Origin of the sequence: Nocardia sp. NPDC051832, from assembly GCF_040681285.1 — a bacterium.
Classification (GTDB): Bacteria; Actinomycetota; Actinomycetes; order Mycobacteriales; family Mycobacteriaceae; genus Nocardia.
Window position 1 is genome coordinate 1 of the sequence record NZ_JBFAYL010000008.1, and the last position, 57,671, is coordinate 57,671.

Below are 57,671 nucleotides of genomic sequence, written 5' to 3' on the forward strand. Positions count from 1 at the left end.
ACCCGAACACCGATCCTTCGGACAAGCCACAACCCGGACCCACCCAACAGGCTAACCCCGCACCCGCATCCACGGCTTGACAATAAAGGGGTGCCCCTACAGTGCGTTCGTCGGCAGCCGTGCTGCGTTCGGCCCGTTGATCTTCCACAGCCCCGCGCGAGCCGCCTTCGAACCGGCGGCCGGGGAGGACGGCACACCCGAGGCGGAATCGAGGCTGCCTTCTCCGAGCATTCGGCAGCTGGCGATTCGGTGTCAGTGTTTGAGGGGCCGGAGTCCGATTATTGTTTGGGCGCTGGCGTAGGTGTAGTGGCCCTTACCGTGTGCGGCGAGTTGGCTGGGTCCGGTGAGGGACTCGGGGTCGGTGTTCACGGCGAGGAATGGGATGTCCCAGGAGGTGGCGCCGGTGCGGGGGTCTATCGCCCAGAGACCGGTGTAATCGGAGAGGACTACGGTGTGGCCGTCCCAGCCGAGGATCGTGCCGGAGCGGGTGGCGTCGGTCCGCCATAGCCGGTGTCCGGTGCGTAAGTCGAGGCCGGTTGTGGTGTGCGCGTTGGTGTCTCGCAGGAGGGCGACGTCGCCGAAGATCGCCGTCGCGGTGCCGGTCTCCTGGGGTGTGGAGATCAGGTCGGGGCTGGTCCAGAGGAGGCTGCCGGTGCGGCGGTCGTAGCCGCTGTCGCCGAGCAGGACGGGGACTGTGTCGTCGGTGGGGAGGTCGATCGAAAGGAATTGGGCGACTTTGCTATTGGAGGTGGCGATGGTGCGGCCGGTGCGGTCGAGGAGGTCGCTGCCGGTGATTTCGTGGCCGCGGCATTCGGATCGGACGCGCACGAGTACGGCGCCGCTGGTTGCGCCGGCATCGGAGCACCCGTCCTGGGTGGTGGTCCAGGTCGGCTTGCCGCTGCCGAGGTCGAACCCAGCGATATCGACGCCGAGGGTGAAGACGCCCTGGCCGTGGGACACGTCCAAGGCGTCGAAGGGCAAGTCTTCCCACAACGTACCCATGTCGAAGGCCTGAGACCAGTACGCCTCCGGGTCGGCCAGGGTGCCGGCGTGGACGCGCACGTCGTCGGATTCGACGTCGCCCTCGGCGACGTACACGCGATCATCGAGGGTCGCGATGGCGAAGGGAAACCACTTCGTCGGTGTGCGGGTGACAGCTCCGGTGGTGAGGTCGTAGCCGACGAGCGCTCGGTCGGAGCTGAAACACACGACCTGGCCATCGACAGGGGTGGACCCGCAACCGGTCAGGTCCGCGGCGGGCGCCTGCCAGCGCTTCGCGCCGGTGCCGGCATCGATGCCGACCAGCACCGGATCTCGCAGGTACATGTCGTCCGGCACACCGAGCACCGTCACGAGCGTGTCCCCACCGTCGACGAATCCTGGTCCGCCGGTATCGAATTCGGTGCCCGTCCGTGGATCGCGGAACTCCGCGCCTGCGCGTCCGAACCCGGCAGCGCTGGTCGACCACGCGAGGCCGGGAGCGGAGTCCGTGGTACCGGTGATCTTGCGCGTGGTGTCCTCGGGTTGTAAATGGACCACCAACGCACCGGCAGTGGCGACTACGGCCGCCGCGGCGGCGAGCACGAGGTTGCGCAGCCCGGGAACCGTTCTCATCGCGACATCTCCAGCCCCGGATTCGAGGCGATCGCCTCGAGTAACTCGAACGGCAACGGCTCGGCGGGACCATCGCCGGAGGTGACCTGGATCTGGGTCCCGGACGGGCGGGTGACGATCACGGTGCGGGTCGTTTGCGTGGAGGGCGACGGCTCCAGCACTGTGCTTCGCGATTCGCGCGTCTCGACCACCGTTCCGTCCGGCAGCCGGCGTGACGTCGTGCCATCATTCGGCGAAAGATCCTGCGGGAGCCGCTGTTCGGTGCTGATCGACACGCTCAACCGTGATTCACGGCCAGGAGTGGTCACCCGGACTACCTGGCACACCCCGCCTGCGCTCGCTGGTAGCAGCGCCCCCAGCGAATGGTCGAGGGTCAAGTCGTCGAGTGGAATCTGGGCTAGGATCGCGTCCCATCGACGAGCCTGGGCCTGATCGATCGCGGGGGAAGACTCCGCCCAGATACCGCAGGACTCGGGTGGGCTCGGCGTTCCGGGCGGAACCGGCGCGGTGACCTGGAGTCCGGGGACGGTGACGATCGCGACGAGCTCATCAATGGTCAGCGGGACGTTTCCGGTGTAGCCGCTGCCATCTGCGGCATCGTCGGTGACGTAGGCGAAGGCGACAGAACCGTCGGGCAGGTACGCGGTGGCCGAGCGCGAAAGGGCACGAACACCATTCGTCTCGGACCAGGTGTCATGGGTGTCGACGATCGTGCCGTCGGGGAGGCGGCGTCTCTCATCGAGATCGCCGGCGACGCACGGCGGGATCGGGGTGGTGGACTCGCGAACGTTCACCGTCAGCGAGCCCGATCGGTCGCCGCGCAGCAGCGTGGCGCGCGCGTCGGTCCAACCGCCGAACCTCTCGTCCTCCGCGGGGTCCTCGGGGATCGGCTGGAATACCAGTGACCGATCGACCGGTGCGAAGGCGATCTCGACACCGGCGGGCAGCGCCGCACGCAGCGCCTGCGTCATCGCGGCAGCCTTGGGCCCGGAGAACCACGGATAGGACGGGTTGTCGTATTCGGGTGTTCCGAACGTAATCATCGAAAACGATTGCCCTGGCTGTGGCGGCTGCACGACATCACAACCTGGGATCTGCACCGGAAACGTCACCGGCGGAGTGACATACGAATATTCGGCCGGCTCCGGCGGCTCCGAAGTGGTGGTGGGTGTTAGTGGTGCGGTCGTCAACTCCGGCTCCCGCTCGTGCAGCAGCCCGGCGATCAGGTACCCGGACGCGACGATCGCCAGGCACGTCAGACCCACCGTCCAGTGGTGAACGGCGGCGGAGGGTCCGGTCGCGTCCTTGTCGTCACCGATTTCCATTGCTGCATTGTGTCTGCCGTTCGAGAACCGAGAAACGTCGAGGTAGCCGTTCGGCGGTTGTGGGACTATCGCGGTACCTCGCTCGCGGACGGCGGATCCGGTCATTGACTCCGAGCGGCGACACATGGTGCAGTCACGAAAGCTCCCGAAGATGTCGACAGAGGATTCCGGGCCAACTGAAGAGGAGAGGCCATGGGCGACAAGCAGAAGACCCCCGACTGGGTCGCGGAAAGCGGCGCGTGGGCGCTGGAGAACGGGCACCGAACCTTGTTGAAGCTGACCGGCGGTCGCTGGCCGCACAAGCTCGGCAGGATGCAGGCGTTGGAGTTGCACACCATCGGTCGCAAGACCGGTCAGCGCCGCTCCACGTTGTTGAGCTCGCCCATTCTCACCGCGGAGCGGATCATCCTGATCGCCTCGCTCGGAGGCGCGTCGCACAATCCCGCCTGGTATCTGAATCTCGTCGCCCAGCCCAACGTCGAGATCACCGTGCGCGGTGAGACCGCGCCGTACGTCGCGCGCACCGCTTCTACGGAGGAAAAGGCCGAGCTCTGGCCCGAGATCACCCGCGGCTTCGGCAATCCGTACGACGGATATCAGCGCAGCACTCCGCGCGATATCCCGGTGGTTATCTGCGAACCGGCCTGACAGCGGCTCGAAGACCGGTTCGGCCGGTACCATCGTGCGGCAAGTCCGATCTAGTTCGCCGCTGGTGTAGTTGGGGGTCGCAGGTGCAAGGCAGTCACGGTGATTCGGGGAACGACCCGCGCTATGGCAGTCAGCCGAACAGTCCACACGTGCCCGGCGGGGTTCCGCCGTGGGGCGGGAACCCGGGACCGGCCCATGGTTTCCCGCAACAGGGTCAGCAGTATTACGGTGGGCAATTCCCGGGCGGGCGGCCGCCACGCAACAACCTCCCGTGGATTTTGGGCGGAATCGGCGTTGTCGTAGTGGTTTTGATCGCCGTGGTCGGACTGCTCGTGCTGAGCAGGAGCACCGACGACAATGCTGCCGCGCCGACGACCGCGCCGGCATCGTCGACTACTACAAAGGCCGCCCTGGCCGAGTCCGGCCTGCCCGTCGCGAAGCCAAAAGCGGCCCTGGTCAGCTGCGCCTACACCGCGAGCACCGAGCCGGCCGGTAAGCCGGTCACCAAGCCCGAGCAGGTCGAGGTGCCCACCACCGGAGCCGAAGCCAAGGTCAGCATGAATATGCAGACCAGCGCGGGCTCGGTCGGGCTGGCACTGAACAAGGCCGAATCGCCGTGCACGGTCAACAGTTTCGCCAGCCTGGTCAAGCAGAAGTACTTCGACGGAACCTCCTGCCACCGGATGACCACCGGCGCGGGCCTGAAGGTGCTGCAGTGTGGCGACCCGACCGGCACCGGAATGGGTGGTCCCGGTTACCAGTTCGCCAACGAGTACCCGACCGATCAATTCACGGCGAGTGATCCGAGCGCGCAACTGCCTGTCGACTACAAGCGCGGCGTGCTCGCCATGGCCAACGCCGGACCTGACACCAACGGCAGCCAGTTCTTCATCGTCTACGGCGACTCCCAATTGCCACCGCAATACACGATCTTCGGCACGGTGGACGCCGGCGGCTTGGCGACCTTGGACAAGATCGCCGCAGGCGGTAGCGACGATTCGAACGGCCCCGGCGACGGCAAGCCCAAGATTCCGGTCGAGATCGAGTCCATTAAGCTGGGCAACTGACAGCGCGCGCACAGCGCGGTGTCAGCCGCCGCGGTGTGTCGATCGAGCCGGCTTCGATCGAGCCACCAGCACAACGGCATGATCGAGCTCATGCCCACTAACGTGCTCACGTGGACGCCACCGGAAATCATCGACCTGGGAACCGATCCCGCGACTGCCCAGTTTTAACCGTGAGATGACTTCGCGGTCGGCAATCATGGTGCGTCTCCCCCACTCATTGCGGATTCCAGTAGTAGCCCGGGGTCTCGAGCGGGGTGTCGGTGTTTTGCAGGACCAGCGCTATCCCGTTGTCGCGCAGGTACATGTTCGGTGCCGACCTCGGCGCCAACGCCCATCGGGGCGGGTCGATATGGCCGCCCCCGACCCAGCCCGCGCGAGGGTCGTCACACGACCCGACGAGCACGACTCCGGGCAATGTGGAGGTATCGCCGATGAGGCATCTGCCGGGGAAGTCCTCCAGCTGGAAGAGGACAGAATCGGGTAGGGAATTCCGCACGAACCAATGCGGCGTGTCGGATCTGCAGTTGGCGGCGTCCACCGCTGCGCCGCGGCCGGCAGCGGCTTCGTTGTAGTAGACGCAGGCCGGGTTGGCGGGGTCGCCGAGCTGGAACAACCTGAACACATGCGGGAATCCGGCTTCCAGGGCGCCGGGTGTCGCGGGTCCGGCGTGGGCTGGTGCCGACACCGAGCACAGGACAGCCACGAAGAGGACAGCGAGTTTGGTTCTGTTCAACGGAACTCCTTCGGTCGGCCGGAATCGACGCGCGGAGTAGTCGGCATCGACACGTGCATGGAGCGAATGCTAGGAGCCCCGACATATCGTCGGCGTATGCAAAACCGCACGCGGCCTTGCCATCCCGTCGACGCCTCCCGCGCTCACCGTCACTGTCTCGCTGATCGAAACTGTTGGCGGAGCTCATTCGAGAATGCGGCTGCGAGACCGGAGGGGTGTCGTGTTGCGTCAAATCCAGCACGGCCGTGGAAGTCGGACTACCGTGACCACGTATGGCGACCAGGGATCTCACGGTGACCGTGTCCATGGACGAGGACCAGTGGCACAGTCTCGCCGACGCGGCCGAATGTGCGGGTATGACCTTGGAGGCATATCTCAGCTGGGGTGTGCGGTTGCTGGCCGAGCAGGCCCGGCCCGGCAAGAACCTCGCCGGTCGGCCTCGCGGGCAAGCCGTCCGGTCGCGCAGGGGCCGAGCGGTAGCCGAGGAGTCAGGGTCGGCGTGGACGGACACGTTCACCGAGCGGCTGTCACATCGTGCCGAGCACTACCGCGAAGTCTGAGCCGGGACGCCCCGCCGCCGGCTGACGTGCTGGTGAATGTTAACCACGCAAGATCCTGCTAGGTTCGATGCGTGGACGATGGACTCGGAGACTTGCTGCATCGCGTGGTGTACCTGCTCGGCGAGGCCGCGCGGCGGCGCGCGGACGACTCGGAGGCGTTGACCTACAGTCAGATTCGCCTACTGGGGACGCTGGAAGAGATCGAGCCGGTGACCCAGCATCAGCTGGCGCAGGCGCTGTCGGTGTCGGACCCGGCAGTCAGCCGAGCCCTGCGGCCGCTGGAAACGGCCGGGTTCGTCGCGGTCGAGCCCGACCCCGAGCACGGACGGCGACGGCTGGTCAGGACCACCGAGGCTGGCCGTGACGCCTTCCATGGCAGCGACCGGCCGCTGCAGAACGAGCTGCGCGAGGCGCTGCTCGAAGCGGGCTTTCCCTACGAGCGCTACCTGCGCGACACTGCCGCGCTGGCCAAGATCCTCGAGCCGCGCCGATAGCGCGATTCGGGCTCTAGCTGGATCAATAGAAGTCTTGACTGGTTAATATTAACCATGCAACACTCAAGGTATGAACGCGATGTCCTACCTTGCCCAGTCGGCTTTCCCCTTGCTCTGGATCGTGATCGCGGTGGTCGGCGCGCTGATCCGGACACGGCACAGCCCCTCCCCTGCGGCCGCCCTCGAGACCTGGCAGCGATGGTGGGCCGTCGCCGCGCTCGGCTGCGGCAGCTTGTGGATGACGATCGCCTTCCTGACCATCCCGGACGCGATGGCCACCGCGATCGGCTTCACCCCGAGCCCGTTCCAGTTCGAAATCGCCTTCGCCAATCTCGGACTCGCCGTCATGGGATTCCGCGCTGCCTCGGCGGGCGCACGCGAGCGCATCACCATCGGCCTCGGGGCCGGCATGTTCCTGTGGGGCGCGGCGGTCGGCCACGTCTACCAGTGGTTCGCGCACGGCGACCACGCTCCCGGCAATACCGGTGGCGTGCTGGTCTGCGACCTGCTCTTCCCTGCGGTCATGATCGTCCTCGCGCTCCGCTCGCAACAGCTGTCCAGGTCCGAGCGGCCTGCGCTCGCAGCCACAGCCTGAGCAGTCCCGAACCCCAGGAGGCTCCCATGCGGCTTCACCGAGACGCGACCGCCGAGAGTCCGGGCTGGTCACCGCACCGAATCGGTGCGTTCACCGACGCCGTTCTCGCCATCGCGATAACCCTGCTGGTCATCGAAATCAAGCGACCGCAGGACGAGGATCTGGTCGATGCCGACGCCCTCGCCGCCTTCCTCTGGCACGAGCGGGCCTCTTTCGTGGCCTTCGTCCTCGCGTTCTTCCTGCTGTGGGCGGTGTGGCGCCGCCATCACACGCTGATCTACGAAGTGACGCTGCTGGATCGGCGCACTCTCGCCTGGCATGCGCCGCTTCTGCTTTTCGTCGCGGTCCTCCCCTACTCGACGGCGGTGTTCGGGCACGCTGCGGACAACAGGCTTGCCGTCTGCCTCTTCGCTGCGACGTCGGCGCTGCTGTTCGCCAGCGAGGGTGTGGTGCGGGATCTGGCGTCCCGACGATCCACACTGGCCGAACACATCACCGCAACCGAACTTCGCACCAGCGCCGACGCGTCCTACGCGGTCGCCGCTGTCTTCTTCGCCACGGTCGCACTCGCCTGGCTCACTCCCTACGTGTGGTACGCCTGGTTTCTCGCGCCGCTGTCAGCCACTTTCGGGGGTCGCCTGATCGACCGGGCGCGGCGGCGGTAACTATTCGCCGAGCGTGGAGCGCCCCTTCGACGCCGGTTGGCTTCGGTCGTACTCGTGGAACCCTTCTCCAGGAATACCTTCGAGGACGCAGGCCATCGCGTAGGAGATCGTTTCGATCCAATCGCTCAGACGGGCGGCATCCTCCTCGGTGATGAGGTTGTTGCGGCGCAACATACTATCCGGCCAAACGCCCCACGCGCGGCCGAAATGGCATATCGCCCAGAGTGCTTGGATCATCTCACGGTCGACCGAATCGCGCTCCAGAGCGGGAGCCAATACACGCACACAAGCCATCACCGAGTGGAAGTTCTCCTCGCGCAGACCGTGGTACGGCCGGAGCATCCCCAGAAACCCCTGCTGCCAACGTGGGTCGTCGACCTCGTTGTGTGCGCCGCTGTGGAAAAGCAGCAGCTCGCGTGCTGAGTCCGGCGTCATAGACTTCCAGGCTATCCGTCGCTGGAAACGCCAACGGCCCGCACCAGGTGAGTGCGGGCAGTCGCGCGGTGCTGTCAGGCGACGACGGAACGCTGTGGCTCGCCGATGTATTCGCTCAGCGGCCGGATCAGCGCGTTGGACTTTCCTTGTTCGATGATGTGGGCGGTCCAGCCGGTGATGCGGCTCATCACGAAGATCGGCGTGAACACCTCGATATCGAAACCCAGCAGGTAATACGCAGGGCCGGTAGGGAAATCGAGATTCGACTTGATCCCGGTCGCCTCGTTCATGGTGCGTTCGAGGATCTCGTACATCTGCACCCACTTGTCACCGCCGGTGACCGCGGCGACGTCCAGGAACGCCTGCTTCATGGTGGGCACCCGGGAGTCACCGTTCTTGTAGACCCGGTGGCCGAAGCCCATCACCTTTTCCTTCTTGGCCAGCTTGTTGCGCATCCACTCCTCAGCCAGAGCGGGGTCGCCGATCTCGAGCATGTCGTGCATGACCGCCTCGTTCGCGCCGCCGTGCAGCGGGCCCTTGAGCGCGCCGATGGCGGCGGTGACCGCGCTGTAGATGTCGGACAGCGTGGAGGTGACCACCCGGGCGGCGAAGGTGGAGGCGTTGAAGCTGTGCTCGGCGTAGAGGACCAGCGAGACCTCGAACGCCTTGACCAGTTCGGGAGCCGGAACTTTCCCGAAGCACATGTTCAGGAAGTTCTCGGCGTAACCCAGGTGCGAGTGCGGCGCGATGGGATCCAGGCCGCGCCTGCGGCGATGGTCGGCGGCCACGATGGTCGGCAACACCGCCATCATGCGCAGCGACTTGGCGAGGTTGGCCTCGGGTGAGTTGTCGTCCTCGTCCGGGTCCTCGGCCCCCAGATAGCTGATGGCTGTGCGCACCACGTCCATCGGGTGGCAGTTCTCGGGCATCTTCGCGATCAGCGCGAGGAGTGAGCGGTCGGCGCGCCGAGCCGCGCGTTCGCGCTGCTGGAACAGCGCGAGCTGGGCGTCGCTGGGCAGTTCGCCGGACCAGAGCAGGTAGGCGACCTGCTCGAAGCTGCAGTTCGCCGCCAGATCCTGCACTGCGTAGCCGCGATAGGTCAGGGAGTTGGTTTCCGGCACCACCTTCGAAATCGAAGTGGTGTCGACGACCACGCCGGCGAGACCTTTGTAGATGGTCGGAATCGCGGTCTCCGTCATCACTGTTGCCTTCCCAAGGTGAAATTGAAGATGTCGGAATCGAATTCGTTGTAGCGCTCGTATTGCAGGAGTTCGTAGAGGCGGCTGCGGTGCTGCATCTGGTCGAGCAGACCGGACTGGGTGCCCTGCTCGAAAATCTCGCGCAAGCCGGCCTCGGCCGCGTACATGGCCAGCCGCAGCGTGGAGACCGGGTAGATGACGGCGTTGTAGCCGATCGATTCCAGCGTCTTCGCGGTCAGCAGTTCGGACTTGCCGAACTCGGTCATGTTGGCCAGCAACGGAATCGAGAGCGCGGAGCGGAACTTCTCGAACTCCGCCGGAGTGTGCAGCGCCTCGGTGAAGATCAGATCCGCGCCGGCGTCGGCATAGGCCTTGGCTCGGTCGATCGCCGCGTCGATGCCCTCGATGCCCGCGGCGTCGGTGCGGGCGCAGATCACGAAGTTCGGATCCCGCCGCGCCGCGACCGCGGCACCCAGGCGGCGCACCATGTCCGCGGCCGGCACCACGGCCTTGCCGTCGAGATGCCCGCAGCGCTTGGGGTTGACCTGATCCTCGAGGTGCAAGCCCGCGATCCCGGCGTCCTCCATCACCGTGACCGTGCGGGCCGCGCTCATCGGCTCACCGAATCCGGTGTCGGCGTCGATGAGCACCGGTAGCTCGGTGACCCGGGCGATCTGCTGGCCGCGCCCGGAGACCTCGGTCAAGGTGGTGAGGCCGATGTCGGGCAGTCCCAGATCGGCCGAGAGCACCGCGCCCGAAACGTAGACGCCTTCGAAGCCGATTTCCTGAATCAGCTTGGCCACCAACGGATTGAAAGCGCCCGGGAATCGCTGGATCTGTCCGGAGTTCAAGCCGGCTTTGAAGGCGGCGCGCTTGTCGGCAGCGGAGTTGGACGCCGCGAGCAGTCCGGTCATCAGAGCAGGCCCTTCGGGGACTGGGGCGCGCGGGCGAGCACGTCCGCGGAGACGGTGAAAGTGAGCTCCGACAGCTCGTTCGCCGACAGCTCGCCCGCGCGCTGGACCACCTCCAGGAAGCGGTCCTGCTCGGCGGACTCGATGACGCCCTCGGCCAGCGTGCGGAACTTGGCGATGTACTGCTCGCGGGCGAACGGACGCGCGCCCAGCGGATGCGCGTCGGCCACGGCCAACTCGTCGGTGATCACCTCACCGCTCTTCAACGTGACCTCGGCCCGCGCGCCGAACGCCTTCTCGTTCGGGTCGGTGGAGTGGTAGCGGCGCGTCCACTCGGCGTCCTCGGCGGTGGAGATCTTGTTCCACAGCTCGATGGTGTCCGGGCGCTGCGCGCGCTCGGGGGCGTAGGACCGCTCGTGGTGCCAGACACCGTCCTGCAAGGCGACCGCGAAAATGTACATGATCGAGTGATCCAGGGTTTCGCGAGAAGCCTTGGGGTCGAACTTCTGTGGATCGTTCGACCCGGTGCCGATCACGTAATGCGTGTGGTGGCTGGTGTGCAGCACGATCGAGGCGATCTGGCCCAGGTCGCCGACGCGCTCGCGCAAGCGGAACGCCAGATCGATCGGGGCCTGGCTCTGGTACTCGGCCGAGTGCTCTTTGGTGTAGGTGTCGAGAATGCCGCGCTTGGCCTCGCCCGGGCCGGGCAGCGGCACAGTGTATTCCGCTTTCGGGCCACCGAGCAGCCAGGCGATCACGCCGTCCTCGCCTTCCCAGATCGGCGACGGCGCGCCCTCGCCGCGCATCGCACGGTCCACCGCTTCGACGGCCATCTTTCCGGCGAACGCGGGGGCGTAGGCCTTCCAGCTGGAGATCTCGCCCTTGCGGGACTGCCGGGTGGCGGTGGTGGTGTGCAGCGCCTGGCCGACGGCCTGGTAGATGGTCTCGGTGTCCAGGCCGAGCAGCGTGCCGATACCGGCGGCGGCCGACGGGCCGAGGTGGGCCACATGGTCGATCTTGTGCTCGTGCAAGCAGATTCCACGCACCAGGTCGACCTGGATCTCGTAACCCGTCGCCAGGCCCCGGATCAGGTCGCGGCCGCTGCGGCCGGTGTGCTGGGCGACGGCCAGGATCGCGGGGATGTTGTCGCCGGGATGGGAGTACTCGGCGGCCAGGAAGGTGTCGTGGAAGTCGAGTTCGCGCACCGCCACACCGTTGGCCCACGCCGCCCACTCCGGCGAGAAACGGCCTTCGACGCCGAACACGGTCGCACCCGGCTGGTACGGGTGGGTCTGGGCCTGGGCGCGGGCGTTGGCCACGGGACGCCGGGTGATCGAGGCGGCCGCGACGGCGGCGTTGTCGATGATCCGGTTCACGATCATCTCTTCGGTCTCCGCGGCCACCTCGACGGCATCCGCGGCCACCTCGGCGATCTTCCACGCGAGATGCTCCTCGCGCGGGAAGTGCTCCGCGGAACGGTAGGTGCGGACGAGATGGTTCTTCACGGTTCAGGCCTCCAGGAAGTCGATTTCCACCGGTACCTTTCGCACGCTACACAGCGCGGTTTACGCCGGAAATACCCCGCAAATGCCTAATTTTGTGGAAGCAACCCTGTGAATTTGTGAAAGTTGTGAAAGTCGAGGTTGCTAGATTGGCGATATGCAGAAGATGTATGCGGGCGCGCGGCTGCGCACGTTGCGGGAGCAGCGGGGGCTCTCCCAGTCGGCCCTGGCGAAGGAGCTGGGGCTATCGGTGAGCTACATCAACCAGCTGGAACACGATCAGCGTCCGCTGACCGTGCCGGTGCTGTTGCGTCTCAATGCCCGCTACGACCTGGACATGGGCTTCTTCGCGGCCGATACCGACGCCCGGCTCATCGCCGACCTCCAGGACGTCTTCGCCGAGGATCCCGAGGGCTCGGCCATCACGACCGCCGAGATGGACGATCTGGTGGCCCGGGTGCCGGCGGCGGCGCGACTGCTGGTCGGGCTGCATCGCCGATTACGCGGGGCGACCGAGCAGATGGAGCGGGTCGCGGCCGGAATCGAGGGCGCCGCAACCGAATCCGGTGCCGCGATGCCGTACGAGGATGTCCGCGACTACTTCTACGACCGGCGCAATCACATTCCCGAACTCGACTCGGCGGCCGAGGAGCTGTTCGCGCGCAACGGATTGAGTCTGGGCGGACTGGATCTGCAACTGACCCGGCTGCTGCGGGAACAGCACGGCATCGCGGTGGCGATCCGCACCGACGACCCCGATCATCCCGGGCCCAAACGGGTCTACGATCCCGGCGGCCAGGTGTTGACGCTGGCTCGGCGTCTCTCCCCCGGTCAGCGTGCGTTCCAGCTGGCAACGCAATTGGCGTTTCTCACCCAGGCCGCGGTGATCGACGACCTCATCGCGGACGCCGAGACCATGCCCGAGAATTCTCGTGGACTGCTGCGGATCGGCCTGGCCAACTATTTCGCGGGGGCGCTGATTCTGCCTTACACCCCGTTCTGGGATGCCGCGGAAACCCTGCGCTACGACATCGAACTGCTGGCCGCGAAATTCGAGGTCGGGTTCGAGACGGTCTGTCACCGGCTCTCCACCTTGCAGCGTCCCGGTAAGCGGGGCGTGCCGTTCTTCTTCGTGCGCACCGACCGCGCCGGGAACATCTCGAAACGTCAGTCCGCCACCGCGTTCCACTTCTCCCGCGTCGGCGGCAGCTGCCCGCTGTGGGTGGTGCACGAAGCGTTCACGACACCGGGCAGCATCCGCACCCAGATCGCGCAGATGCCCGACGGCCGCAACTATCTGTGGCTGGCCCGCACCACCGACGAGAAGACGCCCGGATTCCTCGCGCCCAAACGCGATTTCGCCATCGGACTGGGCTGTGACCTCGCCTATGCCGACAAGCTGGTCTACTCCCACGGCCTCCCGGTCGAGGATCCGACCACGGCGGTTCCCATCGGGGCCGGGTGCAAGGTGTGTGAACGCACCAACTGCGCCCAACGTGCCTTCCCACAACTGGGCCGCCCGATCCGGGTGGACGACAACAGTTCTCAGAACATCCCTTACGCGCCGACTACGAGCTGAACAGCACGGCGAACAACAAGACCGATCCGCCGAGGAACACCGGAGCCGCGATCGACAGCACCAGCACGCGAACGCGGGGCGGCACGGCGAACGTGAGACCGGCCACGGCAAGGATCGCCGCGGGCACCGACAGCACGGTGCCGAACATGAGCGCGTATCCGTGCGGGTCGCTGGCTGGATCGTCAGATAGTCGTGACCTGAGCACGACATCCACGCACAGCAGCCAGAACGCAGCAGCGGCCACGCCCGGGATGCCGGCGACCAGCGCCAACCAAGGATTCCACCGCTCGACCGGTTTAGACATGATTTCTCCCCTCCCCACCATCGATTACAGCACGTCTCCGGCCCGCGCCGCCGAGCCCGCGCGAACCCCTTGCCGCAGTGGGCAATTCACGGACACCGCCGGTGCGAGTTCGGCAGCCGGTGCTCGGAATCGGGGATCACCGGACTGGAGGCGGGTAGGTCTGAGAAGGTCGCTATATGAAGATCGGTGTCGCACTTCCGCAGATGGCTCCCGGCTACGGACCGGGTACGACGATCGACTGGGCCCGGCGCATCGACGCGGGCCCGTTCTCGAGCGTCTCGGTGGGCGAGCGGGTCACGTTCTCGAACCCGGAGATGGTCGCGACGCTCGGCGCTTGCGCGGCGGTCACCGAGCGGGTGCGGGTGCTGGCGAATCTCTTTGTGCTTCCCCAACATCCGGTGCCGATGGTCGCCCAGCAGATCGGCACCCTCGACCAGCTCTCCAACGGCCGCCTCGAGGTGGCCGTCGGAGTCGGCGGCCGCGAGCACGACTACCGCGCGCTCGGCGCCGATTTCAACCGACGGCACCAGCAGCTCGACGACAAGGTCGCCGAACTGAAGGCACTGCTCGCCGGTGAGCCGCCGTTCGAAGGCGCGGACCCGGTCGGGCCGCCGTGCGTGCAGCCGGGCGGGCCGATCATCCTCGCCGGCGCGATGGGTCCCAAGGCGATGCGCCGGGCGGCGCGATGGGCCGACGGCATCTCCGGCTTCAGCGTCTCCGGCGACGCCGAGGAGATCGCCAGGGCCAGTGAACTCGCCGACCGGTGCTGGACCGAGGCCGGTCGCACGACGGCCCCGCGCAAGGTCAGCGGCTGCTTCACCGCCCTGGGCGTCACCGATGCCGCCGCGGCGCTGCACTCCTTCACCACTCGCTACCTCGGCTTCCTCGGACCCGAACTGGCTGAAGTGGTCGCCGCCTCGGCGCGCGCTTCGAGTCCCGAAGTGCTCGCTGAAATTCTGGACGGCGCGGAGCGAGCCGGCTGTGACGAATTCATTCTGGTCCCAGCGGTCACCGACGTGAACTTCCTCGAGGTGGCGGCGGAAGTGGTGGATGCACGGACAGCCGAAATAAATGGGTCGCGCCGGTTGCGAGGCTTTCTCTAGAATCTGTACTCAGGCAGCGTGTTCGGGACAACGAGGGCGGGATATCGCTCGAAACACGCTACCCAGGGGGCGATGAGTCTGGTGGCTCGGCCTGGCTGTAAACCAGGTGCTCACGCATGGCAGGTTCGATCCCTGCCGCCCTCACCGACGGATCCTCCGATTCGTTTATGGCGCAGTTGCTCTGATGGTACGGGCATCCTGACTTTCACTCAGGACGTCGTCGGTTCGATTCCGATCTGCGTCACGCCTGCTTAGTTCATCTCTCAGCGGGTACTGCGGTTTCTTAGCTCAGATGGCAGAGCACTCGGTTGAAGCCCGGGGTGTCGAAGGTTCGAGTCCTTCAGAAACCACGACGATCAATTTCCGTCACGCGTTCGTAGCTCAGTTGGTAGAGCTCCGGTCTCTTAAACCGGATGTCGCAGGTTCGATCCCTGCCGGGCGTACGCCTCTATAGCTCAAGTGGTAGAGCAGCTGACTTTTAATCAGCGGGTTGTGGGTTCGAGTCCTACTGGGGGCACCATTCTTAGGCGCTCTGCCAGGCATTACCCTCCTGCACCTTCTGAACAGCTGGACCCCGTCGTACGGACTAAAGAAATACGCAGAGGCCACCTGCCGCAGGCAGGGCTGACGGGCCCCCACCTCGGATCCACCGACCAAGATCGGTACCGTGTGCCCATGATTGGCGCAGTGGTGTTCGACGTCGGCGAGACGCTGGTCGACGAGACGCGAGAATACGGAACCTGGGCGGATTGGCTCGGCGTCCCGCGACATACTTTCGTCAGCGTTTTCGGTGCCACTATTGCGCTGGGCAAGGACTATCGCGAAGCGTTCCAAGTGTTCCGCCCCGGCTTCAATCTGGCCGAAGAGCGTGAAGCGCGGGCGCTGGCCGGGCAGCCAGAAACCTATGGCGAGGAAGATCTCTACCCCGACGCCCGGCCAGCTCTCGCCGCCCTACGCAACATGGGCATTTGGGTGGGCATTGTCGGCAACCAAACGGCTAGGTCCGGCCGGATCCTCCGGAGTCTCGACCTGCCCACCGACTTCATCGCAACCTCTGACGACTGGGGAGTAGAGAAACCCTCGACCGCGTTCTTCGAGAAGGTGGTCGAGGTCGCCCCATGCAAGGCGGAAGAGATCGTCTACGTCGGCGACCGAATCGAGAACGACATTGCACCGGCCAAGGCGGTTGGAATGCGCACCGCCTACATCCAACGCGGCCCCTGGGGCTGGATCCAACGCGACAAGCCGGAGGTCGCGATGCTGTCCGACTGGAAGATTATCGATCTCAACGAGTTGCCTTCGATCGCCGCCGCCGAGAACGGCTCCTCACCGAGCGATTGACCTGATCATGGTGTGCCAGTTGTAGAGCTGACCGTCTAGCGCACGGACCTGCGGCAGCGAATCCCATTCCCGCAGGCTCCGGCGGACGGCTTTCACCCGATCCATCGCCGTGGCATACCAATGGTCACCCAGCAGCTTCAACGCTTCGTCAAGGTATGCGCAAGCCTGCGCTGGGTCTCGCTCGAGGACCGCGGCTGCGGCTAGGTCGGCGAGGACGACGGCGCGCTGCTTGATCGCTTCTGCGGGCAGCTCGGCGAGCACGTGTTGCAGCGTCTCATGCGCTGCCTGCCCCCTCCCGGCCGCGATCAGAGTGTTGCCCTTGAAGCCCGCGAGACGGGCCGGCGAGAACCAGTCCAGCCACACAGGACTAGGGCCCTTCTCTGGGTCGTACTCGGCGTAGCACTGTTCGGCGTGCTCGATCAGCTCCAGCGCGCGGCCGGGGTTGTCGAATCGCGTCTCCACTTCGGCCTCGACTGCGTCGAGCCATGCCAGCATTTCCGCGCTCGGCTCACCACGGGAGACGAACGCGCGTGCTGCCTGCATCTTGTCGCGAGCCTCTTCGGATCGGACATCGACCCGTTCTGCATCGGCTGCGAAGGCCGGCGCGAATGCCATGTGTGCCAGAGCCGCACCGCCGAGTAGATGATCGCCCGCCTCGGCCGCAGCTTGGAGCGCCAGAGCGAAACTTGGCTGCGCTTCCTCCGGTTGCTGCAAGTCGAAGAACTCCAGTCGCCCCGCCGTGAGCGCCGCCTCTGCGACCGCCCGCGCCATGAGGGAACGGGAAGCGCCAGGGATCTGATGCATGAGATCCCATCCCAGAGCGGCATGCTCGGCGACCAGCCTTTCGAGGCGTGCGGCGGGCACCGACCAATACATGCGGCGGTAGGCGGTGGTCGCCTGCATGAATTCCGACGCCACCGATGCCGGCAGCGAACCTGTGCCCGCGCCACCGTGGCGGGCCGCCCACGTCTCCTGCTGTCCGCTTCGGAGAGGCGGTACGTCTCCCCCGGACTGTCGCACCGGCGTGAATCCCAGCTCAGTGATCGGCCGGCCGAACAGCGCTTCGAGCGTCCGTGCATGCTCGGCTTGCGGCCACGGCGGAGCGGGCGATTCCCAACGTCGCACAGTCCGGTCGGTGATCTGGACGCGCAGACCGATCTCGTTGGCCGCGGCGTTGAGGGCGTCGGCAAGAGCCTGCTGCGAGCGGTAGCCGTGTGCGACACGGAGAGATCGGAGGACATTCTCCGGGCTATTCATGGCCCGATTCTAATCCCTTCTCGCGGCGTTATGTCCTACTAGGACATAAAATGTCCGGCCGCCGTCCTGCTGATTGCCCTATTTTAGGACATCTCGCGGTGAGATGCTGCAGGCAGCACCCGGCGTCAGGTCGATTGCCCCGAACGATCGGCTCGCCAGACCGCACTCGCACAGCGGTCGTCGAGCCCCGTCTTGGCGCCGGGTGTGGTTTCACCACCATGCCAACCCGCGCCTAGGGGTTAAAGCCCATGCCCGCACACATCGCCGCTACCGTCATCGTCTTCGCTGCCCTCCCCTACGGGCTGTGGGCCGTCTACGCCCTCGGAAAGCTCAGAGACCGCCCCGCCGCGACACCTGACGCAGAAGACCTGGTCGACCGATGACCGCCCCGTCAGCGACCGGGCGCAGCTCCGCGCATATCGCCCGCTGCCGAACCGATAAGCCGCTCAGCCGAAGCCACGCTTTCCGATTGCTCGACAGCCACCGCCACCACGAACCACCTTGCTCCGCCTACACCGTGGCCATCGCCCACATCACGGAGGAGGTTCGATGACCAACCGTCCGGCAACAGCGAAAGTCGTTCGCGTCAACGACAACTGCGGCCTCGGGAAGATCAACCCCATCGACCACGAGCGGGCTACCGGCATCCTCGCCATCCACCGCAGCTGCGACCCGCCGTGCCCGCGCAAGGCCGCCGCTCAGGCATGGCTCGACAAGCAGGAAAAGCGATGAGCAGCCGGACACTCGTCAACGACGGGTGCAACGACAAGCCGCAGCCTCCCATCGATACCCGCAAGCAAGCTGAAGGCATCCTCGTCATCCACGGCCGCTGCGATCCGCCGTGCACCCGCAGGGTTGCCGCTGAGCAGTGGCTCGCAGGGGGCAAGCGATGACCCACACGAACCCCGGCACAGGGCAGGTGTTCCGCTTGAACCACCTGGACGCCACCTGGGCGTACTCCAGCATCGAGAACGCCAAACGCGCGGTGCGCTCCCATAACCGATGCGAGATCGGCGAATGCGCCACCCTCACCGCAGCCGTGCTCAAGCTCCGATCGGCAGGGCTCGGCCTGGGATGAGCTTCGCCGCGCCGTGGCATCGCGCGCGGCAAAAGCGCCCCGGTTGGCGTGCCGGGGCGCACCTACTGCCGGCGCAGTGCCGGAGATGAAAGATGACGCCCACCCCGAAAACGGTTGGGCGGCAACAGAAGGATGAACATGGACGGAGGCGGCCCGGACGTATTAGTGCATTACCCCGCCGTCAGCGGCACGGTATTCCGGTCCCTCGACGAGGGGCAGCGCGTCGAGTACGAGATCACTTAAGGCTAGAAGGGGCCACAGGCATCGGACGTGCGCGCCATCTAGAGACCCCCGTTGCGCGGCGATCTTGCGACTCCGCACAACGGACTGAACGCCCCGACGCTTAGCCCCCTTCGCGTCGGGGCGTTCCCTATTTCACCGAACAGCCGAGAGGCACATCATGATCCGCACCGCCATCGCCGCCGCCCTGATCGCGACCGCGACGATCGTCCCCACCGCCCACGCTGAACCCGGCTATCACGCTGCCGCCCTCAACGTCTGCGGGTTCGCGTTCAACAGAAACCCCTACCTCCTCCACACGGCGGTCGTCGTCGGAGGGATCGTGAGATGCGAACCCAAACCGCCCCTCAAGTTCAGAATCGATGTACAGCTTTGGTACAAAGCCCGTGGAGCCTCACCCCAGCCGGAAGGCATGCCCGTGTCGGACAAGACCATTCCCAACCCGAACCTTCAGGTCGCCACCATGGCACTCGATTGCAGGACCGGCCTGTGGCAGGGCCGGATTAAGATGGAAGCCACCTGGGACACCGGAATCGACAAGGCCAGCAAGGAGACCGAGTGGACCTTCATCGGCTGCTGAGTGCGCACCCATGAAACTGCTCACCGGCGACATCAGCGCAGGGAAGCCGACGTGGTCGTCTCGCTGGTTCTGGCTGCGATACCACCTCTACGGCAAACGCCGGGACATGCCCGCGATCCCGAAGGGGGCCGTCCTCGGCCCGGTACTGCGCCGCGAGTACAGGGCATGGATAGTCCGGCCCCAAACCGGGTGGCGGCGGTGGCGGTGGGTAACCCCGCCATTGCACGCGACGTGGTCGATTCCCGCCCGCGACGAGGACGCGGCATGCGACTGGATGCTGGACCGGATGGGCATGTAGCCCCGGACACGACAAAGACGCCCCCAACCAGCGGAGATTCGCAGTTCAGGGCGCATCGTTGTTGTTGTGGATGCTGTCCACACCGCCCTGGGGGCACCATTTACGCAGCGCCAGCCTCGATTTCACCCGACTGATCCTTCCCACTGCGGCGCACGCCGCCCGGATTCTGTCCTGCATACTCACGGGGCGGGATCGCCCCTGCCGACTCGTCGGTACGCAGCGCGAGCAGTAGAACCGCGGTCATCGCCAAGATGGCGGCGGCGATTCCGGCGTAGGTTCGCAGCCCGAACCCGATCGCGTCCTGGACGATCGCGAGGAGCTCTGGCAGCCGTTCGGTCGCGGCGACGCCGTCGTGAATGCTGGACCGAATGGTCGCGTTGACAGGTTGCGGCACGGCGGTGGGGAGGTTCCCGCTCAGATAACCACGGTAGGCCAGGATTCCGGCGACACCGGCTGCGGCTATACCCAGCGCCGTACCGAGTTCGGCGCCCGCTTCCTGCGCCGAGGCCGCGGATCCGGTCTTCGTCTCCGGGGCGCCGGCGATGATCAGATCGCTGAGCAACGCGACCGCCATCGCCTGACCGAACCCCACGGTGGAGAACACCGCGACGAGGATCTGCAGCGAAGCGTTTGTTCCGGCCAGCGCGAGGAGGCCGAGCGCACCCGATGCCGCAATGACGACGCCGCATATCGTGACCGTCGCGGGTCGCCATCGGCGGGCGAGGCCGGGGGCGAACATCCCGCCGATGATGTTCAGCACGATGTAGGGCATGGTCCACAACCCGGCCTGTAGCGGCGACAGGCCGGCCACCCACATCAGGAACTGCGTGAAGAGATAGAACAACCCGGTGATGCTCGTTCCCATGAGTAGCAGCGTCAGCAAAGCCACGCGCACCCGCCGATGGCGCAGCAGGTCGAGATCGAAGAGCGGCTCCGCGATCCGGCGTTGCCGCCGTAGGAAGAGCACCATGACGCCCAAGCCTGTCAACAGGGCGAGCAGGTAGGGCACCACCGGGCCACTGCCCGAGGTGCGGCCCGCGGCGAGTTCCTGCAGACCGAAGACGATCAGCAGCATGGCCGACACCGAGAGAACGACACTCACGGGATCGATGCGCGTGCGATTGCGTTCGGCGCGCTCGGGCAACAACCGCACGCCGGCGAGGAGGAAGACGCCCAGCAGCGGCACATTGATGAGGAACACCGAACCCCACCAGAAGTACTCCACCAGGATCCCGCCGACCACCGGACCGATCGCGCCGCCCACGGTGAAGGCGCTGATCGCGATCGCGATCGCGAGACGACGTTGCGTATCGTCGCGGAACATCACCCGCAGTAGCGAGAACAATGGAGGCATCAGTGTGGCGCCGGCGATGCCGAGGGCGGCCCGCGTGGCGATCAGTAGCTCCGCCGTCGCGGAGTAGGCCGCGACCGCGGACAGGATCGCGAAGGCCGCCGACCCGATCAGCAGCAGACGCCGCGGGCCGATGCGGTCGCTGACTCGCCCTGCCGTTACCAGGAATCCGGCGATCAAGAAGCCATAGGCGTGCGTGATCCACAGCACCTGAGAGGCATTGGGCTTCAGATCCAGGCTGATCGTCGGCAAAGCGAAGAACAGCACGGTGAGATCGGCCGCCAGCGCGAGCATCGGCAACGTGAGCAGGCCGAGGCCGATCCAGTCACGAATGGTCGCCCGGGGCGGTGCAGTAGTAGTCATTGCAAATTCCAGATTCGTTACAGAGTGTCACGTTACCGGCTACCCCGAGCGTACACGGTTGCGTTACAAGACGTCTTGTAACTAATAGAATGACGAACATGACTTCGAAAGCCGCCCGCGGCGGGCTGGGTGGGCGCCCGCGCGACACCGAAATCGATGCGGCGGTGACGGTTTCGACGCTCGAGCTGCTCGAGGAAGGCGGCTACTTCGCCATCAGCGTCGGCGAAGTGGCACGTCGTGCCGGCACCTCACGGCCGGCGATCTATCGACGCTGGTCCGGACGGGCCGCATTGGTCCTGGCGGCCTTCGAATCTCGTTTCGACACCCCTGCCCCGCCCGACACCGGATGCACCCTCTGCGATCTCGCCGAGGGCCTGACAATTTTTCTCGCCGGCTACCGAACGATCCGGCCTGAGGTGTTCGGCGCGCTGTACTCCGAATGCGTCACCGACCCCGAGTTGCACCGGTGGTATCTGCGCGCGGTGGTCGAGCCGGCTCGCATGGCGGTGGGCGAGGCATTGCACCGTGCGGTCGCCCGCGGCGATCTGCGCGCGGACGTCGATGTCACCCGCATGCTCGATCTCATCGCCTCTTTCGTCCACTACCGCACGCTGTTCGGCGAACACCCTGGCGACGAGGACGCCGAGCACGTCATCGAGATCGTCATGCGCGGCGCTGCCGCCGACTACGACGCCCTACTGGCACACAGCCTTTCCCTCGCGGGCACGCACGTCGACGACGCGGGCACCCATCACGTGCACATCGGCTGAGATCGCCCGGGGTCGGCCTTCGCCCGCGCGAAATCTGGCTCACACCCTCGCTGTAGTCGAAAAGCACGGCGGCGCCACCATCGAAGACCCTGGGGCAAACTTCTTTCCGCCGGAGCCCGCATGCACTATCGCGCGGTGTGCTGCATCGCAATCTGATCGACTGCGGGTTCGGCGACGATGTGTTGATCGTGGTCGGCGATTCCGAGTCCACGGCCGCGCTGTTCGCTGACGCCTCGTTGGCCTGGGTGCACATCGATGCTCTTGGTGCGCGGATTTAGCAGAACCTTCCTGGCGGCTGGTTTCCGTTCGATTTCCACGTGCAGCGCGCCGGCCGCGCTCGTGGAGATGTTGGCCTTCGTCACGCACCGAAGACCAGTTGCGCGTAGCTTTCCAGAGCTTCGCCGAGCCTGCGCCATGCCTCGGTCAGGGTCGCGTCGTCGGGGGACTCGAGCGCCCACCGCGCCTTCGCATAGTGCTCCGCCACCGCGCTGCAGACTTGGCCGGGCGTATGGGTGTTCTTGTGTCCCGCTGGATCTCGCGAAATGGCGGGAAGCATCAGCGAGTCGATCGCGGTGATGATTCGTGCGATCTCGGCGTGCGAGCTCGCACCGGTCTGGTTCGTCGCGGTGGAAGTCATGTGGAGGTAGGCGAGTTCGCGCGCCCACTCGACCAGCGGTTCGGCGGAGTCGAGATGACCGGATATCGCCGCCAGCAGAGCCTCCGGCGACAGCGGACCGGTATTCGAGTCGGCTGTTCCGCTTCGTGCGCGATCAGGATTTCGCAAGGCGCCCCCCACATGCATAACGCTGTTATGCGTCTACGATAACGCTGTTATGAGAGGGGGACAACAGTGACGATGGAGCCAGGGCCAGAGTCGCCGGGGCGACGGGCGCAACTGATCGAGGCGAGTATCCAGTTGCTGGAAGAAGTCGGCCCTGAAGCGCTGCGCGCCCGGACGGTCGCCGCCCGGATCGGCGTTTCGACGATGGCGGTGTACACGTATTTCGGTGGCATGAACGGACTGCTGGAAGCTGTTGCGGCCGAGTCGTTCGAGCGTTTCGGCGCGGCCATCGCTGTGCCCGAGACCGAAGACCCGGTAGCGGACTTGTTTGTCGCTGGGACCGCCTATCGCACCCACGCGCTCGCGAACCCGCAACGGTACCGGCTGATGTTCGGCTTGGTATCCCCGCAGACCACGCGCCCCGCCGCGCTGAGCCTGGGCAATCCCGCCCCCACCGAATCTGCCACCGGGACAAGCGCTTTCAACTATATGCTGCATCTGGTCGGGCGGATGGTCGAAGCCGGTCGCATTCGCGCGGACCCGATCGCCGACATCGCGGGACGGGTGTGGAGTTTGATGCACGGCGCGGTCCTGCTCGAAATAACCGGCTATCTGGGGTCGCCGGAACACGCCGCCACCACCATCTTGGGCCCGGCCACTGTCGACTTGCTCGTGGGGATGGGGGACGAATTGCCACGGATCGAGCAGTCCAGAGTTCGCGCGAATCGCAGGCTCGCCGAGTGCCAGGCGGACACCGCGTAGCCATCCCGGAAGTACCCCGACGCGCGCCGGGGACACCGTAACGTCGAGGCATGCTGTCGAATTCGAGTGAATCCGAGGCCGAAGTTCCGGTGCGGCGCTGGCAGGATATTCCTGGCTGGTTCACGTGGAGGGATGCGCAAGAAGAGGCGGTCGCACACTTTCCCGGGGGTAGTACCTTCGTCGAAGTCGGCAACTACCTCGGTCGGAGTCTGTGCTCGCTGGCCGAGGTTGTCGCGGGCAGTGGCAAGGCTTTTACAGTCGTGGGGGTGGACACGTGTCGAGGTAGTGGGCCAGAAGGAGTGCGTGGCGTCAACGCGCATGGCCACGCGGTGTCCGCGGGCGGTGGCACCTTTGCCGGTTTGCTGCATCGCAATCTGATCGACTGCGGGTTCGGCGACGATGTGTTGATCGTGGTCGGCGATTCCGGGTCCGCGGCCGGGCTCTTCGCCGATGCCTCGCTGGACTGGGTGCACATCGACGCCCGTCACGACTACGACAGTGTGGTGGCCGACATTACGGCGTGGCGTCCGAAAGTGCGGCCGGGCGGCTGGTTGTCGGGTGATGACTACATTCCCGAAGCTTGGCCCGGTGTCGTGGCAGCGGTCGATGATTTGTTGCCGGAGGCGCGGCGTTGGTCGGCCATTCAGTGGCGGTGGGTGAACGACTGACCGCCGGGAGTCAGGGACCGGGTTCGAGTTCGGCGATGGCTACCCTGGTCGAGTGACGATCTCCGAGTTGACCTTCGGGTCCTGGCCGACCTCCATCACGTCCGAGAAAGTCGTCAGCGCTGCGGTGCGCCTGGGCGAAGTGCGGGTGGACGGGGCGGATGTGTACTGGTCGGAAGGGCGGCCCGCGGAGGGCGGCCGCACGCAGATCGTGCGCTGCGCGCCCGACGGCACGCGCACCGATCTGCTGCCGGAGGGGATGAACGCCAGGACAGCGGTGCACGAATACGGCGGCGCCGCCTGGTGGGTGCGCGACGGTGTGCTCCACTTCGTCAACTGGGACGATCAGCGGCTGTACCGGATCGAGCCCGGCGGGACGCCGGTGGCGCTGACCCCGGAGCCCGCCCTGTCGCGCGGCGACCGTTACGGCGACGGCGTTTTCAGCCCGGACGGCGGCACCGTGGTCGCGATCCGGGAGCATCATCCGGTCGGCGGCCGCGGCGCGATCGATGTGCGCAACGAGATCGTGCGGCTCGCCGCTGATCGTCCGTCGCAGCCGGAGGTGCTGGTCAGCGGTCCTGATTTCGTCGCCGCGCCGCGGCTGAGCCCGGACGGCTCCCGGCTCGCCGTCATCACCTGGGATCACCCGTCCATGCCGTGGGACGACACCGTATTGCGGGTGCGGGACCTCACGACCGGCGCCGACACCGTCGTCGCGGGCGGTCCGGGCGAGTCGGTGCAGGAGCCGCGGTGGCAGGCGGACGGCTCACTGCTGTTCCTGTCCGACCGCAACGGGTGGTGGAACCTCTACCGGTGGACACCCGCGGGCGCGGTCGAACCGGTCCTCGAGCTCGAAGCCGAGATCGGCGTTCCCGCATGGCAACTGGGCTCGGCCCGCTATGTCGTCCTGGGCGACGGCTCCCTCGTGTTCGCCCGGTGGCACGAGGGCTACGACGGGCTCGCGGTGCGCGGCCCGGACGGGTCGGTGAAAGATCTGGACCTGCCGTTCTCGGCTATCACCGCGGTCGAGCGGGCCGGCGAGAACACCGTGGTCGTGGTGGCCGGTACACCGGGCACCGAACTCGGCGTCTACCGCCTCACCTTGGTCGACTCGAGCGCCGAGCTCGAAACTCTGCGCGCGCCACGCGATCTCGGCCTGGAAGCCGGGGATATCTCTGTTCCCGAACCGATCTCGTTCCCGTCGACCGATCGCGACGGCGCGCCCCGCACCGCGCACGCGCTGTTCTACCCGCCCGCGAGCAGCCGATACCGCGGGCCCGCGGGCGAACTGCCGCCGCTGCTGGTCATGATTCACGGCGGTCCGACGGCGCAGGCGCTGCCGCTGCTGGCCTCGAGTACCCAGTACTGGACCAGTCGCGGATTCGCGGTCGTGGACGTCAATTACGGTGGCTCCACCGGTTACGGCCGCGCCTATCGCGAGCTGCTGCGCGACGCCTGGGGTGTGGTCGACGTGGCCGACTGCATCGCGGCGGCCCGCTGGCTCGCGGACAACGGTCGCGTCGATCCGCGCCGGCTCGCCATCCGCGGCGGCTCGGCGGGCGGCTACACCACGCTGGCCGCGCTGGCCCGGGACGACACCCCGTTCGCCGCGGGCGCCGACCACTACGGCGTCGCCGACCTCGAAGCCCTGGCCGCCGAGACCCACAAGTTCGAGAGCCGCTATCTGGATGGCCTGGTCGGCGCGTACCCCGCCCTGCGGGACCGTTACCGGGAGCGGTCGCCGATCCACCAGGTCGAGAAGTTCCGCAGTCCGCTGATCGTGCTGCAGGGCAGCGAGGACGCCGTCGTGCCGCCCAATCAATCGGAAATGATCGTCGACGCGCTGCGCCGGCGCGGGATTCCGGTCGCGTATCTGCTCTTCGAGGGTGAACAACACGGATTCCGGCGTTCGGAGAACATTCGCCGGGCCTTGGACTCCGAATTGAGCTTCTACGGGCAGATATTCGGATTCGCACTGCCGGCCGACGAAGGAATCGAGAAAGTCGTGGTCGAGAATTCGGGGTGAAAAACCGCCGGACACAGAGCGCGGCTGACTCGCCGCTGCTTTAGTCCCGGCTAGCATTCATCGGATGAGTGGCGCCGGCGATCCACTGGAAAACGACCACGTCAAGCGACCGCCGAATGCTGATCGCGGCGAACTGAAGGAATTCGAGCGGCCCGTGCATCCGGTGGCGGACCGCAGATCCGTCAACAAGCCGGTGTATTTCACGGCGGCGGGCCTCGTTCTCGCTTTCGCGATCTGGGCGCTCGCCGCGCCGGAGAGCGCCGAGACCGTCGTGGGCGAGGTCAAAACCTTTATCTCGACCTGGTTCGGCTGGTGGTATTTCATTCTCGCGACGGCGATCGTCGGGCTGGTCGTGTTCATCGGGGCGAGCCGGTACGGGCGCTACCGGCTGGGGCCGGAGGAGTCGCGTCCGGAATACAGCATTTTCACGTGGACGGCGATGCTGTTCGGCGCGGGGATCGGGATCGACCTGATGTTCTTCTCGGTCGCCGAACCCGTCTACAACTACCTGCACCCGCCCACCGGCCCGGCGGGCACCAACGAGGCGGCGCGGCAGGCGGTCACCTGGACGCTGTTCCACTACGGCGTGTCCGGCTGGGCGATGTACGCGCTGATGGGCAGCGCGCTCGGCTACTTCGCGTTCCGGCACAATCTGCCGCTCACCATCCGGGCGGCGCTCTACCCGATCTTCGGCAAGCGGGTGCACGGCCGGTGGGGTGACGCGATCGACGTCGCCGCGGTGCTGGGCACCATCTTCGGCGTCGCCACCTCGCTGGGCATCGGCATCGTGCAGCTCAACTACGGCCTGCACGAGATGTTCGGGATCCCGCAGGGCAAGGCGGCGCAGATCGGGCTCATCGCGCTGTCGGTGATCGTCACGACGATCTCGGCGCTGTCGGGCGTCGACAAGGGTATCCGGCGGTTGTCGGAGGCCAACGTCATCCTCGCGATCGGGTTGCTGATCTACATTCTGCTGGCGGGCCGGTCGGACTTCCTGCTCAACGGACTCGTGCAGAACGCCGGCGACTACTTCTCGACCTTCCTGGATCGGACGCTGGACACCTTCGCCTGGGAACGCAATCCGGAGACGCCCAATCAGCCGACCACCTGGCTCGACACCTGGACGTTGTTCTTCTGGGCCTGGTGGGTGGCCTGGGCGCCGTTCGTCGGGCTGTTCCTCGCGCGCATCTCGCGCGGGCGCACCCTGCGGCAATTCATCTTCGGCGTCCTGGTGGTGCCGTTCAGTTTCATGCTGATGTGGATCTCGGTCTTCGGCAACAGTGCGCTCGAAATCGCCCGGAACGACAAGGAATTCGCCGAAGCGACGGCCGCGCACCCCGAGGTCGGCTTCTATTCGATGCTCGAGCAGTATCCCGGCGGGGCGCTGCTGCTCGGCATCGCAACCATCACCGGTCTGCTGTTCTATGTGACGAGCGCGGACTCGGGTTCGCTCGTGATGGGCAACTTCACCTCGCGGCTGCCCGATCCGATGGCCGACTGCGCGCGCGGCACGCGCATCTCCTGGTCGTTCGCCATCGGGCTGCTCACGCTGTCGATGTTGTTCGCCGGCGCGGGCGGGTCCATCACGACCTTGCAGAACGCCACCATCATCATGGGGCTGCCGTTCTCGTTCATCCTCGCCCTCATCGCCGCCGCGCTGCTGCGCTCGGTGCATCACGAGTCCTACAAGCTCGACAGCTATCGCACGTCGCTGCCGAAAGCCATCGCGGCCGGGCGCGGGCAATCCGGCGAGAGCTGGCGCCGCCGGCTGCTCGGCACCATGTACTACCCCGGGCCGGCGGCGACGCGGAAGTTCATCGCGAACACCGTCATTCCCGCGATGCGGGACGTCACCACCGAGTTCGGCCGGATGGGCGTCACCGCGACCATCAACGATTCCGGCGACAACGAGGGGCTGCCGTCACCGCGGCTGATCGTCGACCAGGCCAGCGAACCCCGATTCGACTACGGCGTCTGGCCGGTGTCCGCGCCGACTCCGACCTATGCGGTGCTCGCGCAACGCTCGGGCGACCGGTATTTCCGCTGCGAGGTGTATCTGGCGGAGGGCTCACAGGGCTACTCGCTGAACGGATACAGCCGGGAGCAGATCATCGGCGACATTCTCGACCAATACGAACGACATCTCGGCTATCTGCACCTGCGGCGCTCGGAGCACGACCAGTACGAGTACGAGCCCGACTCGGGCAACGTCAGCGATCCGGAAGGGACCCCCGCGCATGAGTAGGACGCTCTACATCGATGGCGCCTGGCGCGCCGCCGAGTCCGGTGGAACTCGCGAAATACGATGTCCCGCAGACAATTCACTGGTGGGCATCGTCGCCGAGGCGGACGCGGCCGACACCGTGGCCGCCATCGCCGCGGCCCGCCGCGCCTTCGACGGCGGTCCGTGGCGGGCTACCTCCGCCGAAGAGCGCGGGGACCTGCTGCTGGCGGTCGCCGGCGCGATCGAGACCCGGCGCGACGAGTTCGTCCGCGCCGAGACCCTCGACACCGGTAAGCGGCCGTACGAGTCCGATATCGATATGACCGACATCGCCAACTGCTTCCGGTATTTCGGCAAGCTGGCGACTCAGGACGCGGGCCGGGTCGTCGATGCCGGCTCCCCCGACGTCGACTCGCGGATCGTCTACGAACCGGTCGGCGTCTGCGGACTGATCACCCCCTGGAACTACCCCCTGTTGCAGGCCGCATGGAAAGTCGCACCGGCGTTGGCCGCAGGCAACACCTTCGTCCTCAAACCAGCTGAGCTGACGCCGCACACCGCGATCCTGCTGCTGTCGGTGCTGCACGAGCTCGAGCTGCCGCCGGGTGTGGCCAACCTCGTGCTCGGCGCGGGCGCCACCGCGGGCGCGCCGCTCTCGGCGCACCCTGACGTCGACCTCGTCTCCTTCACCGGCGGCCTCGCCACCGGCAAGGTCATCGCGCGCGAAGCGGCGGCGACGGTCAAGAAGATCGCGCTGGAGCTCGGCGGCAAGAACCCGAATGTCGTCTTCGCCGACGCCTGCGACACCGCGGAAGGCCTGGCCGCCGCGGTCGACAACGCCCTGAACGCGGCGTTCCTGCATTCCGGGCAGGTGTGTTCGGCGGGTGCGCGGCTCGTCATCGAGGAGTCGGCCCACGATCGCTTCGTCGACGAACTGGTGCGGCGGGCCGAGCGGATCCGGCTCGGGCGGCCCTTCGCCGAGGGCACCGAGACCGCTCCGCTGATCTCCGCCGCGCACCGGGACAAGGTGCACGCCTACGTCGAACAGGCGCGCGCGGAAGGCGCTGTCATCCGCACCGGCGGCCGCTTCGCCACCGGGGATCAGGGCTCCGGCAGTCTGGACGACGGCTGGTTCTACCTGCCGACCGTGATCGACGGCGCCACCCGCGAGATGGCCTGCGTGCACGACGAGGCGTTCGGGCCGACCGTCACGGTCGAGACCTTCCGCACCGAGGACGAAGCCGTCGCCATCGCCAACGACACCGAATACGGTCTCGCCGGCGCGGTGTGGTCCGCCGATGCCGCCCGCGCCCGCCGCGTCGGCGCCCGGATCCGTTGCGGCACTTTGTGGATCAACGACTTCGGGCCGTATCTGCCGCAGGCCGAGTGGGGCGGATTCGGTCGCTCCGGAGTCGGCCGCGAGCTCGGGCCGTCCGGTCTGCACGAGTATCGCGAGCCCAAGCACGTCTACGAGAATCTCCGGCCGGGCGTCACCGGCTGGTTCGCCGAATCCAGCGCTGAAGGGAGCCAGAGTGTCTGACTACGACTTCGTGATCATCGGCGGCGGTTCCGCCGGGGCGGCCGTCGCGGCCCGGTTGTCGGAGGACCCGGCGGTGACGGTCTGTCTGCTGGAGGCCGGGCCGAGCGACGTCGGCGACGAGGCGATCCTGCGCCTGGACCGCTGGATGGAACTGCTCGAGTCGGGCTATGACTGGGATTATCCGATCGAGCCGCAGGAGAACGGCAATTCGTTCATGCGGCATGCCCGGGCGAAGGTGCTGGGCGGCTGCTCCTCGCACAACAGCTGCATCGCGTTCTGGGCCCCGCGCGAAGACCTCGACTCCTGGGAACGCAATCACGGCTGCGCCGGCTGGGGTTCGGACTCGGTGTACCGGCTCTATCCGCGGATCGAAACCAACGACGCCCCGGGCGATCACCACGGCCGCAGCGGCCCGGTCCACATTATGACGGTGCCGCCGAACGACCCGTGCGGCGTCGCCCTGCTGGACGCCTGCGAAGCCGTCGGCATTCCGCGCGCCGAGTTCAATTCGGGGCACACCGTCCACAACGGCGCCAACTTCTTTCAGATCAACCGCCGCGCCGACGGCGTCCGGGCCTCCTCGTCGGTGAGCTACCTGCACCCGAATTTGGACCGGCCCAATCTCACCGTGCGCACCGGCTCGTGGGTCAAGAAGATCGTGCTCGAGGGCGGGCGCGCGGTCGGCGTGGACCTCACCGACAACGCCTTCGGCCGCACCGTCCGGATCACCGCCGGGCGCGAGGTCATCCTGTCGGCCGGCGCCATCGACTCGCCGAAGCTGCTCATGCTGTCGGGTATCGGACCGGCGGATCACCTGCGGGAGAACGGGATCGACGTCCTGGTGGACTCCCCCGGCGTCGGCTCCCACCTACAGGACCATCCGGAGGGCGTGATCGGCTTCGAGACCAAGCGGCCGATGGTGCGCAGCTCGACGCAGTGGTGGGAGATCGGCATCTTCACCCCGACCGTCGACGGGCTGGACCGGCCCGACCTGATGATGCACTACGGCAGCGTGCCGTTCGATATGCACACGCTGCGCCAGGGGTACCCGACGGCCGAGAACACCTTCTGCCTCACGCCGAACGTCACCCAGGCCCGCTCGCGTGGCACCGTACGGCTGCGCTCCCGGGACTTCCGCGACAAGCCGCGGGTGGACCCGCGCTACTTCACCGATCCCGAGGGGCACGACCTGCGCGTGATGATCGCCGGCTTGCGCAAGGCACGCGAGATCGCCTCGGCGGCACCACTTTCCGAGTGGGTGGCACGCGAGCTGTACCCGGGTCCGGACACGAAATCCGACACCGAGCTGGCCGACTACATCCGCCGGACGCACAACACCGTGTATCACCCGGTGGGGACGGTACGGATGGGCGCCGCCGACGATCCGATGAGCCCGCTGGACCCACAGCTGCGGCTCAAGGGCGTCGAGGGCCTGCGCGTCGCCGACGCATCGGTGTTCCCCGAACACACGACGGTGAACCCGAACATCACCGTCATGCTGGTCGGCGAGCGCTGCGCCGAACTCGCTGCCGGGTAGCCCCGAACGCCAAGGCCCACAATGCCATCCACCGCGCCGGCCGACTGCCGGCGATCCACGGCGCTGATACGGTGGCCGGGAGGGATGGTGTGCGAGCGGAGGATGGATCGGGATGACCGAGGTTGACGAGACCAATCGCCTGTGGATCCGGCGGTTCGAACCGGTTGCGGATCCGCAGGTCCGGCTGGTGTGCCTGCCGCACGCGGGCGGGTCGGCGAGCTACTTCTTCTCGACGGCACGGGCGTTGGCGCCGCACTACGAGGTGCTGGCCGTGCAGTACCCGGGCCGTCAGGATCGCAGGCAGGAGCAGCCGTTCACCAGTGTCGACGAGCTCGCCGACGCGATTGCCGGGCAGCTGCTCGCGTGGACGGACCGTCCGTTGGCCATCTTCGGGCACAGTCTCGGCGCGGTCATCGGATACGAGGTCGCCCACCGGCTGCTCGACAGTGGTCGCGAGCCCACGACACTCCTCGTGTCCGGCCGCCGGGCGCCCTCGCGCACCCGGGTGGAGGACGTGCACACCCGCAGTGATCAAGGGCTCCTCGACGAGGTGGCGGCACTGGACGGCACCGATCCGCTCGCCCTCGCCGATCCCGACATGCGGCGGATGGTGCTCACCGCGCTGCGCGCGGACTACACGGCGGTGGAGAACTACCGCGACACCGCGCGAAAGCCGTTGCGGCTGCCGGTATACGCCCACATCGGCCTCGACGATCCGCGGGTGACGGTCGCCGAAGCGGAGAGCTGGGCGCAGCACACCACGGGCCGGTTCCAGCTGCACACCTACCCGGGCGGGCATTTCTACCTCAATGCCCAAGCCGCCGCGCTGACCGCGAATATCCGCCAGGCGCTTCGGGATACGCGGCCCGCGCCCTAAGTGGTCTCGGTGTCGAGCCAGTTCGCGACCGAGCGGGCGACGACTTCGGCGTGCTCCTCCAGCATGGTGAAATGGTTGCCGGGGGCGTCCACGACGGTGTGCGGGAATTCCCACGTGGTGTGCCAGTCCGCCCCCTGCGGCCACGGTCCGGTCGGCTCGCTCGCCCGCACCAGCAGCACCGGCGCCGCCACGTCGGCCGGCTTCCAGTCCGCCAGCAGCGGCGTCCACCAGGCGCCCGCGGTGACCCGGAAGTCGTCCATCGGGGTGTAGGCGCCCTCCCGTTCCAGGGTGCCCAGCATCAGCGCGTCGCTCCACGCCGCCATCACCGGACTGTCCGGCACGTAGCTGTCGATCAGCACCAGGCGCTCCGGGCCCGCGCCGAGATCTTCCAGCCTGCGGCAGATCTGGTTCGCCATCAGGCCGCCCGCGGAGTGGCCGACCAGGACGAACGGTTCGCCGTCGGTGCGGCGCAGGATCGCCTCGGCTTGCAGGCGCACACCCGCGTCCAGGGTCGCGGGCAGCAGCTCACCGGCGGCGTACCCGGGATTGGCCAGCGCGTGCACATCGCGCCGGCCGCGGAAGATCGCTGCGAACCGGGCGTACTCGTGCGCGCCGGACAGCGGCGAGAACGTGCAGCAGCAGATCAGTCCGGGTTTCGTCGCGCCCTCGGCGAGCCTGGTCAGCCGCGGCGTCCCGTCGAACTCGGCGGGGTCCTCGAACTTGGCCCGGAACTTGGCCAGCTCCACCAGGTTCATCGCGAATTCGGTCGCCCGGCCGAGCCGGTTCGCGTCCTGCCAGAGCCGGCCCAGCATGCCTCCGGATTGTGTTGTCGCGGTGAGCTTTCCGGTGAAAGCGTGCAGCAGATGCCGGGCGAGCTCGCTGGGTGTGGGGTGGTCGAAGGCCAGGCTGCTGGACAGCTCGAGTCCGGTGCTCCGGGCCAGCCGGTCGCGCAGCTCGACGGCGGCCAGCGAGCTCAGTCCGAGTTCCAGGAACTCACGATCGCGGTCGACCGCCGCCGCGCCGGCATGCCCGAGCACGACGGCCGTGTGCCGGCGCACCAGCTCGAGCAGCACCTGTTCGGGCGCGGCGGTATCGGCGAGGCGTTGCCGCAGCGCATCGGGTGTCTCGAGCTCGACCGGCGCGGGCGTGGGCGCTGAAACCCGCACCACCGCAGCGCCGTCCGGCCAGAACCTGCTCCGCTGAAACGCATAGGTCGGCAGGTCGACCCGCTGCCCACCGGCAAGCAGCCGCCGCCACTCCGGACCCGCGCCGCGCACGTGCAACTGGGCCAGCGCCGTCGGCACGGCCACGCGTTCGTCCCGATCGCGGCGCAGCACCGAGACGAACGCGGCGTCCGCGTCCGGCGGCACGCAATCGCGCCCCATCGCGGCGAGCACGGCGTCGGGCCCGAGTTCCACGAACGTGGACACACCGAGGCCGTGCAGGCGCTGGATGCCGTCGAGGAACCGCACCGGTTCCCGCACCTGCCGGACCCAGTACTCCGCGTCGTAGCCCTCGACGAGTGCGCCGGTCACGGTGGACACGATCGGAATCCGCGGCGCGGCGTAGGACAGGCTCGCCGCGACCTGGCCGTACTCCGGCAGCACAGCGTCCATCCGGGGCGAGTGGAAGGCGTGGGATACCCGCAGCCGCTTCGCCTTTCGACCATCGGCGAGCGCGAGTACCGCCTCCTCGTCGCCGGAGAGCACTACCGAATCGGGGCCGTTCACCGCCGCGATCGCGACCCCGTCCGTGAGCAGGGGCAGCAACTCCGCCTCCGCGGCTCGCACCGCCACCATCGCTCCCCCGGCGGGCAGCGCACCCATCAGCTGCCCGCGCGCGCCGACCAGCGCGCACGCGTCCGCCAGCGAGAGGACACCGGCGACATGCGCGGCGGCGAGCTCACCGATGGAGTGTCCGATCAGGAAATCCGGTGTGACGCCGAAACTCTCGACCAGCCGGAACAAGGCGACCTCGAACGCGAACAGGCCCGCCTGGGTGTACGCGGTCTCGTCGAGCCGACCGTCCCCGGCGAACAGCACCTCTTTCAGCGAGCCGTCGAAGTGCGCGCACACCTCGTCCAGGGCCGCGGCGAACACTGGGAACACGCCGTAGAGCTCGCGCCCCATCCCGGGGCGCTGCGCACCCTGCCCCGAGAACAGGAAGGCGACCCGGCCCGGCCGGACCATCCCGTCGACCAGACCGGTCGCGGACTCCCCGCGAGCCAGCGCGTCCAGTCCGGCCGCCCACCCCTCCCGGCTCTCGGCGACGACCGCGGCCCGATGTTCCAGCGTGGCACGGGAAGCGGCCAGCGAGTAGGCCAGGTCCAGGCCGGGCGTGCAGTCCACCAGCGGTCGCAGCCGCGCGGCCTGGGCCCGCAGCGCTTCCCGGCTGCGGGCCGAGAGCACCAGGGGGACCGGGAATCCGGGATCCGGCGGAGCCGCCGTGCGGGCCGGTTCCGCGGGCGGTGCTTGTTCGAGGATCACGTGCGCGTTGGTGCCGCTGATGCCCATCGAGGACACCGCGGCGCGGCGCGGTCTGCCGGTGTCCGGCCACGGCCGCGACTCGGCAGGCAGTTCGACCGCGCCCGCGGACCAGTCGACATGCGGGGACCGTTCGTCCAGGTGCAGGATGCCCGGCAGCCGCCCGTGCCGCATGGCCAGCACGGTGGCGATCACCCCGGCGACTCCGGCTGCCGTCTGGGTGTGCCCGATATAGGACTTCAGCGCACCGAGCAGCACCGGCCGTTCCCGGTCCTGCCCGTAGGTCGCCAGCAGCGCCTGCGCCTCGATCGGATCGCCGAGAGCGGTGCCGGTGCCGTGCGCCTCCACCAGATCCACCTCGGCCGCGGCCAGCCGGGCCGCGGCCAGCGCTTGCCGGATAACCCGTTGCTGCGCAAGCCCGTTGGGCGCGGACAGCCCGTTGGACGCACCGTCTTGGTTCACCGCGCTGCCGCGCACCACCGCCAGCACGGGATGGCCGAGCCGGCGTGCGTCGGAGAGCCGCTCCAGTACCAGCATGCCGGCGCCTTCGGACCAGCCGGTCCCGTCCGCGGCGGCGGAGAACGGTTTGCACCGGCCGTCCGCGGCGAGGCCGCCCTGCCGCGCGAATTCGACGAACAGTCCCGGTCCCGGCATCATCGCGACGCCGCCGGCCAGCGCCAGGGTGCATTCGGACCGGCGCAACGCGGTGCAGGCCAGGTGCAGGGCGGTCAGCGAGGAGGAGCACGCGGTGTCGATGGTGAGCGCGGGTCCTTCGAGGCCGAGTGCGTAGGCGATCCGGCCGGAGAGGACGCTGGCCGTGCTTCCGGTGAGCAGGAATCCGCCGACACCCGCGGGATCGGCGCTGACCAGGGTGTCCAGATAGCCGGAGTAGCCGCCGCCGACGAACACCCCGACCTGACTGCCCCGGACGCTGTCCGGCGCGATCCCGGCGCGTTCCAGCGCCTCCCAGGATCCTTCCAGCAGCAGCCGCTGCTGCGGGTCCATGGCGAGCGCCTCGCGCGGCGAGATCCCGAACAGCTCGGCGTCGAAGTCGGCTACGCCGCTGAGGAATCCGCCTTCCCGCGTGCCGTCGTACTCGCCGTCGATCACCCAGCCCCGGTCCGCGGGGAAGGGTGCGATGGCGTCGCGGCCGGCCAGCAGGAGCTGCCAGAGATCCTCCGGTGACGCGACCGCGCCGGGCAATCGGCAGCTCATCCCGACGATCGCGATGGGCTCACCGGCCGCGTCGGCGAGCCGCTTGTTCTCCTGCCGCAGCACGTCGTTGTCCAGCAGGGACGAACGCAACGCTTCGACCACTTCCTCGAAATCGGTGTTCACCGCATCAGCCCTTCTCGCGCGCCATGCGGATCAGATCCCGCACGTCCATGGTCTTGATGGCTTCGCGCCGGTCCGGCTCGGCGGGCGCCGGCGCGTCCGGTTCGGCGAGCCGCAGCAGCGCCTCCAGCAGGCCGGCCTCCCGGAACCGTTCCGCCGGAACCGAAGCCAGTACGCGGCGCAGCCTGGCCTCTTCGGAGTCGTCCTGCGCTTCCGGGAGCAGTTCGGTCCGCAGATATCCCGACAGCGCGGCGGGTGTCGGGTAGTCGAACACCAGGGTCGCGGGCAGCCGCAGCCCGGTGGCCCCGGTCAGCCGGTTGCGCAGCTCGACCGCGGTCAGCGAATCGAACCCGAGTTCGCGGAACGCCCGGGTCGCCTCGACGGCCTCGGTCCCGTGGTGCCCGAGTACCGCGGCGACGTGCGTCCGGACCAGCTCGGTCAGCTCGTGCTCGCGGGCCGACTCCGGGAGTCCGGCGAGCCGTTCGCGCAGTTCGCCGGCCGAGCTCGCGTCCGGTTCGGCGACCGCGTCGGCCGAGTCCAGGACGCGCCGGACCTCCGGCAGCTCGTCGAGCAGCGGGCGGCGCCGAGCCAGGGCGAACGCGGGAACGAAACGCTCCCAGTCCATGTCGGCCACCGCGAGGAAGGTCTCGTCGTGGTCGAGCGCATGCTGTAGCGCGGTGATCGCCAGCGCCGGAGCCATGGTCAGCACACCGCGCCGGGCCAGTTGCTCGCCCACCACGCCGGCGGCCATGCCCGCCTCGCCGCCCCACGAGCCCCAGGCGACCGAGGTCGCCACCTCGCCACGGGCGCGGCGATCGATCGCGACCGCGTCCAGGTAGGCGTTGGCCGCGCCGTAGGCCGCCTGGCCGCCGCTGCCCCAGACGCCCGCGTTCGAGGAGTAGAAGACCAGGGCGTCGAGAGCGCCGGGTTCGATCAGTGCGTCCAAGTTGGCCGCGCCCAGCGATTTCGCGGCGGCGATCGCGTGGAAGCTCGCCAGGTCCGCCTCCGCGATCGGCGCCATCTCACCGGTGCCTGCCGCGTGCACCACGGCGGTCACCGGGAACCGTGCGAGCAGTTCCGCCAGCGCCGCGCGGTCGGCGACATCGCAGGCGGCGATCGTGACCTCGACGCCGAGTTGCCGCAGTTCGCCGGCCAGCTCGTCGGCTCCGGGCGCCCGCGGGCCGCGCCTGCTGGTCAGCACCAGGTGTTCGGCGCCGCCGCGGGCCAGCCAGCGCGCCGCGTGGCCGCCGAGTGCGCCGGTGCCGCCGGTGATGAGCACGGTGCCGCGGGGCTTCCACTCGCGCGGCGCGGGTGTGCCGCCGAGCGGAGCCCGCACCATCCGGCGGCCGAAGGCGCCGGTGGCGCGCACCGCCGCCTGGTCCTCGTCGGCCGAACCCGCCAGCACCGCGACCACATTCGATTCGGCCCGCTCGTCCAGCTCGGCGGGCAGGTCGAGGAGGCCGCCCCACAGTTGCGGGTGTTCCAAGGCGGCGACGCGGCCGAAGCCCCAGGTTTGGGCCTGGATCGGGTTGGTCAGCGGATCGGATCGGGTGACCGAGACCGCGCCGGTGGTCAGCAGCCACACCGGGGTACTGACGCGCAGGTCCGACAGTGCCTGGATCAAGGTGTACGTGGTCGCCAGACCGCTTGGTATCGCGGGATATTCGGGGTGTGGCCGCTCGTCGGACGCGAGCAGGGACACCACGCCGGCGAGTTCGGGCAGCGGCCGCAGGCGATCGGCGAGCACGGCCCGATCGGTGTCGCCGGTGCGCAGCTCGAGTACTTCCGCCCCGTACCGGGTCAGCATTCCGATGATCTGCTCGGTGCGGGCCCGGCCGAGGTCCGCGACCGGGGTGAGCACCAGCCAGGTGCCGGTCAGTGCGGGAGCAGGCTTGCCGGACAACGGTTTCCACGTGATCCGGTAGCGCCACGAGTCGATGGTGGACTGCGCGCGGCGGCTCCGGCGCCAGGCCGAGAGCGCGGGCAGCACTTCGCCCAGTGACTGGTCGCCGTCGACCCGCAGTGTCGCGGCCAGTTCGTCCAGATCGCCGCGCTCGATCGCGTCCCAGAACTCCGCGTCGTCCGCGGCCGGTTCGACCGGTGTCGAGGCCAGCCAGAACCGTTGCCGCTGGAAGGGATAGGTCGGCAGATCCACCCGCCGGCCGCCCGGGAACATCGCGTCCCAGCGCACCGGCACGCCGCGCACCGACGCCTCGGCCAGCGCGGTCAGGAACCGTTGCGGGCCACCGTCTTCGCGGCGCAGCGAGCCGATGACGATCGCGTCCTCGGCGGTTTCCTGCACCGGGACCGCCAGTACCGGATGGGCGCTGGTCTCGATGAACACGCGGTGACCGTCGGCGAGCAACGCGCGGGTGGCCTGCTCGAAGTGGACCGTCTCCCGGAGATTGCGGTACCAGTACTCCGCGCCCAGCTCGGTGGTGTCGATCGGAGCTCCGGTCACCGCGGAGTAGAACGGGATCGCGCCGGCTCGCGGTTGGACGGGGGCCAGGAGTTCGGCGAGCTCGGCGCGGATCGACTCCACGTGCTCGGAGTGCGACGCGTAATCCACCGGAATGCGGCGGGCGCGCACGCCTTCCGCCTCGCACCGTGCCACCAGGGTCGCCAACGCGCCGGGATCACCCGATACGACAACCGAATTCGGGCCGTTCACCGCTGCCAGCGACAGACCATCGGCCAACGGCGTGAGTTCGTCCGCCGATCGAGCGACCGACACCATTCCACCGCGGCCCGACAAGGCCAGCAAAGCCTTGCTGCGCAGCGCGACCACGCGGGCGCCGTCCTGGAGGGACAGACCACCGGCCACCACCGCGGCCGCGATCTCACCTTGGGAATGTCCCACCACCGCAGCGGGTTCGACGCCGTGCGACCGCCACAGCTCGGCCAGCGACACCATCACCGCCCACAACGCGGGCTGGACCACATCGACGCGTTCCAGCATGGCCTCGTCGGCGAGCACATCGAGCAGCCGCCAGTCGGTGAATTCCGCCAATGCCGTCGCGCATTCGCCCAATCGCTCCGCGAATACCGGTGCGGTCCCGGCCAATTCGAGTGCCATACCCGGCCATTGCGAGCCCTGGCCCGGGAAGACGAAGACGGCCTTGCCGGCGTCCGAGGCCACACCTTCGACCAGACCCGCGGACGGCTCGCCCGCGGCGGCCGCGGCCAGTCCCGCGAGCAGTTCCGCCCGGTCGCGGCCGATCACGACGGCCCGGTGCGCGTGCTGTGTTCTGGTGGTGGCCAAGGAGAATCCGATATCGACCGGGTCCAGTTCGGTCACCGAGGCCACCAGCCGCGCGCTCTGGGCGCGCAGCGCCTGCCTGCTGCGCGCGGAGAGCACCAGCGGCACCACCTCGACGGGGGCGGCTGGCGCGGTCGCGTCGACCGTCGGCGCCGCCTGCTCGAGAATGACGTGAGCGTTGGTTCCACTGACGCCGAACGCCGACACGCCGGCCCGGCGGGGCCGGCCGGTTTGCGGCCACTCCCGGTTCTCGGTCAGCACTTCGACCCGGCCGGCCGACCAGTCCACGTGCGGGGTCGGCGCGTCCACGTGCAGCGTTCTGGGCAGCACGCCGTGCTGTAGGGCGAGCACGGTTTTGATCACGCCGGCCACGCCTGCGGCCGTCTGCGCGTGCCCGATATTGGATTTCAGCGAACCGAGCAGCAGCGGCTGCTCGCGATCCTGCCCGTAGGTGGCCAGCAGCGCCTGGGCCTCGATCGGGTCGCCCAGCGTGGTGCCCGTGCCGTGTGCCTCGACGGCGTCCACCTCGGCGGGCGTGAGTCCGGCGTTGGCCAGCGCGTGCCGGATCACCCGTTGCTGGGCCGGGCCGTTCGGCGCGGTCAGCCCGTTGGACGCGCCGTCCTGGTTCACCGCGGAGCCGCGCAGCACCGCCAGCACCTGATGCCCGTTGCGGCGGGCATCGGACAACCGCTCCACCAGCAGCACACCGACGCCCTCGGCCCAGCCCGCGCCGTCGGCGGCGGCGGCGAAGGCCTTGCACCGGCCGTCCCCGGCCAGTCCGCCCTGGCGGCTGAACTCCATGAACATGGCCGGATTGGCCATCACCTGCGATCCGCCGACCAGGGCCAGCGCGCATTCACCGTTGCGCAGCGCCTGACCGGCCAGGTGCAGGGCCACCAGGGACGACGAGCACGCCGTATCCACGGTGACCGCGGGACCTTCCAGGCCGTAGACGTAGGACAACCGGCCCGACATCACCGCGGACATGACACCGGTCAGGGCGTAGCCGTCCGAGGACTGCGCCTCGCCGAGGCCGTAACCGGAGAACGCGGAACCGATGAACACGCCGGTTTCGCTGCCGCGCAGCGACTCCGGGTCGATTCCGGCGCGTTCGAAGGTCTCCCAGGACACTTCGAGCAGCAACCGCTGCTGCGGATCCATCGCCAGCGCTTCCCGCGGCGAGATGCCGAAGAAGCCCGGATCGAAATCCGCCGCGTCGTAGAGGAATCCGCCTTCGAATGTGGTCGCGCGGCCGGGCTCCGGGTCGTACAGGTTCTCCAGATCCCAGCCGCGGTCGGCCGGGAAGACCGAGACCGCGTCGCGGCCGTCGGCGACGAGCCGCCACAGGTCCTCCGGCGAGGTGACTCCGCCGGGGAACCGGCAACCCATGGCGATGATCGCGATCGGGTCGTCGTCCACGACCGAGAACCGCGCGGTCTGCGAAACAGCCGTGCCACCAACGGTTTCCATACGTAGATAGCGGGCGAGAGCGGTCGGTGTCGGATAGTCGAACACCATGGTGGCGGGCAGTTCCAGGCCGGTGCGCGCGGCCAGCCGGTTGCGGAAGTCCACGGCCATCACCGAATCGAAGCCGCTCGCACCGAAGGCTCGCGCGGGGTCGACGGCGTCCGGTCCGGTGTGCCCGAGGACGGCGGCCGCCTGCATCCGGACCAGGTTCAGGACCTCCCGGAGCTGTTCGTCTTTGGTTTTTCCGGCGAGCTGGGCCGCGAGCGCGGGCAGCTCCGGCGCGGTCTGCTCGGACTGCGGCAGCCGGCTCAGCTCGCCAGCCGGTGCGGGCTCCAGCCAGAACCGCTCCCGCTGGAACGCGTAGGTCGGCAGGTCGACCGGCCGGGCCGCGGGCAGCAGCGACTCCCAATCCACGGGGACGCCACGGACATACGCTTCGGCCAGGGACAGGAGCATGCGTTCCGGGCCGCCGTCGCCGCGACGCAGCGAGCCGACCACGATCGCTTCGCTGTCGGCGGCGTCCAAGGTTTCCTGGATCGCCGCGGTCAGTACCGGATGGGCGCTCGTCTCGACGAAGGCCCGGTGTCCGTCGGCGACCAGCGCGCGGGTGGCCTGCTCGAAACGGACGGTCTCGCGCAGGTTCGCATACCAGTAGCCGGCGTTCAGTTCCGCGGTGTCGATCGGTGCGCCGGTCAGCGCCGAGTAGAACGGGATGTCCGAAGAGCGTGGTTCGACAGGCGCCAGCAGTTCGGCCAGTTCGTCGCGGATCGCCTCGACATGCGCCGAATGCGAGGCGTAGTCGACCGGAACACGGCGGGCGCGAATGCCTTTCGTCTCGCACCGGGCCACGAGGGCGTCCAGCGCCGGCGGGTCACCGGAGATCACCACCGAGCCTGGTCCGTTCATCGCCGCCAGCGCCAAGCCTGCCTCCAGCGGCCCCAGGTCGTCGGCGGAGCAGGCGACCGCCACCATTCCGCCGTGCCCGGCCAGGGCGCCGATCGCCTTGCTGCGCAGGGCGACCACACGCGCGCCGTCCAGCAGCGACAGGCCGCCGGACACGACCGCGGCCGCGATCTCGCCCTGCGAATGCCCGACCACCGCGGACGGTTCCACGCCGTGGGAGCGCCACAGCGCGGCGAGCGACACCATCACCGCCCACAGCGCCGGTTGCACCACGTCGACCTGCTCCAGCGCCGCCTCGTCGGCGAGCACGTCGAGCAGCCGCCAGTCGACGAATTCCGCCAGGGCGGCGGCGCATTCGTGCAGACGCTCCGCGAAGACCGGTGCGGACCCGGCCAATTCGAGGGCCATGCCCGGCCACTGCGAGCCCTGGCCCGGGAACACGAAGACGGCTTTGCCGGCGGCGCTGGCTATCCCTTCGACCACCTGGGCGGCAGCGCCGCCCTCGGCGACGGTGCGCAGGCCGGCCAGCAGAGCATCCCGGTCACCGGTCACCACGGCTCGATAGGGGTGGGCGGCGCGCGTCCGCACCAGGGCGACAGCGACTTCCGCTGCCGACAGGTCGGGGCGGCTGTCGAGATGAGCGCGCAGTTTCGACGCCTGGGCCCGCAAGGCGCGAGCGCTGCCGCCGGACAACACCCACGGAAGCAGCGGCGCGACACCGTAATCCGGTTCTTCGGAGACAGCATGATCCGCGGGCGCCTGCTCGAGGATGGTGTGCACGTTGGTGCCGCTGATCCCGAAGGAGGACACGCCCGCGCGCCGCGGCCGATCCGATTCCGGCCACGGCGTCGGCTCGGTGACCAGGTCGACCGCACCCGACGACCAGTCGACGTGTGGCGATGGCGCAGCCACATGCAGGGTCTTCGGCAGCATGCCGTGCTGGAGTGCGAGCACCATTTTCATCAGCCCGGCCACACCGGCCGCGGACTGGGTGTGCCCGATATTCGATTTGATCGAGCCGAGCAGCAGCGGACGGTCCCGATCCTGGCCGTAGGTGGCCAGCAGGGCTTGCGCCTCGATCGGATCACCCAGCGCCGTGCCGGTGCCGTGTGCTTCCACCGCGTCGACATCCGCGGTGGACAGCCCGGCTGCGGCGAGCGCCTGCCGGATCACGCGCTGCTGCGAGGGACCGTTCGGCGCGGTCAAGCCGTTCGACGCGCCGTCCTGGTTCACCGCGCTGCCCCGCACCACCGCCAGCACCTGATGGCCGTTGCGGCGCGCATCCGAAAGCCGCTCCACCAGTAGAACTCCGACGCCTTCGCCCCAGCCGGTACCGTCCGCGGCCGCGGCGAACGCCTTGCAGCGGCCGTCCGCCGCCACGCCGCGTTGCCGGGAGAACTCCACGAAGATGCCCGGGGTGGACATCACGGTCACGCCGCCGGCCAGGGCCATCGAGCATTCGTTGCGGCGCAACGATTCACAGGCCAGGTGCAGGGCGACCAGGGACGACGAGCAGGCGGTGTCCACCGTGAGGGCGGGCCCCTCCAGACCGAGCACGTAGGCAACACGGCCGGAGATCACGCTGCCGGTGTTGCCGGTCAGCAGGTAGCCCTCGACTCCTTCCGGAGCCGAGTACCCGCCCGCACCGTAGCCCGAGGTGGCCGCGCCGATGAATACACCGGTCCGGCTGCCGCGCAGCGCGGTCGGTGCGATCGCCGCTCGCTCGAGCAACTCCCACGAGGCCTCCAGCAGCAGGCGCTGCTGCGGGTCCATCGCGAGCGCTTCGCGCGGCGAGATACCGAAGAAGCTCGCGTCGAATTCGGTTGCGCTGTCTACGAATCCGCCTTCCACGGCACCGGCGGTGGCCGCGTCTACATCCCAGCCGCGGTCGGCCGGGAACGGTGTGACGGCGTCGCCGCCCTCGGCCAGCAGCCGCCACAGTTCTTCCGGGGAGTTCGCGCCGCCGGGGAATCGGCAGCTCATGGCGACGATGGCGATCGGGTCGTCGGCGCTCGCCGCCGTCGGCGCGGTCGCGACCGGTTCTGTTGCCGCGCCGAATAATTCGGCGTGCAGGTACTCCGCCAGCGTGCGTAGGGTCGGATGGTCGAAGACCAGGGTGGCGGGGAGACGGAGCCCGGTCTCGGCGGTCAGGCGATTGCGCAGCTCGACCGCGGTCAGTGAGTCGAAGCCGATCTCGTTGAACGGCCGCGACGGATCGACGGCGTCGGCGCGGACGTGGCCGAGCACGGTCGCGGTATGGCTGATCACCAGGTCCAGCAGGGCTTGGCGGCGCTGGTTTTCGGACAGTCGGCCCAGGGGTGACGATCCGTTCGCGGCGACCGTGCTCGCGCTGCGCCGGGTGGGACGGGCCAGGCCGCGCAGCAGTGCGGGCAGTTCGCCCGACAGCTGCGCGGTGTCCAGCCGTAGCGGCACCAGCACCGGCTCGCCGAGGTCACGCGCGGCGTCGAACAGCGCGAGCCCTTCGGCGGTCGTGAGCGCGACGCTGCCGGCGCGGGCCATCCTGGCGAGGTCGGCCGCGCCGAGCCGGCCGGTGATCCCGCTGCGCTGCTCCCACATTCCCCAGGCCAGGGCGGTACCTGCCAGGCCCGCGGCACGGCGCCGCCGGGCCAGCTCGTCCAGGAAGACGTTCGCGGCGGCGTAGTTGCCCTGCCCCGCGTTCCCGAAAATCCCTGCGGCGGAGGAGAACAGCACGAACTCGGACAGGTCCAGATCCCACGTCAGCTCGTGCAGGTTCCAGGCGGCGTCCACCTTCGGGCGCAGCACGGCAGCCAGCCGCTCGGGGGTCAAGGATTCGACGAGCGCGTCGTCGATCACGCCGGCCGCGTGCACGACTCCGGTCAGGTCCGCGATTCCGGCCAGCAGCCGGGCCGCCGCGTCGCGATCCGCGAGATCGCAGGCGGCGACGGTGACCTCGGCTCCCGCAGCGCGTAGTTCGGCGGTCAGTTCCTCGGGCACGACGCCCCGGCGGCCGGTCAGCACGAGCCGCCGGACGCCGTGTTCGGCGACCAGGTGGCGGGCGATCAGGCCACCGAGTACGCCGGTGCCGCCGGTGATGAGGAACGTGCCGGGCGCGGGCGGCGCGGGCACGGTCAGCACGACCTTGCCGATGTGCCGAGCCTGGCTGACGAAGCGGAAGGCTTCCTTCGCCTGCCGGATGTCCCAGGTGGTCACCGGAAGTGGTTGCAGTGCACCGGTTTCGAAGAGCGCGACGAGCTCGCTCAACATCTGCCCGATCCGCTCGGGCCCGGCCTCGATCAGATCGAACGCCTGATACGAGACGCCCTCGTGCGCCCGCGCCACCGCTTCGGGGTCGCGGATATCGGTTTTGCCGATCTCCAGGAACCGGCCGCCGCGCGGCAGCAGACGCAGCGTGGCGTCGACGAACTCGCGGGCGAGCGAGTCGACCACGACGTCGACCCCGCGGCCCGCGGTGGCGGTGCGGAACTGCTCTTCGAACGCGAGGGTCCGCGAGGAGGCGATATGCGAATCCGGCAGTCCCAGTTCTCGCAGGGTGCCCCATTTGGCGTCGCTCGCCGTGCCGAACACCTCGGCACCCAGATGCCGCGCCAGCTGCACCGCGGCCATACCGACCCCGCCCGCCGCCGCGTGCACGAGCACCGACGTTCCCGGCCCGACCTCGGCAAGGTCGACGAGCCCGTAATAGGCGGTCAGGAACACGATCGCGGTCGAGGCCCCCTGCGTGAACGTCCACCCCGCAGGCATTTTCGTGATCAACCGCCGATCAGCCACCGTCATCGGCCCGAACGCCCCGGACAGCAGCCCCATCACCCGGTCCCCCGCCACGAGATCATCCACACCCGGACCGACCTCGACCACAACCCCGGCCCCCTCCAGCCCGAGCAGCCCAGCCTCGCCCGGATACATCCCGAGCGCATTGAGCACATCCCGGAAGTTCACACCGGCCGCCCGCACGGCAACCCGCACCTGCCCGGCCCCCAGAGCCGCGAGTGCGTCCGAATCCGGCACCAGACAAAGGTTTTCCAGGGTTCCCTGCGCCGCGATGTCTAGTCGCCACGCGGCTTCGCCCACCGGAGGCGTGAGCACATCCTGCCTCACCGCCCGCACCAGTCGTGGCGCGAACACCCTTCCGGAGCGAACCGCGGCCTGCGGTTCACCGGTCGCAAGCACCGCGGCCAGCACGGTCGCCAGCGTCCCGGCACCGCTTACTTCAGCCGCATCGGGCGCGCCATCCACCTTCACGACGCGGCCCACATCGGCTGCGCCACCCACGCTCAGCGGGTCGTCCGAGACGATTGGGGCGTCAGCAGTTGCAGAGCCAGCCATTTCGACTGCATACGCGTTCAGGAGGTCGACCGTATTCGCGGTGCCGTCGATGGGGACGTCCACAATTGCGGTGCGGTCCACGTCGACGAGCATGATGCGGCCGGGGTTCTCGGACTGGGCTGATCGCGCGAGTCCCCAGACCGCGGATTGTGCGAGATCGGTGACGTCGTCGCCCGGCTGGGCGGAGATTGCGCCGCGGGTGACGATGATCAGGCGGGCGTTGTCCGGGTGGTTCTCGTCGAGCCAGGTTTGCACCGCGTGCAGGGCGCGTCGTGTCGCGGTGTGCACTGTGTCGACAACGTCGCCTGATTCCTGGGGGCACACGTACACGGTGCTCTGATTATTGGTATTCGATTGTGGGACAGGTACTTCTGTCCATTCGACGCGGAACAGCGAGTCTCGGTGCGGGGTTCGCTGCATGCGGCCGGTGTCGACCGGACGCACCGTCAGGGACTCGATCGAGGCGACCGGGCCGCCTGCCGCGTCGGTGATGCGAAGTGAGATGGAATCTCGGCCGGCGGGTGTGATGACGACTCGTAGGGCGGTGGCTTCGGTGGCGTAGAGGGATACGCCGGTCCATACGAAGGGCAGGTGGGCCGTGTGTTCGCGTTCCACGAATCCGCCGAGTGCGCTCGCGTGGAGTGCGGCGTCCAGGAGTGCCGGGTGCAGGCCGAAGCCGGTGGCATCGCCTACTGGCAGGACGACTTCCGCGTAGACCTCCGTGCCGGTCTTCCAGGCCGAACGCAGGCCGCGGAAGGCTGAGCCGTAGTTCAGGTCCGCGTCGGCGAACGCCGTGTACAGCTCGTCGATGTCTGTGCCGATCGCGTCTGCCGGGGGCCACTGGGGCAGGTCCGAAGCTGCTGCCGGCTCGGCCGAGTGGCCGGTGGTGGGAGCCAGCGTGCCCGTGGCGTGCGAGATCCAGGGCTCGTCGCCTGGGCTGGAGAAGACCGAGAGTGCTCGGTGTCCGGAGTCGTCCGGATCGCCGACCAGCACTTGCAGCCGGACCTGGGTGTGCTCGGGCAGGATCAGCGGCGTCGCGAGGGTCAACTCGACTACCCGTCCGCAGCCGACCTGGTCGCCTGCGCGCAGCGCGAGTTCCAGGAATCCGGTGCCGGGGAAGACCACCGCTCCGCCGAAGACGTGATCGGCCAGCCAGGGTTGCGCCGCTACGGATAGGCGCGCGGTGAACAGCGCGCCGTTCGCGTCGGCGGGTTCCACGACCGCGCCGAGTAGCGGGTGCTCCGCGGAGGTCAGACCCGCCGCGGCGACGTCGCCCGCTGCCAGCGTCGGCCAATACCGCTCGCGCTGGAAGGGGTAGGTGGGCAAGTCGATTCGGCGCGCGCCGGTTCCCTCGTAGCGGGCCGACCAAGCAACCGGCGCACCGGCAACGTACAGCTGGGAAAGCGCGGTCAGGAGCGTGACTTCCTCGCCGCGGTCCTTGCGCAGCAACGGAACCGACGGCACGTCGACAGTGTCCTGGGCCATTGCCGACAGCACGCCGTCCGGCCCCAGCTCCAGCAGCATGGTCGCACCGGCGTCGGTCAACGTCCGCACGCCGGCGGCGAATCGCACCGCCTCGCGGACGTGGCGCACCCAGTACTCGGCGTCGACGCGATCCACGAACTCGCCGGTCAGGTTGGACACCAATGGAATTCGCGGCTGCTCGTAGGACAGGCCCGCCACGATCTCACGGAACGCGTCCAGCATCGGATCCATGCGCGGCGAGTGGAAGGCATGGCTCACCCGCAGACGCTTGGTCTTCCGGTCCGCGAATCGCGCCACGACCGCGTCGACCGCGTCCTCGTCTCCGGAGACCACCACCGAGTTCGGGCCGTTGACCGCCGCGATGCTCACCCGCGCGGACAGCAGCGGAGCGATCTCCGCCTCCGTCGCCGTGATCGCGACCATCGCACCGCCCGCCGGCAGCTCCTGCATCAGGCGGCCCCGCGCGGCGACGAGCGTGCACGCGTCCGCGAGGGAGAAAACGCCGGCGAGGTAGGCGGCGGAGATCTCCCCGATCGAATGCCCGGCGACGAAATCCGGTGCGACACCCCATGACTGGAGCAGCCGGAACAGCGCTACCTCGAGCGCGAACAGTCCGGCCTGGGTGAATTCCGTCCGGTCGAGCAGCTCGCCGTCGCGGAACAGCGCCTCGCGCAACGGACCGTCGAAATGCCCGCACACCTCGTCCAGGGCCTCGGCGAACACGGGGAACCGGCCGTACAGCTCCCGGCCCATACCCGGCCGCTGCGAACCCTGTCCCGAGAACAGGAACGCCACGGACTGTTCGGCTGCCACACCGCGCGCGACTTCGGAAATCCCGTCGCCGGTGGACAGCAGGACCGCCCGATGGTCGAGCCGCGATCGCCGCAGCAGCGAGTATCCGATATCGAACGGGGACAGCTCATCGCGTTGTTCCACCAGAGCCCGGAGTTGAGACACCTGCTCCGTCAGCGCGTTCGGAGTCTTCGCCGACAACACCCACGGCGCGCTCCCCGCCGGGACGTCTCGTTCCGGCTCCCGCTCCGCCGCGAATTCCTCCAGGATCACGTGGGCGTTGGTGCCGCTGATACCGAACGAGGACACACCCGTCCGGCGCGGCCGCTCCGTCTCCGGCCAGGCCAGCTGCTCGGTGAGCAGTTCCACCGCGCCCGCCGACCAGTCCACATGCGACGAGGGCCGGTCCACATGCAGGGTTTTCGGCAGCACACCGTGCCGCATCGCCAGGACCATCTTGATCACCCCGGCGGCGCCGGCGGCCGCCTGGGTGTGCCCGAGGTTCGACTTGATCGAGCCCAGCCGGATCGGCCGATCCCGGTCCTGGCCGTAGGTGGCCAGCAGGGCCTGCGCCTCGATCGGATCGCCCAGCACCGTGCCGGTGCCGTGCGCTTCGACCGCGTCCACGTCGGCAGCCGACAGCCCCGCGGCGGCCAGCGCCTGCCGGATCACCCGCTGCTGCGACGGACCGTTCGGAGCCGTCAGCCCATTGGACGCACCGTCCTGATTGACCGCAGAACCCCGCACCACGGCCAAGATCTCGTGCCCGTTGCGCTGCGCGTCGGAGAGCCGTTCGACCACCAGCACGCCGGCGCCCTCGGACCACCCGGTGCCGTCGGCCGCGTCCGCGAACGCCTTGATCCGCCCGTCCGGCGCCAGCCCGCCCTGCCGGGAGAACTCGAGGAAGCCGCCCGGCGTCGACATCACGGTCACTCCGCCGACAAGTGCCAGCGTGCACTCACCGCCGCGCAACGCCTGCCCGGCCAGATGCAGGGCGACCAGCGACGACGAACACGCGGTGTCGACGGTGACCGCCGGGCCTTCCAGACCGAGCGCGTAGGAGATCCGGCCCGACAGCACGCTTGCCGTGACACCGGTCGCGGCATATCCCGCCAGGTCCTCCCGCGCGTTCGACACCAGCGCGATGTAGTCCTGGCCGTTGGTGCCGGTGTAGACCCCGACGCGCCCGCGGTGCAAGGACTCCGGGTCGATTCCGGCCCGTTCCAGTGCTTCCCATGAGGTTTCCAGCAGCAGTCGCTGCTGCGGATCCATCGCGAGGGCCTCGCGCGGCGAGATGCCGAAGAAACCGGCGTCGAATTCGGTGGCATCGTCGAGGAAGGAGCCCGAACGGGTGGACAGGCGGTCCGCGCCGAACAGGCTCGCGGTGTCCCAGCCCCGGTCGGCGGGGAATCCGGCGACGGTGTCCCGCTCGGTGAGCAGGAGATCCCACAGGTCTTCCGGGGAGCGCACGCCGCCGGGGAAGCGGCAGGCCATTCCGATGATCGCGATCGGCTCATCCGTCGCGGCGGCGCCGCCGGTGTCGCTGGTTTCGCTTGTGCCGCCGAGGAATTCGGCGAGGGCCAACGGAGTCGGATAGTCGAACACCACGGTGGCGGGCAGGCGCTGCCCGGTCGCCGCGGCGAGCCGGTTTCGCAGGTCGACCGAGGTCACCGAGTCGAAGCCGAGATCCTTGAATGCCTTTGCCGGAGCGACGGCCTCGGCGTCGGCATACCCGAGCACGGTCGCGACCTGCTGCCGCACCAGCCGCAACAGCGACTGTCCGCTGAGCTCGGCCGGCGCGGCCACGGCGGCGGCGGGGAACAGGTCGGCCAGCAGCGGGCTCGGCCTGGTGGCGGTGAAGGCCACCGAGAACCGCGTCCACTCGATATCGGCGACCGTCAGGGCTGTTTCGTCGCTGCCGAGGGCCTGGCCCAATGCCGCGACCGCCAGTTCCGGCGTCATTTCCGGCACCCCGTGCCGCCGGGCGGTCTCCCCCACTCCGCTTTCGGCCATGCCGTCCCCGGCCCAGGGACCCCAGGCGATCGCGGTGGCGGGCAGCCCGAGGGACCGCCGATACTGCGCCAGCGCGTCGAGGTACGCGTTGCCCGGCGCGTAGTTCCCTTGGCCCGGCGTCCCGATCACTCCGGCAAGGGAGGAGAACACCACGAACGCGGACAGGTTCCGGTCCATCGTGAGCTCATGCAGGTGCCACGCCGCCTGCGCTTTCACCCGGAGCACCCGATCGACCTGCTCGACGGCCAGCCCGTCCACCAGGCCGTCGTCGAGTACCGCCGCCGTGTGCACCACCGCGTCCAACGACGGCAGTCCCGAAATCAGCGCGGCGAGCGCGGCGCGGTCGGCCACATCACAGGCGACAACGGTGATCTCGGCCCCGAGCTCCCGCAGCTCGGCCGCCAGCTGCTCGGCGCCCGGCGCCCCAGGCCCGCGGCGACTCGCCAGCACCACGTGCTCGGCGCCGCCGGAAGCCAGCCACCGGGCGGTATGCGCGCCCAGCGCGCCCGTGCCACCGGTCACCAGCACGGTCCCCGACGGCGTCCAGCCCGCGGGGTGCTCCGGGCGGGGGTGCGCCCGAACGAGTCTGCGGCCGAACACGCCGTCCGCGCGCACCGCGACCTGGTCCTCGGCGCCCGACAGAACGCCGATCAGCCTGTCCACCACCGCCGTCTCCGCCTGCTCCGGCAGATCCACCAGGCCGCCCCACCGGTCCGGAAGTTCCAGTGCCGCAACCCGGCCCAGGCCCCATACCAGTGCCTGGCCGGGCACGGATGCCTCGTCGCCGACGGCTACCGCGCCACGAGTCGCACACCACAGCGGAGCCTCGATGCCCGCCGCGCCCAGCGCCTGCACCAGCGCCAAGTTCAGCGCGAACCCCTGCGGCACCGCCGAATAGACCGGGTGCGCCGCTTCGTCCAGAGCCAGCAGCGACAGCACACCGTCGACCGCGCCGACGCCGGCCAGCCGCGCCGCGATATCGTCGCTTGCCGAGAGCCGGAGCACCTCGGCCCCGCGCTCGGCCAGCGCGGCGGTGAATTCGGTCTCCTCGGCCGGAGCGACCACCAGCCAAGCGCCGGGCCACCGGGACCCGGCCTCGGGCACCGGCCGCCACTCGATCCGGTATCGCCACCCCTCCGCGCCACCGTCCGCGATCGCTTGATCCAGCCAGAACCGCTGGCGCTCGAAGGGATACGTGGGCAGATCGACCAGGCGCGTACCCGGGAACAGCGCGGGCCAGTCGACCGGCACGCCACCGGCGAACGCCTCGCCGAGCGAGGTCAGGAACCGGCGCAGCGCACCGTCGTCGCGACGCAGCGACCCCACCGCGACCGCGCCTTCGGCCGTCTCCTGGATCGCGGCGGTCAGCACCGGGTGCGCACTCGTCTCGACGAACGCGCCGTGGCCGTCCGCGACCAGCGCGCGGGTGGCCTGCTCGAACCGCACCGTCTGCCGCAGATTGCGGTACCAGTACTCGCCGTCCAGTTCGGTGGTATCCAGCAGCTTTCCGGTCACGGTCGAATAGAACGGGATCGCACCCGGTCGCGGCTGGACCGGGGCCAGCAGTTCGGCGAGCTCGGCTCGGAGCGATTCCACGTGCACCGAGTGCGACGCGTAATCCACCGGAATACGCCGCGCACGAACACCTTCCGCCGCACAGCGTGCGAGCAAGGCGTCCAACGCGCCCGGATCACCGGACACCACAACGGAATTGGGGCCGTTGACCGCCGCCAGCGCCAGCCCCTCGCCCAACGGGCCCAGGTCCGCCGCCGACCGCGAGACCGACACCATTCCGCCGCGACCGGACAAGGCCAGCAGAGCCCGGCTGCGCAGGGCGACCACGCGCGCACCATCCGCCAGGGACAACCCGCCCGCCACCACGGCGGCCGCTATCTCACCCTGTGAATGGCCGACCACCGCAGCAGGTTCCACGCCATGGGAGCGCCACAGCGCGGCGAGGGAGACCATCACCGCCCACAAGGCCGGCTGCACCACATCGACCCGCTCCAGCGCCGCCGCGTCGGCGAGCACATCCAGCAGACGCCACTCGGCATAGGGCTCCAACGCCGCGGCGCACTCCCCCAGCCGCTGCGCGAACACCGGCGCGGAGGCCGCGAGTTCCAATGCCATGCCCGGCCACTGCGAACCCTGACCGGGAAATACGAACACGACCTTGCCGCCGTCGCCGAGCACGCCGGGGACGGACGAACCATCCGCCACCGCGGCCAGACCCGCGAGCAACTCGGCACGATTCCCGCCGACAACCACCGCGCGACTGTCCAGCACCGATCGGGCGGTCAGCGAACCACCGATATCGGCGAGCTCGAGGTCCGGCGCGCCCTCGGCGAACGTCCGCAACCGCTGCGCTTGCGCCCGCACCGCTGCCGCCGTCTTCGCCGACAGCACCCACGGCACCACCGGCAGGGCGTTGCGCGCCTGCGGCACAGCCGTTTCCGCGTCAGCCGGCTCTTCGAGAATTACGTGCGCGTTGGTGCCGCTGACACCGAAGGCCGAGACGCCGGCCCGCCGGGGGTCGGCACGCCGCGGCCAGTCCTGGTTCTCGGTCAGCAGTTCGACCGCGCCGGCCGACCAATCCACCTGCGGCGTCGGCTCGTTCGCGTGCAGGGTCCGCGGCAGCACACCGTGCCGGAGTGCCTGCACCATCTTGATCACGCCGGCGACACCCGCCGCCGCCTGCGTGTGACCGATATTGGACTTCAGCGAACCCAGCCACAGCGGACGATCCCGGTCCTGACCATAGGTCGCCAGCAACGCTTGGGCCTCGATCGGATCACCCAGGGTCGTGCCGGTGCCGTGGGCCTCCACCGCGTCGATGTCCCGCGCGGACAGTCGCGCGTTGGCCAGCGCCTTACGGATAACCCGTTGCTGCGAAGGACCATTCGGCGCGGTCAGGCCGTTCGACGCGCCGTCCTGGTTGACCGCCGTGCCGCGCACCACCGCGAGCACCGGGTGACCGTTGCGGCGCGCGTCGGAAAGCCGCTCGATCAGCAGCACGCCGGCGCCCTCGGCCCAGCCGGTGCCGTCGGCGGCCGCCGCGAACGCCTTGCAGCGGCCGTCCGGGGACAGCCCGCCCTGCCGCGCGAATTCGGCGAACATGGCCGGAGTCGGCATCACCGTCACGCCGCCGACCAACGCCAGCGACGATTCACCTTGCCGCAGTGAATGACTGGCGAGGTGCAGGGCGACGAGCGAGGACGAGCACGCGGTGTCCAGGGTGACGGCGGGTCCTTCGAAGCCGAAGAAATAGGCGACCCGGCCGGAGACCACGCTGGTCGCCCCGCCGGTGAGCGCGAATCCCGCGATCAGGTCCTGGTCGGCGAACGCACCGTAGCCGGAGGCGGCCGCGCCGGTGAACACCCCGACCTGATTGCCGCGCAACGTGACCGGATCGATCCCGGCGCGTTCGATGGCCTCCCAGGAGGTTTCCAGCAGCAGCCGCTGCTGCGGGTCCATGGCGAGTGCCTCGCGCGGCGAGATCCCGAAGAAGGCGGCGTCGAATTCGGCTGCGTCGTAGAGGAATCCGCCCAGGCGCGGATAGCTCGGGTCCACCGGCCAGCCGCGGTCGGCCGGGAAGTCCGCGATCGCGTCGACACCGCCCGCGGCGACCTGCCACAGGTCCTCCGGCGACCGGACGCCGCCGGGGAAGCGGCAGCTCATCCCGATGATCGCGATCGGCTCCTGCTCCCGTGATTCGGCTTCGATCAGCCGCTGCCGGGTCTGCTGGAGATCCGCGGCGACCCGCTTGAGGTAGTCGCGGAGCTTGGTCTCGTTGCTCGTCTGCTCGTTACCCATCAAGACACCTGCAAATCGTTGTCGATAAAGTCGAACAGTTCGTCGTCGGTTTCCGCCGCCAGCACTGAACCGTCTGTCTCCGTGGCTATTTGGTTGTCGCCCCACTTCAGGAGCAGGGACTGCAGCCGCGCGGTGATCTGGGCCCGTTCGGCCGCGGAGGTGGTGAGGTCGGACAGCAGGTCGCCGAGCCGGTCGACCTCGCGCAGCGCGACCGTGGCGGAGGCGACGCCGTCCGGGGCGATCTCGGCGCGCAGATAGCTCGCGACGGCCAGCGCGGTGGGATGGTCGAACACCAGCGTCGCGGGCAACCGCAAGCCCGTCGCCGTGCTCAACCGGTTGCGCAGCTCCACCGAGGTCAGCGAGTCGAAGCCGAGGTCGCGGAACGACCGCTCCCGGTCCACCGCGTCGGCGCCGGAGTAGCCGAGAACGGCGGCCACCTGGGTGGCGACCAGCTCGGTCAGCAGCGCGTCGGCGTCGTCGGCGGGCAGTCCGGCCAGTCGATCGCGCAGCGTGGCGGCCGCGACGCCGGTGCCGGCCGCCACGACTCGGCGGGCCGAGGCCCGGATCAGCCCGCGCAGCAAGGGATTGGGTGCGGTCTGCGCCCGCAGCGCGGCCAGGTCCAGGTGCATCGGCGCGAGGGCGGCGGCACCGGTGGCCAGGGCCGCGTCGAACAGCGCCAGCCCCTCCGCCGAGGACAGCGCCCGGACGCCACCGCGTGCCATCCGGCGCAGGTCGGCCGCGCCGAGATCGCCGGTGAGGGCGCTGCGCTGCGCCCACATGCCCCACGCCAGCGAGGTGGCGGCCAGCCCGTCGGCCCGCCGCCGGTGCGCCAGCGCGTCCAAGAAGGCGTTGGCGGCCGCGTAGTTGCCCTGCCCGGGTGCGCCGAACAAGCCGGAAGCCGAGGAGAACAGCACGAACTCGGCCAGGTTCAGGTGCTCGGTTTCCCGGTGCAGGTTCCAGGCGGCATCGACCTTGGGACGCAGCACGGTGTCGATCCGCTCGGGCGTCAGCGAGGCGATCATCCCGTCGTCGATGACACCGGCCGCGTGCACCACCGCGGTCAGCGGATGCGCCGCGGGAATGGTGGCGAGCAGGTCGCGCAGGGACTCCCGATCCGCGACGTCGCAGGCCGCCATGGTCACCGTGGCGCCGAGCTCGGTGAGCTCGGCGACCAGCTCGGGTGCTACGCCCCGGCGGCTGGTCAGCAGCAGGTTGCGTACTCCGCGCTCGGTGACCAGATGTCGGGCCACCAGTCCGCCGAGCGTTCCGCTGGCACCCGTAATCAGCACTGTCCCTTGCGCTTCCAGCGCAGTGGGCACGGTGAGTACGACCTTGCCGATGTGTCGGGCCCGGCTGACGAATCGGAACGCCTCTGGTGCGCGCCGGATATCCCAGGTGGCGATCGGCAGTGGGCGCAACGCGCCGGATTCGAACAGCCGCATGAGCTCTTCGAGTAGCTGCCGGATGCGGTCGGGACCAGCGTCGAAGAGTTCGAAAGCCTGGTAGGACACGCCCGGATGGCTAGCTGCGACCGCTTCGGGGTCCCGGACATCGGTCTTGCCCATCTCGATGAACCGGCCGCCGCGCGGCAGCAGCCGCAGTGAGGCGTCCACGAAGTCACCCGCCAACGCATCCAGCACCACGTCGACACCGCGACCGTCGGTGCGGGTGAGGAATTCGTCCGCGAAGTCCAGAGCCCGGGACGATGCGATGTGGTCGTCGGCAAGGCCCTGTGCGCGCAGCGAGTCCTGTTTCGACGGGCTCGCGGTACCGAAGACTTCGACACCCCAGTGCCGCGCCAACTGCACCGCCGCCATGCCGACTCCACCAGCAGCCGCATGCACCAGCAGAGATTCCCCGGGCTGAAGCCGCGCGAGATCGACCAATGCGTAGTAGGCGGTCAGGAAGACCACCGGCACCGACGCGCCCTCCGCGAAAGACCATGCGGGCGGCAACTTCACGATCACTCGCCGGTCAGCGACCACCGTCGGGCCGAACGCCCAGGGCAGCACGCCCATCACCCGGTCACCGACCACGAAATCAGTGACACCGGGCCCTATCTCGGTAACGATCCCCGCGCCTTCGACACCGATCGGTCCGGCCTCGCCGGGATACATGCCCAGGGCGTTCAGGACGTCCCGGAAATTGAGCCCGGCAGCACGGACCGAGATCCGGACCTCGCCCGGCGCAAGGGTTTCGACCGCTCCCGGGTGCGAGACAAGAGCCAGATTCTCCAGCGTGCCTTTGCCGATGCTGTCCAACCGCCACGAGGTCGCATCGGCCGGCGGGGTGAGTGCCCCTGCCGCCCGAACGAGTCGCGGCACCAGGACCGCTCCCGATCGCACAGCCACCTGGGGCTCTCCGCAAGCAAGCACGGCGGCCAAGTCGCCGGAGTCCGGCGCTGCGGCCAAGTCGCCCGAATTTCCGTGGTCCGGTGCGGCAGCCGAGTCAGCGGACAGGTCGGCAAGCACGAACCGGCCGGGGTTCTCCGACTGTGCCGACCGGACCAGTCCCCACACCGCCGCACCCGCGAGATCGGTTGGGGCATCATCGGATTCGGTGCTGACCGCGTTCTTCGTCACTACGACGAGCTGGGATGTGGCGAATTGTTCACCAGCTGACCAGGATTGGAGGAGCCCGAGCATCCGGTGAGTTGCGGCACGGACAGCGTCCGGGGTGTCCCCCGGTTCGGTTGTCACGACCACCGCGCCTGGCACGGGATCGAGCGATTCGAGGGAGTCGTCGCCCAGGGCGATCCAGTCGCCCGACCATGCGGCTGTCTCAGAAGTCTCTTCCCATTCCAGTCGCCACAGCGAGTCGCGATGGCGGGATTCGCCGAGTTGGTCGGCGGAAGCGGCTCGCAGCGCCAGGGATTCGACGGCGGCCACTGGGTGGCCGGTGTCGTCGGCCAGGTGGAGGGCGACTGTGTCCGCGGTGGACCTGGATAGACGGACACGCAGGGTGTGGGCTCCCGAGGCGTACAGGGAGACGCCGGTCCAGGAGAACGGCAGTGCACCGGTTTCACCGGACTCGGGAATGCAGCCCAGGGCGTGTAGTGCGGAGTCGAACAGGGCGGGGTGGAGGCCGAAGGCGTCGTCTCGGTAGTCCTCGGGCAGGTCGACTTCGGCGAAGAGTTCGGTGTCCAGACGCCACGCTCGGCGCAGTCCTTGGAAGGACGGGCCGTAGGCGAAGCCGCGTTCGGCGAAGCTTTCGTAGCAGCCATCCACCGCCAGCGGCTGCGCGCCCTCCGGTGGCCAGGTGGTCAGATCGAACGAGGCCGAGCGGGCTTCGGGTCCGAGCACGCCGGTGGCGTGGCGGGTCCAGTCCGTGGAACCGTCCGCCGTGGAATGGATCGTCACCGATCGCCTGCC

38 protein-coding genes, 5 tRNA genes and 1 pseudogene (1 of these 44 running past the window's edge) are annotated in these 57,671 nt (G+C 68.7%); 28 read left to right on the forward strand and 16 right to left on the reverse strand.

The features are described from left to right. Nucleotides 1-252: 252 nt before the first annotated feature. A complete protein-coding gene (locus AB0M14_RS35690; protein WP_365003918.1) occupies nucleotides 253-1,614 on the reverse strand; it encodes a PQQ-binding-like beta-propeller repeat protein in 1,362 nt (453 codons plus the stop codon). Then, nucleotides 1,611-2,939: a hypothetical protein gene (locus AB0M14_RS35695; RefSeq protein WP_365003921.1), complete on the reverse strand. Its 1,329-nt coding sequence runs from the start codon at nucleotides 2,937-2,939 to the stop codon at nucleotides 1,611-1,613. Before AB0M14_RS35695 ends, AB0M14_RS35690 begins: the two co-directional genes overlap by 4 nt. 192 nt (nucleotides 2,940-3,131) lie before the next feature. Here AB0M14_RS35695 and AB0M14_RS35700 point away from each other — a divergent pair, with 192 nt between their 5' ends. Together AB0M14_RS35700 and AB0M14_RS35705 are read left to right on the forward strand one after the other, a co-directional pair. After that, on the forward strand, nucleotides 3,132-3,587 hold the full coding sequence (locus AB0M14_RS35700; RefSeq protein WP_365003924.1) for a nitroreductase/quinone reductase family protein: 456 nt from the start codon (nucleotides 3,132-3,134) through the stop codon (nucleotides 3,585-3,587). A 149-nt stretch (nucleotides 3,588-3,736) separates the two neighbouring features. Beyond that, complete coding sequence (locus AB0M14_RS35705) at nucleotides 3,737-4,654, forward strand: peptidylprolyl isomerase (RefSeq protein WP_365003927.1); 918 nt, start codon at nucleotides 3,737-3,739, stop codon at nucleotides 4,652-4,654. Between the two features lie 214 nt (nucleotides 4,655-4,868). On the opposite strand, the gene AB0M14_RS35710 is transcribed toward AB0M14_RS35705, so the two are convergent. Further along, nucleotides 4,869-5,387: a hypothetical protein gene (locus AB0M14_RS35710; protein WP_365003930.1), complete on the reverse strand. Its 519-nt coding sequence runs from the start codon at nucleotides 5,385-5,387 to the stop codon at nucleotides 4,869-4,871. Between the two features lie 272 nt (nucleotides 5,388-5,659). On the opposite strand from AB0M14_RS35710, the gene AB0M14_RS35715 reads away from it, so the two are divergent. The 4 genes from AB0M14_RS35715 (at nucleotide 5,660) to AB0M14_RS35730 (ending at nucleotide 7,701) form a co-directional block, all read left to right on the forward strand. Then, nucleotides 5,660-5,947, forward strand: a complete 288-nt coding sequence (locus AB0M14_RS35715; protein WP_365003933.1) for a hypothetical protein — start codon at nucleotides 5,660-5,662, stop codon at nucleotides 5,945-5,947. A 71-nt stretch (nucleotides 5,948-6,018) separates the two neighbouring features. Next, entirely contained in the window at nucleotides 6,019-6,441 is a 423-nt protein-coding gene (locus tag AB0M14_RS35720; protein WP_365003936.1) for a MarR family transcriptional regulator, read from the forward strand. A 70-nt stretch (nucleotides 6,442-6,511) separates the two neighbouring features. Continuing rightward, nucleotides 6,512-7,036: a DUF6790 family protein gene (locus tag AB0M14_RS35725; RefSeq protein ID WP_365003939.1), complete on the forward strand. Its 525-nt coding sequence runs from the start codon at nucleotides 6,512-6,514 to the stop codon at nucleotides 7,034-7,036. A 26-nt stretch (nucleotides 7,037-7,062) separates the two neighbouring features. Beyond that, on the forward strand, nucleotides 7,063-7,701 hold the full coding sequence (locus tag AB0M14_RS35730) for a TMEM175 family protein (protein WP_365003942.1): 639 nt from the start codon (nucleotides 7,063-7,065) through the stop codon (nucleotides 7,699-7,701). Here the strand turns inward: AB0M14_RS35730 and AB0M14_RS35735 are convergent, their stop codons facing one another. From AB0M14_RS35735 to prpD, 4 genes are all read right to left on the reverse strand, one after another. Further along, complete coding sequence (locus AB0M14_RS35735) at nucleotides 7,702-8,136, reverse strand: hypothetical protein (protein ID WP_365003945.1); 435 nt, start codon at nucleotides 8,134-8,136, stop codon at nucleotides 7,702-7,704. Nucleotides 8,137-8,210: 74 nt separating this feature from the next. Next, a complete protein-coding gene (locus tag AB0M14_RS35740; RefSeq protein WP_365003948.1) occupies nucleotides 8,211-9,335 on the reverse strand; it encodes a bifunctional 2-methylcitrate synthase/citrate synthase in 1,125 nt (374 codons plus the stop codon). Continuing rightward, nucleotides 9,335-10,249 carry a methylisocitrate lyase gene (gene prpB, locus AB0M14_RS35745; RefSeq protein WP_365003951.1) on the reverse strand — a complete coding sequence of 305 codons (915 nt, stop codon included), beginning with the start codon at nucleotides 10,247-10,249 and terminating at the stop codon, nucleotides 9,335-9,337. The genes AB0M14_RS35740 and prpB overlap by 1 nt, the downstream gene beginning before the upstream one ends. Next, nucleotides 10,249-11,751: a 2-methylcitrate dehydratase PrpD gene (prpD, locus tag AB0M14_RS35750; RefSeq protein ID WP_365003954.1), complete on the reverse strand. Its 1,503-nt coding sequence runs from the start codon at nucleotides 11,749-11,751 to the stop codon at nucleotides 10,249-10,251. Before prpD ends, prpB begins: the two co-directional genes overlap by 1 nt. Before the next feature lie 154 nt (nucleotides 11,752-11,905). Here prpD and AB0M14_RS35755 point away from each other — a divergent pair, with 154 nt between their 5' ends. Continuing rightward, entirely contained in the window at nucleotides 11,906-13,327 is a 1,422-nt protein-coding gene (locus tag AB0M14_RS35755; protein ID WP_365003957.1) for a short-chain fatty acyl-CoA regulator family protein, read from the forward strand. Here the strand turns inward: AB0M14_RS35755 and AB0M14_RS35760 are convergent. Beyond that, complete coding sequence (locus AB0M14_RS35760) at nucleotides 13,317-13,631, reverse strand: hypothetical protein (protein ID WP_365003960.1); 315 nt, start codon at nucleotides 13,629-13,631, stop codon at nucleotides 13,317-13,319. The genes AB0M14_RS35755 and AB0M14_RS35760 overlap by 11 nt on opposite strands. A gap of 176 nt (nucleotides 13,632-13,807) precedes the next feature. Between AB0M14_RS35760 and AB0M14_RS35765 the strand changes: the two genes are divergently transcribed. The 7 genes from AB0M14_RS35765 (at nucleotide 13,808) to AB0M14_RS35795 (ending at nucleotide 16,075) form a co-directional block, all read left to right on the forward strand. Next, nucleotides 13,808-14,734 carry an LLM class flavin-dependent oxidoreductase gene (locus AB0M14_RS35765; protein ID WP_365003963.1) on the forward strand — a complete coding sequence of 309 codons (927 nt, stop codon included), beginning with the start codon at nucleotides 13,808-13,810 and terminating at the stop codon, nucleotides 14,732-14,734. Between the two features lie 65 nt (nucleotides 14,735-14,799). Continuing rightward, a tRNA-Tyr gene (locus AB0M14_RS35770) sits at nucleotides 14,800-14,878 on the forward strand. A gap of 25 nt (nucleotides 14,879-14,903) precedes the next feature. After that, nucleotides 14,904-14,978 (forward strand) — tRNA-Glu (locus AB0M14_RS35775). Between the two features lie 33 nt (nucleotides 14,979-15,011). Beyond that, a tRNA-Phe gene (locus AB0M14_RS35780) sits at nucleotides 15,012-15,084 on the forward strand. Nucleotides 15,085-15,104: 20 nt separating this feature from the next. Further along, a tRNA-Lys gene (locus AB0M14_RS35785) sits at nucleotides 15,105-15,177 on the forward strand. 1 nt (nucleotide 15,178) lies between these two features. Beyond that, nucleotides 15,179-15,254, forward strand: a tRNA-Lys gene (locus AB0M14_RS35790). 155 nt (nucleotides 15,255-15,409) lie between these two features. Then, complete coding sequence (locus AB0M14_RS35795; protein ID WP_365003966.1) at nucleotides 15,410-16,075, forward strand: HAD family hydrolase; 666 nt, start codon at nucleotides 15,410-15,412, stop codon at nucleotides 16,073-16,075. Here the strand turns inward: AB0M14_RS35795 and AB0M14_RS35800 are convergent. Further along, nucleotides 16,061-17,332: a hypothetical protein gene (locus AB0M14_RS35800; protein WP_365003968.1), complete on the reverse strand. Its 1,272-nt coding sequence runs from the start codon at nucleotides 17,330-17,332 to the stop codon at nucleotides 16,061-16,063. The two genes, AB0M14_RS35795 and AB0M14_RS35800, sit on opposite strands and share 15 nt — an antisense overlap. Nucleotides 17,333-17,580: 248 nt before the next feature. On the opposite strand from AB0M14_RS35800, the gene AB0M14_RS35805 reads away from it, so the two are divergent. The 6 genes from AB0M14_RS35805 (at nucleotide 17,581) to AB0M14_RS35830 (ending at nucleotide 19,528) form a co-directional block, all read left to right on the forward strand. After that, on the forward strand, nucleotides 17,581-17,715 hold the full coding sequence (locus AB0M14_RS35805) for a hypothetical protein (RefSeq protein WP_365003971.1): 135 nt from the start codon (nucleotides 17,581-17,583) through the stop codon (nucleotides 17,713-17,715). 166 nt (nucleotides 17,716-17,881) lie between these two features. Continuing rightward, a complete protein-coding gene (locus AB0M14_RS35810; protein WP_365003974.1) occupies nucleotides 17,882-18,064 on the forward strand; it encodes a hypothetical protein in 183 nt (60 codons plus the stop codon). Between the two features lie 157 nt (nucleotides 18,065-18,221). Beyond that, nucleotides 18,222-18,410: a hypothetical protein gene (locus AB0M14_RS35815; protein WP_365003977.1), complete on the forward strand. Its 189-nt coding sequence runs from the start codon at nucleotides 18,222-18,224 to the stop codon at nucleotides 18,408-18,410. A gap of 132 nt (nucleotides 18,411-18,542) precedes the next feature. Further along, a complete protein-coding gene (locus AB0M14_RS35820) occupies nucleotides 18,543-18,653 on the forward strand; it encodes a cold shock domain-containing protein (protein ID WP_365003980.1) in 111 nt (36 codons plus the stop codon). A 157-nt stretch (nucleotides 18,654-18,810) separates the two neighbouring features. Beyond that, nucleotides 18,811-19,230 carry a hypothetical protein gene (locus tag AB0M14_RS35825; RefSeq protein ID WP_365003983.1) on the forward strand — a complete coding sequence of 140 codons (420 nt, stop codon included), beginning with the start codon at nucleotides 18,811-18,813 and terminating at the stop codon, nucleotides 19,228-19,230. Between the two features lie 10 nt (nucleotides 19,231-19,240). Next, nucleotides 19,241-19,528: a hypothetical protein gene (locus tag AB0M14_RS35830; protein WP_365003985.1), complete on the forward strand. Its 288-nt coding sequence runs from the start codon at nucleotides 19,241-19,243 to the stop codon at nucleotides 19,526-19,528. A gap of 100 nt (nucleotides 19,529-19,628) precedes the next feature. Here the strand turns inward: AB0M14_RS35830 and AB0M14_RS35835 are convergent, their stop codons facing one another. Continuing rightward, nucleotides 19,629-21,242 (reverse strand): MFS transporter, encoded by a 1,614-nt coding sequence (locus tag AB0M14_RS35835; protein ID WP_365003988.1) that lies wholly within the window; start codon nucleotides 21,240-21,242, stop codon nucleotides 19,629-19,631. Between the two features lie 98 nt (nucleotides 21,243-21,340). Here AB0M14_RS35835 and AB0M14_RS35840 point away from each other — a divergent pair, with 98 nt between their 5' ends. After that, the gene (locus tag AB0M14_RS35840; RefSeq protein ID WP_365003991.1) at nucleotides 21,341-22,012 is read left to right on the forward strand and encodes a TetR/AcrR family transcriptional regulator; all 672 of its coding nucleotides are present in this window, start codon (nucleotides 21,341-21,343) and stop codon (nucleotides 22,010-22,012) included. Nucleotides 22,013-22,137: 125 nt separating this feature from the next. Here the strand turns inward: AB0M14_RS35840 and AB0M14_RS35845 are convergent, their stop codons facing one another. Continuing rightward, the gene (locus tag AB0M14_RS35845) at nucleotides 22,138-22,374 is read right to left on the reverse strand and encodes a hypothetical protein (RefSeq protein WP_365003993.1); all 237 of its coding nucleotides are present in this window, start codon (nucleotides 22,372-22,374) and stop codon (nucleotides 22,138-22,140) included. Next, nucleotides 22,371-22,796: a hypothetical protein gene (locus AB0M14_RS35850; RefSeq protein ID WP_365003996.1), complete on the reverse strand. Its 426-nt coding sequence runs from the start codon at nucleotides 22,794-22,796 to the stop codon at nucleotides 22,371-22,373. The genes AB0M14_RS35845 and AB0M14_RS35850 overlap by 4 nt, the downstream gene beginning before the upstream one ends. A gap of 72 nt (nucleotides 22,797-22,868) precedes the next feature. On the opposite strand from AB0M14_RS35850, the gene AB0M14_RS35855 reads away from it, so the two are divergent. The 7 genes from AB0M14_RS35855 to AB0M14_RS35885 all read left to right on the forward strand — a co-directional run bounded on the left by AB0M14_RS35855 (nucleotide 22,869) and on the right by AB0M14_RS35885 (nucleotide 32,424). Further along, complete coding sequence (locus tag AB0M14_RS35855) at nucleotides 22,869-23,555, forward strand: TetR/AcrR family transcriptional regulator (protein ID WP_365004330.1); 687 nt, start codon at nucleotides 22,869-22,871, stop codon at nucleotides 23,553-23,555. A gap of 89 nt (nucleotides 23,556-23,644) precedes the next feature. Next, nucleotides 23,645-24,223: a class I SAM-dependent methyltransferase gene (locus tag AB0M14_RS35860; protein ID WP_365003999.1), complete on the forward strand. Its 579-nt coding sequence runs from the start codon at nucleotides 23,645-23,647 to the stop codon at nucleotides 24,221-24,223. A gap of 52 nt (nucleotides 24,224-24,275) precedes the next feature. Next, nucleotides 24,276-26,246: a S9 family peptidase gene (locus tag AB0M14_RS35865; RefSeq protein ID WP_365004001.1), complete on the forward strand. Its 1,971-nt coding sequence runs from the start codon at nucleotides 24,276-24,278 to the stop codon at nucleotides 26,244-26,246. 64 nt (nucleotides 26,247-26,310) lie between these two features. After that, nucleotides 26,311-28,491, forward strand: coding sequence for a choline BCCT transporter BetT (gene betT / locus AB0M14_RS35870; protein WP_365004004.1), 2,181 nt, complete (start codon nucleotides 26,311-26,313; stop codon nucleotides 28,489-28,491). Continuing rightward, a complete protein-coding gene (locus AB0M14_RS35875) occupies nucleotides 28,484-30,010 on the forward strand; it encodes an aldehyde dehydrogenase family protein (RefSeq protein ID WP_365004007.1) in 1,527 nt (508 codons plus the stop codon). Before betT ends, AB0M14_RS35875 begins: the two co-directional genes overlap by 8 nt. Next, on the forward strand, nucleotides 30,003-31,547 hold the full coding sequence (locus AB0M14_RS35880; RefSeq protein WP_365004010.1) for a GMC family oxidoreductase N-terminal domain-containing protein: 1,545 nt from the start codon (nucleotides 30,003-30,005) through the stop codon (nucleotides 31,545-31,547). Before AB0M14_RS35875 ends, AB0M14_RS35880 begins: the two co-directional genes overlap by 8 nt. A 112-nt stretch (nucleotides 31,548-31,659) precedes the next feature. Then, nucleotides 31,660-32,424, forward strand: coding sequence for an alpha/beta fold hydrolase (locus AB0M14_RS35885; protein WP_365004013.1), 765 nt, complete (start codon nucleotides 31,660-31,662; stop codon nucleotides 32,422-32,424). Here AB0M14_RS35885 and AB0M14_RS35890 read toward each other — a convergent pair. From AB0M14_RS35890 to AB0M14_RS35905, 4 genes and pseudogenes are all read right to left on the reverse strand, one after another. Further along, nucleotides 32,421-33,593 (reverse strand): alpha/beta fold hydrolase, encoded by a 1,173-nt coding sequence (locus AB0M14_RS35890; protein ID WP_365004333.1) that lies wholly within the window; start codon nucleotides 33,591-33,593, stop codon nucleotides 32,421-32,423. The two genes, AB0M14_RS35885 and AB0M14_RS35890, sit on opposite strands and share 4 nt — an antisense overlap. A gap of 15 nt (nucleotides 33,594-33,608) precedes the next feature. After that, nucleotides 33,609-36,245, reverse strand: a pseudogene (locus AB0M14_RS35895) (type I polyketide synthase); the annotation flags it as partial. Between the two features lie 4 nt (nucleotides 36,246-36,249). Continuing rightward, nucleotides 36,250-54,300: a type I polyketide synthase gene (locus AB0M14_RS35900; RefSeq protein ID WP_365004016.1), complete on the reverse strand. Its 18,051-nt coding sequence runs from the start codon at nucleotides 54,298-54,300 to the stop codon at nucleotides 36,250-36,252. After that, on the reverse strand, nucleotides 54,300-57,671 hold the final stretch of the coding sequence (locus AB0M14_RS35905; RefSeq protein WP_365004020.1) for an SDR family NAD(P)-dependent oxidoreductase. It continues 8,322 nt past the right edge of the window; the window shows 3,372 of its 11,694 coding nt (coding positions 8,323-11,694); its start codon lies beyond the right edge, outside the window — the gene reads right to left on this strand; the stop codon is at nucleotides 54,300-54,302. Before AB0M14_RS35905 ends, AB0M14_RS35900 begins: the two co-directional genes overlap by 1 nt.

Excerpts from the sequence above, each read along its gene's own strand:
- AB0M14_RS35690 (WP_365003918.1), bottom strand. The coding sequence starts at position 1,614 with ATGAGAACGGTTCCCGGGCTGCGCAACCTCGTGCTCGCCGCCGCGGCG.
- AB0M14_RS35695 (WP_365003921.1), bottom strand. The coding sequence starts at position 2,939 with ATGGAAATCGGTGACGACAAGGACGCGACCGGACCCTCCGCCGCCGTT.
- AB0M14_RS35700 (WP_365003924.1), top strand. The coding sequence starts at position 3,132 with ATGGGCGACAAGCAGAAGACCCCCGACTGGGTCGCGGAAAGCGGCGCG.
- AB0M14_RS35715 (WP_365003933.1), top strand. The coding sequence starts at position 5,660 with ATGGCGACCAGGGATCTCACGGTGACCGTGTCCATGGACGAGGACCAG.
- AB0M14_RS35725 (WP_365003939.1), top strand. The coding sequence starts at position 6,512 with ATGAACGCGATGTCCTACCTTGCCCAGTCGGCTTTCCCCTTGCTCTGG.
- AB0M14_RS35730 (WP_365003942.1), top strand. The coding sequence starts at position 7,063 with ATGCGGCTTCACCGAGACGCGACCGCCGAGAGTCCGGGCTGGTCACCG.
- AB0M14_RS35735 (WP_365003945.1), bottom strand. The coding sequence starts at position 8,136 with ATGACGCCGGACTCAGCACGCGAGCTGCTGCTTTTCCACAGCGGCGCA.
- AB0M14_RS35740 (WP_365003948.1), bottom strand. The coding sequence starts at position 9,335 with ATGACGGAGACCGCGATTCCGACCATCTACAAAGGTCTCGCCGGCGTG.
- prpB (WP_365003951.1), bottom strand. The coding sequence starts at position 10,249 with ATGACCGGACTGCTCGCGGCGTCCAACTCCGCTGCCGACAAGCGCGCC.
- AB0M14_RS35755 (WP_365003957.1), top strand. The coding sequence starts at position 11,906 with ATGCAGAAGATGTATGCGGGCGCGCGGCTGCGCACGTTGCGGGAGCAG.
- AB0M14_RS35760 (WP_365003960.1), bottom strand. The coding sequence starts at position 13,631 with ATGTCTAAACCGGTCGAGCGGTGGAATCCTTGGTTGGCGCTGGTCGCC.
- AB0M14_RS35765 (WP_365003963.1), top strand. The coding sequence starts at position 13,808 with ATGAAGATCGGTGTCGCACTTCCGCAGATGGCTCCCGGCTACGGACCG.
- AB0M14_RS35795 (WP_365003966.1), top strand. The coding sequence starts at position 15,410 with ATGATTGGCGCAGTGGTGTTCGACGTCGGCGAGACGCTGGTCGACGAG.
- AB0M14_RS35800 (WP_365003968.1), bottom strand. The coding sequence starts at position 17,332 with ATGAATAGCCCGGAGAATGTCCTCCGATCTCTCCGTGTCGCACACGGC.
- AB0M14_RS35805 (WP_365003971.1), top strand. The coding sequence starts at position 17,581 with ATGCCCGCACACATCGCCGCTACCGTCATCGTCTTCGCTGCCCTCCCC.
- AB0M14_RS35810 (WP_365003974.1), top strand. The coding sequence starts at position 17,882 with ATGACCAACCGTCCGGCAACAGCGAAAGTCGTTCGCGTCAACGACAAC.
- AB0M14_RS35815 (WP_365003977.1), top strand. The coding sequence starts at position 18,222 with ATGACCCACACGAACCCCGGCACAGGGCAGGTGTTCCGCTTGAACCAC.
- AB0M14_RS35820 (WP_365003980.1), top strand. The coding sequence starts at position 18,543 with ATGAACATGGACGGAGGCGGCCCGGACGTATTAGTGCATTACCCCGCC.
- AB0M14_RS35825 (WP_365003983.1), top strand. The coding sequence starts at position 18,811 with ATGATCCGCACCGCCATCGCCGCCGCCCTGATCGCGACCGCGACGATC.
- AB0M14_RS35830 (WP_365003985.1), top strand. The coding sequence starts at position 19,241 with ATGAAACTGCTCACCGGCGACATCAGCGCAGGGAAGCCGACGTGGTCG.
- AB0M14_RS35835 (WP_365003988.1), bottom strand. The coding sequence starts at position 21,242 with ATGACTACTACTGCACCGCCCCGGGCGACCATTCGTGACTGGATCGGC.
- AB0M14_RS35840 (WP_365003991.1), top strand. The coding sequence starts at position 21,341 with ATGACTTCGAAAGCCGCCCGCGGCGGGCTGGGTGGGCGCCCGCGCGAC.
- AB0M14_RS35855 (WP_365004330.1), top strand. The coding sequence starts at position 22,869 with ATGGAGCCAGGGCCAGAGTCGCCGGGGCGACGGGCGCAACTGATCGAG.
- betT (WP_365004004.1), top strand. The coding sequence starts at position 26,311 with ATGAGTGGCGCCGGCGATCCACTGGAAAACGACCACGTCAAGCGACCG.
- AB0M14_RS35875 (WP_365004007.1), top strand. The coding sequence starts at position 28,484 with ATGAGTAGGACGCTCTACATCGATGGCGCCTGGCGCGCCGCCGAGTCC.
- AB0M14_RS35885 (WP_365004013.1), top strand. The coding sequence starts at position 31,660 with ATGACCGAGGTTGACGAGACCAATCGCCTGTGGATCCGGCGGTTCGAA.
- AB0M14_RS35900 (WP_365004016.1), bottom strand. The coding sequence starts at position 54,300 with ATGGGTAACGAGCAGACGAGCAACGAGACCAAGCTCCGCGACTACCTC.